The organism is Bacillus sp. SYZHCR11 (genome assembly GCF_057196865.1).
Genome location: NZ_JBXUND010000007.1, coordinates 1 through 55,070 on the forward strand (window position 1 = coordinate 1; position 55,070 = coordinate 55,070).

Annotated in this window: 59 protein-coding genes and 2 tRNA genes; 60 read left to right on the forward strand and 1 reads right to left on the reverse strand. The window is 45.5% G+C overall.

Features of this window, described 5'->3' with window-relative positions:
• Positions 1–226: 226 nt before the first annotated feature.
• The 13 genes from AC2CGA_RS18430 (at position 227) to rsmI (ending at position 9,468) form a co-directional block, all read left to right on the forward strand.
• Positions 227–421 (forward strand): sigma factor G inhibitor Gin, encoded by a 195-nt coding sequence (locus AC2CGA_RS18430; protein WP_004264749.1) that lies wholly within the window; start codon positions 227–229, stop codon positions 419–421.
• A 148-nt stretch (positions 422–569) separates the two neighbouring features.
• Complete coding sequence (locus tag AC2CGA_RS18435) at positions 570–1,184, forward strand: 5-bromo-4-chloroindolyl phosphate hydrolysis family protein (RefSeq protein ID WP_060658629.1); 615 nt, start codon at positions 570–572, stop codon at positions 1,182–1,184.
• A gap of 15 nt (positions 1,185–1,199) precedes the next feature.
• Positions 1,200–2,318: a toxic anion resistance protein gene (locus AC2CGA_RS18440; protein WP_207119676.1), complete on the forward strand. Its 1,119-nt coding sequence runs from the start codon at positions 1,200–1,202 to the stop codon at positions 2,316–2,318.
• Positions 2,319–2,395: 77 nt separating this feature from the next.
• Complete coding sequence (locus tag AC2CGA_RS18445) at positions 2,396–3,829, forward strand: aminotransferase class I/II-fold pyridoxal phosphate-dependent enzyme (protein ID WP_095318603.1); 1,434 nt, start codon at positions 2,396–2,398, stop codon at positions 3,827–3,829.
• Entirely contained in the window at positions 3,826–4,464 is a 639-nt protein-coding gene (gene tmk / locus AC2CGA_RS18450; RefSeq protein WP_004264737.1) for a dTMP kinase, read from the forward strand. Before AC2CGA_RS18445 ends, tmk begins: the two co-directional genes overlap by 4 nt.
• Positions 4,465–4,534: 70 nt before the next feature.
• Complete coding sequence (gene darA, locus AC2CGA_RS18455; protein WP_004264734.1) at positions 4,535–4,864, forward strand: cyclic di-AMP receptor DarA; 330 nt, start codon at positions 4,535–4,537, stop codon at positions 4,862–4,864.
• 12 nt (positions 4,865–4,876) lie between these two features.
• A complete protein-coding gene (locus AC2CGA_RS18460; RefSeq protein WP_004264730.1) occupies positions 4,877–5,317 on the forward strand; it encodes a YaaR family protein in 441 nt (146 codons plus the stop codon).
• An 11-nt stretch (positions 5,318–5,328) separates the two neighbouring features.
• A complete protein-coding gene (holB, locus tag AC2CGA_RS18465; protein WP_007409919.1) occupies positions 5,329–6,318 on the forward strand; it encodes a DNA polymerase III subunit delta' in 990 nt (329 codons plus the stop codon).
• Between the two features lie 2 nt (positions 6,319–6,320).
• A complete protein-coding gene (gene ricT / locus AC2CGA_RS18470; RefSeq protein ID WP_004264723.1) occupies positions 6,321–7,148 on the forward strand; it encodes a competence/sporulation regulator complex protein RicT in 828 nt (275 codons plus the stop codon).
• A gap of 14 nt (positions 7,149–7,162) precedes the next feature.
• Complete coding sequence (yabA, locus tag AC2CGA_RS18475) at positions 7,163–7,522, forward strand: replication initiation-control protein YabA (protein WP_004264720.1); 360 nt, start codon at positions 7,163–7,165, stop codon at positions 7,520–7,522.
• 60 nt (positions 7,523–7,582) lie between these two features.
• Entirely contained in the window at positions 7,583–8,326 is a 744-nt protein-coding gene (locus tag AC2CGA_RS18480; protein WP_014304191.1) for a tRNA1(Val) (adenine(37)-N6)-methyltransferase, read from the forward strand.
• On the forward strand, positions 8,313–8,612 hold the full coding sequence (locus AC2CGA_RS18485; RefSeq protein ID WP_004264714.1) for a GIY-YIG nuclease family protein: 300 nt from the start codon (positions 8,313–8,315) through the stop codon (positions 8,610–8,612). Before AC2CGA_RS18480 ends, AC2CGA_RS18485 begins: the two co-directional genes overlap by 14 nt.
• On the forward strand, positions 8,587–9,468 hold the full coding sequence (gene rsmI, locus AC2CGA_RS18490) for a 16S rRNA (cytidine(1402)-2'-O)-methyltransferase (RefSeq protein WP_014304192.1): 882 nt from the start codon (positions 8,587–8,589) through the stop codon (positions 9,466–9,468). Before AC2CGA_RS18485 ends, rsmI begins: the two co-directional genes overlap by 26 nt.
• 49 nt (positions 9,469–9,517) lie before the next feature.
• Here rsmI and abrB read toward each other — a convergent pair whose 3' ends face one another.
• Positions 9,518–9,808 carry a transition state genes transcriptional regulator AbrB gene (gene abrB, locus AC2CGA_RS18495; RefSeq protein WP_169510469.1) on the reverse strand — a complete coding sequence of 97 codons (291 nt, stop codon included), beginning with the start codon at positions 9,806–9,808 and terminating at the stop codon, positions 9,518–9,520.
• A 482-nt stretch (positions 9,809–10,290) separates the two neighbouring features.
• Here abrB and metG point away from each other — a divergent pair, with 482 nt between their 5' ends.
• From metG to lysS, 47 genes are all read left to right on the forward strand, one after another.
• Positions 10,291–12,282: a methionine--tRNA ligase gene (metG, locus tag AC2CGA_RS18500; protein ID WP_044052728.1), complete on the forward strand. Its 1,992-nt coding sequence runs from the start codon at positions 10,291–10,293 to the stop codon at positions 12,280–12,282.
• A 75-nt stretch (positions 12,283–12,357) separates the two neighbouring features.
• Entirely contained in the window at positions 12,358–13,125 is a 768-nt protein-coding gene (locus tag AC2CGA_RS18505) for a TatD family hydrolase (RefSeq protein WP_004264700.1), read from the forward strand.
• 134 nt (positions 13,126–13,259) lie between these two features.
• Entirely contained in the window at positions 13,260–14,585 is a 1,326-nt protein-coding gene (locus AC2CGA_RS18510; protein WP_088005470.1) for a resuscitation-promoting factor, read from the forward strand.
• 134 nt (positions 14,586–14,719) lie between these two features.
• On the forward strand, positions 14,720–15,283 hold the full coding sequence (gene rnmV / locus AC2CGA_RS18515) for a ribonuclease M5 (RefSeq protein WP_004264696.1): 564 nt from the start codon (positions 14,720–14,722) through the stop codon (positions 15,281–15,283).
• A complete protein-coding gene (rsmA, locus tag AC2CGA_RS18520; protein WP_004264694.1) occupies positions 15,273–16,154 on the forward strand; it encodes a 16S rRNA (adenine(1518)-N(6)/adenine(1519)-N(6))-dimethyltransferase RsmA in 882 nt (293 codons plus the stop codon). Before rnmV ends, rsmA begins: the two co-directional genes overlap by 11 nt.
• A 172-nt stretch (positions 16,155–16,326) precedes the next feature.
• Positions 16,327–17,202 carry a sporulation peptidase YabG gene (gene yabG / locus AC2CGA_RS18525; protein WP_048368098.1) on the forward strand — a complete coding sequence of 292 codons (876 nt, stop codon included), beginning with the start codon at positions 16,327–16,329 and terminating at the stop codon, positions 17,200–17,202.
• Between the two features lie 211 nt (positions 17,203–17,413).
• Positions 17,414–17,674, forward strand: coding sequence for a biofilm formation stimulator Veg (veg, locus tag AC2CGA_RS18530; RefSeq protein ID WP_003218330.1), 261 nt, complete (start codon positions 17,414–17,416; stop codon positions 17,672–17,674).
• A 163-nt stretch (positions 17,675–17,837) separates the two neighbouring features.
• Complete coding sequence (locus AC2CGA_RS18535) at positions 17,838–18,026, forward strand: small, acid-soluble spore protein, alpha/beta type (protein ID WP_048368101.1); 189 nt, start codon at positions 17,838–17,840, stop codon at positions 18,024–18,026.
• Positions 18,027–18,169: 143 nt separating this feature from the next.
• Complete coding sequence (gene ispE, locus AC2CGA_RS18540) at positions 18,170–19,039, forward strand: 4-(cytidine 5'-diphospho)-2-C-methyl-D-erythritol kinase (RefSeq protein ID WP_007409927.1); 870 nt, start codon at positions 18,170–18,172, stop codon at positions 19,037–19,039.
• 55 nt (positions 19,040–19,094) lie between these two features.
• Positions 19,095–19,952, forward strand: a complete 858-nt coding sequence (purR, locus tag AC2CGA_RS18545; protein WP_004264666.1) for a pur operon repressor — start codon at positions 19,095–19,097, stop codon at positions 19,950–19,952.
• A complete protein-coding gene (gene ridA, locus AC2CGA_RS18550; protein WP_004264663.1) occupies positions 19,949–20,329 on the forward strand; it encodes a 2-iminobutanoate/2-iminopropanoate deaminase in 381 nt (126 codons plus the stop codon). Before purR ends, ridA begins: the two co-directional genes overlap by 4 nt.
• A gap of 195 nt (positions 20,330–20,524) precedes the next feature.
• The gene (spoVG, locus tag AC2CGA_RS18555) at positions 20,525–20,818 is read left to right on the forward strand and encodes a septation regulator SpoVG (RefSeq protein ID WP_004264660.1); all 294 of its coding nucleotides are present in this window, start codon (positions 20,525–20,527) and stop codon (positions 20,816–20,818) included.
• A gap of 191 nt (positions 20,819–21,009) precedes the next feature.
• Positions 21,010–22,380 (forward strand): bifunctional UDP-N-acetylglucosamine diphosphorylase/glucosamine-1-phosphate N-acetyltransferase GlmU, encoded by a 1,371-nt coding sequence (gene glmU / locus AC2CGA_RS18560; RefSeq protein ID WP_004264658.1) that lies wholly within the window; start codon positions 21,010–21,012, stop codon positions 22,378–22,380.
• Between the two features lie 21 nt (positions 22,381–22,401).
• Positions 22,402–23,355, forward strand: coding sequence for a ribose-phosphate diphosphokinase (locus AC2CGA_RS18565; protein WP_004264656.1), 954 nt, complete (start codon positions 22,402–22,404; stop codon positions 23,353–23,355).
• 84 nt (positions 23,356–23,439) lie between these two features.
• Positions 23,440–24,048 (forward strand): 50S ribosomal protein L25/general stress protein Ctc, encoded by a 609-nt coding sequence (locus AC2CGA_RS18570; RefSeq protein ID WP_004264654.1) that lies wholly within the window; start codon positions 23,440–23,442, stop codon positions 24,046–24,048.
• Between the two features lie 84 nt (positions 24,049–24,132).
• A complete protein-coding gene (gene pth, locus AC2CGA_RS18575; protein WP_004264652.1) occupies positions 24,133–24,699 on the forward strand; it encodes an aminoacyl-tRNA hydrolase in 567 nt (188 codons plus the stop codon).
• 61 nt (positions 24,700–24,760) lie between these two features.
• On the forward strand, positions 24,761–24,991 hold the full coding sequence (fin, locus tag AC2CGA_RS18580) for an anti-sigma-F factor Fin (protein WP_004264650.1): 231 nt from the start codon (positions 24,761–24,763) through the stop codon (positions 24,989–24,991).
• 69 nt (positions 24,992–25,060) lie between these two features.
• Positions 25,061–28,594 (forward strand): transcription-repair coupling factor, encoded by a 3,534-nt coding sequence (gene mfd / locus AC2CGA_RS18585; RefSeq protein WP_015388787.1) that lies wholly within the window; start codon positions 25,061–25,063, stop codon positions 28,592–28,594.
• A gap of 136 nt (positions 28,595–28,730) precedes the next feature.
• Complete coding sequence (gene spoVT / locus AC2CGA_RS18590) at positions 28,731–29,267, forward strand: stage V sporulation protein T (protein WP_004264646.1); 537 nt, start codon at positions 28,731–28,733, stop codon at positions 29,265–29,267.
• A 168-nt stretch (positions 29,268–29,435) separates the two neighbouring features.
• Complete coding sequence (locus AC2CGA_RS18595; RefSeq protein ID WP_014304198.1) at positions 29,436–31,016, forward strand: putative polysaccharide biosynthesis protein; 1,581 nt, start codon at positions 29,436–29,438, stop codon at positions 31,014–31,016.
• Positions 31,006–32,481: a bifunctional methyltransferase/pyrophosphohydrolase YabN gene (gene yabN, locus AC2CGA_RS18600; RefSeq protein WP_207119680.1), complete on the forward strand. Its 1,476-nt coding sequence runs from the start codon at positions 31,006–31,008 to the stop codon at positions 32,479–32,481. Before AC2CGA_RS18595 ends, yabN begins: the two co-directional genes overlap by 11 nt.
• Before the next feature lies 1 nt (position 32,482).
• Positions 32,483–32,743 (forward strand): RNA-binding S4 domain-containing protein, encoded by a 261-nt coding sequence (locus AC2CGA_RS18605; protein WP_004264639.1) that lies wholly within the window; start codon positions 32,483–32,485, stop codon positions 32,741–32,743.
• Between the two features lie 78 nt (positions 32,744–32,821).
• A complete protein-coding gene (gene yabP / locus AC2CGA_RS18610) occupies positions 32,822–33,124 on the forward strand; it encodes a sporulation protein YabP (protein ID WP_004264638.1) in 303 nt (100 codons plus the stop codon).
• Positions 33,121–33,756: a spore cortex biosynthesis protein YabQ gene (gene yabQ / locus AC2CGA_RS18615; protein ID WP_004264635.1), complete on the forward strand. Its 636-nt coding sequence runs from the start codon at positions 33,121–33,123 to the stop codon at positions 33,754–33,756. Before yabP ends, yabQ begins: the two co-directional genes overlap by 4 nt.
• Before the next feature lie 17 nt (positions 33,757–33,773).
• On the forward strand, positions 33,774–34,151 hold the full coding sequence (gene divIC, locus AC2CGA_RS18620; RefSeq protein ID WP_032858294.1) for a cell division protein DivIC: 378 nt from the start codon (positions 33,774–33,776) through the stop codon (positions 34,149–34,151).
• An 80-nt stretch (positions 34,152–34,231) separates the two neighbouring features.
• Positions 34,232–34,618, forward strand: a complete 387-nt coding sequence (locus tag AC2CGA_RS18625) for a S1 domain-containing RNA-binding protein (protein WP_004264630.1) — start codon at positions 34,232–34,234, stop codon at positions 34,616–34,618.
• A gap of 157 nt (positions 34,619–34,775) precedes the next feature.
• Positions 34,776–34,852, forward strand: a tRNA-Met gene (locus AC2CGA_RS18630).
• A 9-nt stretch (positions 34,853–34,861) separates the two neighbouring features.
• Positions 34,862–34,933: transfer RNA gene (locus AC2CGA_RS18635), tRNA-Glu, on the forward strand.
• 209 nt (positions 34,934–35,142) lie between these two features.
• A complete protein-coding gene (gene spoIIE / locus AC2CGA_RS18640; RefSeq protein ID WP_004264625.1) occupies positions 35,143–37,632 on the forward strand; it encodes a stage II sporulation protein E in 2,490 nt (829 codons plus the stop codon).
• Positions 37,633–37,699: 67 nt separating this feature from the next.
• Complete coding sequence (locus AC2CGA_RS18645) at positions 37,700–38,437, forward strand: vWA domain-containing protein (RefSeq protein WP_004264624.1); 738 nt, start codon at positions 37,700–37,702, stop codon at positions 38,435–38,437.
• Positions 38,403–39,404, forward strand: coding sequence for a protein kinase domain-containing protein (locus AC2CGA_RS18650; protein ID WP_484480266.1), 1,002 nt, complete (start codon positions 38,403–38,405; stop codon positions 39,402–39,404). The genes AC2CGA_RS18645 and AC2CGA_RS18650 overlap by 35 nt, the downstream gene beginning before the upstream one ends.
• Before the next feature lie 104 nt (positions 39,405–39,508).
• Positions 39,509–40,927 (forward strand): tRNA lysidine(34) synthetase TilS, encoded by a 1,419-nt coding sequence (gene tilS / locus AC2CGA_RS18655; RefSeq protein ID WP_043867609.1) that lies wholly within the window; start codon positions 39,509–39,511, stop codon positions 40,925–40,927.
• Positions 40,924–41,463 (forward strand): hypoxanthine phosphoribosyltransferase, encoded by a 540-nt coding sequence (hpt, locus tag AC2CGA_RS18660; RefSeq protein ID WP_004264611.1) that lies wholly within the window; start codon positions 40,924–40,926, stop codon positions 41,461–41,463. Before tilS ends, hpt begins: the two co-directional genes overlap by 4 nt.
• A 97-nt stretch (positions 41,464–41,560) precedes the next feature.
• Positions 41,561–43,480, forward strand: coding sequence for an ATP-dependent zinc metalloprotease FtsH (gene ftsH / locus AC2CGA_RS18665; RefSeq protein ID WP_004264608.1), 1,920 nt, complete (start codon positions 41,561–41,563; stop codon positions 43,478–43,480).
• Between the two features lie 148 nt (positions 43,481–43,628).
• The gene (locus AC2CGA_RS18670; RefSeq protein ID WP_014304204.1) at positions 43,629–44,405 is read left to right on the forward strand and encodes a type III pantothenate kinase; all 777 of its coding nucleotides are present in this window, start codon (positions 43,629–43,631) and stop codon (positions 44,403–44,405) included.
• A 10-nt stretch (positions 44,406–44,415) separates the two neighbouring features.
• Positions 44,416–45,291 (forward strand): Hsp33 family molecular chaperone HslO, encoded by an 876-nt coding sequence (hslO, locus tag AC2CGA_RS18675; protein WP_004264606.1) that lies wholly within the window; start codon positions 44,416–44,418, stop codon positions 45,289–45,291.
• Between the two features lie 45 nt (positions 45,292–45,336).
• On the forward strand, positions 45,337–46,227 hold the full coding sequence (locus AC2CGA_RS18680) for a peptidyl-prolyl cis-trans isomerase (RefSeq protein WP_015388785.1): 891 nt from the start codon (positions 45,337–45,339) through the stop codon (positions 46,225–46,227).
• A gap of 75 nt (positions 46,228–46,302) precedes the next feature.
• The gene (cysK, locus tag AC2CGA_RS18685) at positions 46,303–47,229 is read left to right on the forward strand and encodes a cysteine synthase A (RefSeq protein WP_004264603.1); all 927 of its coding nucleotides are present in this window, start codon (positions 46,303–46,305) and stop codon (positions 47,227–47,229) included.
• Between the two features lie 167 nt (positions 47,230–47,396).
• The gene (gene pabB / locus AC2CGA_RS18690) at positions 47,397–48,818 is read left to right on the forward strand and encodes an aminodeoxychorismate synthase, component I (protein WP_024084798.1); all 1,422 of its coding nucleotides are present in this window, start codon (positions 47,397–47,399) and stop codon (positions 48,816–48,818) included.
• Between the two features lie 6 nt (positions 48,819–48,824).
• Positions 48,825–49,412 carry an aminodeoxychorismate/anthranilate synthase component II gene (gene pabA / locus AC2CGA_RS18695; RefSeq protein WP_003150674.1) on the forward strand — a complete coding sequence of 196 codons (588 nt, stop codon included), beginning with the start codon at positions 48,825–48,827 and terminating at the stop codon, positions 49,410–49,412.
• A complete protein-coding gene (gene pabC / locus AC2CGA_RS18700; protein ID WP_088005326.1) occupies positions 49,409–50,293 on the forward strand; it encodes an aminodeoxychorismate lyase in 885 nt (294 codons plus the stop codon). Before pabA ends, pabC begins: the two co-directional genes overlap by 4 nt.
• On the forward strand, positions 50,274–51,131 hold the full coding sequence (gene folP, locus AC2CGA_RS18705) for a dihydropteroate synthase (protein WP_003150672.1): 858 nt from the start codon (positions 50,274–50,276) through the stop codon (positions 51,129–51,131). The genes pabC and folP overlap by 20 nt, the downstream gene beginning before the upstream one ends.
• A complete protein-coding gene (gene folB, locus AC2CGA_RS18710; protein WP_003150671.1) occupies positions 51,124–51,486 on the forward strand; it encodes a dihydroneopterin aldolase in 363 nt (120 codons plus the stop codon). The genes folP and folB overlap by 8 nt, the downstream gene beginning before the upstream one ends.
• Positions 51,483–51,986, forward strand: coding sequence for a 2-amino-4-hydroxy-6-hydroxymethyldihydropteridine diphosphokinase (gene folK / locus AC2CGA_RS18715; RefSeq protein ID WP_024084799.1), 504 nt, complete (start codon positions 51,483–51,485; stop codon positions 51,984–51,986). Before folB ends, folK begins: the two co-directional genes overlap by 4 nt.
• Entirely contained in the window at positions 51,938–52,147 is a 210-nt protein-coding gene (locus AC2CGA_RS18720; protein ID WP_003150668.1) for a helix-turn-helix domain-containing protein, read from the forward strand. The genes folK and AC2CGA_RS18720 overlap by 49 nt, the downstream gene beginning before the upstream one ends.
• Before the next feature lie 21 nt (positions 52,148–52,168).
• Positions 52,169–53,170 (forward strand): tRNA dihydrouridine synthase DusB, encoded by a 1,002-nt coding sequence (gene dusB / locus AC2CGA_RS18725; protein ID WP_117614482.1) that lies wholly within the window; start codon positions 52,169–52,171, stop codon positions 53,168–53,170.
• A gap of 89 nt (positions 53,171–53,259) precedes the next feature.
• Positions 53,260–54,759: a lysine--tRNA ligase gene (gene lysS, locus AC2CGA_RS18730; RefSeq protein ID WP_014304211.1), complete on the forward strand. Its 1,500-nt coding sequence runs from the start codon at positions 53,260–53,262 to the stop codon at positions 54,757–54,759.
• Positions 54,760–55,070 lie beyond the last annotated feature (311 nt).

Consider the following 55,070-nt stretch of genomic DNA (forward strand, 5'->3'; position numbering starts at 1 on the left):
GCGCCGATGGTAGTCGGGGGTTTCCCCCTGTGAGAGTAGGACGCCGCCAAGCTATCATTACGGTAAAGGCAGCTCATTATGAGCTGCCTTTTTTGTTTTTGAATAAAAACAAAACAAACACCGAAATACGGGAACGCCCATATACTAATTGCAAACTTCAAAAAGATCCAAATTGTGTATACAATCAACAGTTTAAGGGAAGGCTATTCATACGGAGGTGGGCAAAATGAATGAAACGTCCGGCCATGAAGAAACATGTATTGTGTGTGAAACCAAGAAAAGCAGGGGAATCCATATTTATACGAAATTTATATGTTTAGAGTGTGAGAAGAAAGTAGTTTCCACTCCGACCTCTGATCCGAATTATGAATTTTTCGTTCGTAAATTGAAAAGCCTTCATACACCGACGTTATATTCTTAACCCTGAAAAGGGTCTTTTTTTTGCCTGAAATCAGAGGAGTTTTTTCACTTTTTATAAAAGAACTGATACGATAAGAAGAGGAACTTGTTTAGACATGGAATGTAATAGATAATACTGATAAAAGTGAATAAATAGGAGTCGATCAAGTATGAAACCGTTTATTCAATATATGAAATGGACATTTTGCGGGAGCACAGTTTTTGTATTAGCGGGGATAACCTTCTTTACGATAGGGCATCAGCCTTTTCTGTATTCGCTTTTATACGGGGCAGCCGGCGGAGCCGCAGTCAGTGCGTCCGGCTTGTGGAATGCGAAGCGTCTCTTTTTAAAAAAACACCGGCTGACAAGAAAAGAATATGCTTATATCAAGGAAAATCTCGAGGAAGCAAAGGGTAAAATCATCCGATTACGCAGGGCGCTTTTCCGCTCGAAAAGTATACAAATGCTGAAGCAGAATGCAGAGATACTGCGGATAACCCGACGAATATATCTGCTCACAAAGCAGGAGCCGAAGCGTTTTTATCAGGCAGAGCGTTTCTATTATCAAACGCTTGATTCTGTTGTGGAACTGACGGAAAAGTATGCTTTGCTCTCATCACAGCCGCGAAAAAATAAAGATTTATCAATGTCCTTGAGTGAGACGAGGATGACTCTGGCGGATCTTTCCAGAAGGCTGGAAGAGGATCTTCATGAACTGATGAAGGAGGACATCGACGACCTGCACTTTGAATTAGATATGGCAAAGCATTCACTGAGAAAATAAGAAAGGAAGAAGGAAATGGCCAAAGACCGTTCCGATGACAGCATAGGCGCCCAAAATGACCAGACTCATCTAAAGCTTGCAGATACGCTGCCGGAAGAAAAAAGAGAAGCGGCACTTCAGCTCGCTGAAAAACTGGACCCTGGGAACATGCAAAGCATTGTTCTGTTTGGTTCACAGGCGCAGGCGAATCTTCTGGAATTTTCCCACACGATGATAGAGCACGTGCAAAGAAAAGATGCAGGAGAGATGGGACAAATATTGGCTGATCTGATGCTGAAGCTTGACCAGGTAAACCCCGATGATCTGCAGGTAAAGAACAAAGGGTTTTTCGTCCGGCTGTTTAAAAGGGTATCCGGATCTGTGCAGGAAGTGCTTTCGAAATATCAAAAGACAAGTGTGCAGATTGACCGTATCAGCAGAAGGCTGGAACATTCTAAAAATGTGCTGTTGAGTGACAATAAATGGTTAGATCAGCTGTACGCCCAAAATAAACAATACTTTTCTGATTTAACTATGTATATAGCAGCGGGTGAATTAAAATTAGATGAGCTGAAAACAAAGCTTATTCCCGAAGCGGCAAGAAAAGCCGAATTACGAGAACACAATCAAATGGCCGCGCAGGAAGTGAATGATCTTCGCCAGTTTGCCGACCGTCTGGATAAGAGGGTGCATGATCTGCTGCTGAGCAGGCAGATTACGCTTCAGAGTGCGCCGCAAATCCGTCTGATTCAAAACACGAATCAGGCACTGGCAGAGAAAATTCAGTCCTCCATTGTTACGGCTATTCCTTTATGGAAGAATCAAGTCGCCATCGCGCTGACGCTTATGAGGCAGCGGAGTGCGGCAGATGTGCAGCAGAAGGCGGCGGATACGACAAATCAATTGCTGCTGAAAAACGCCGAACTTCTGAAAACAAGCACAGTCGAGACGGCCAAAGCCAATGAGCGCGGACTTGTTGAGGCAGACACCCTCAAAAAAGTGCAGGAAAGCTTAGTCAGCACACTTGAAGAAATCATGTCTATTCAAGAAGAAGGCAGGATGAAACGCAGGCGTGCCGAGGAGGAGCTTGTTATCATGGAAGGCGATTTAAAAAAGAAGCTGCTTGATATGAGTTCCGGCCGGGATAATGGCTAGATGGCAAAAAGTCTTAGCTTTAAGTTGGCTCGCAGGCACGATATAATAAGAAAGACAGGCAAAGGATTTGTTTAAAAATGGACACACCTTTATATACAGCGCTGATGAAGCATGCGCACCGAAATACGTATTCTTTTCATGTTCCGGGACATCACAATGGAGATGTCTTTTTTGATGAAGCCAAATCTGTATATCAATCTCTTTTATCTATTGATATGACTGAGATCACGGGTCTTGATGACTTGCATCACCCGACGGGGGTCATTAAGGAAGCGCAGGATTTGGTGAGCAGATTGTACGGCTCTCAGGAAAGCTTCTTTCTCGTCAATGGAACGACCGCCGGCAATCTGGCGATGATTTTAGCTGTTTGTGAACCGGGTGAACCCATTCTGATCCAGCGTAATTGTCACAAGTCTGTTTTCCATGCGGTGGCATTGGCCGGAGCCAAGCCGGTTTATTTGGCGCCGGAAATCGATGAAAACATGCATGTGCCGGCACATGTATCTCTTTCAGTCATCGAAAAAGCGCTGGCGTCATATCCGAACGCGAAAGGACTTGTTTTGACCAATCCGACTTATTACGGACACGCCGCCGATTTGACTGCGGCAGTTAAAAAAGCCCATTCATACGGTGTTCCTGTGCTGGTGGATGAGGCTCATGGAGCTCACTTTGTGTTAGGGCAGCCTTTCCCGCCTTCATCATTGGCTATGGGGGCGGACGCCGTTGTTCAATCGGCTCACAAAACGCTTCCGGCTATGACGATGGGATCTTACTTTCATTTAAACAGCACCCGAATTGACAGAGATCGATTAACTTATTATGTAAGCAGTTTGCAAAGCAGCAGCCCGTCATACCCGATTATGGCATCTTTAGATACGGCGCGTGCTTATGTGCAGGATATTGCTGAAAAAGGGACACTTCCCGTCCATATGGAGCACATTGAGAAAATCAAACGAAGGTTCGCATCAATTTCTTCTATTGAAATAATCGAGCCTTCCGGATATGGGCTGCGGGCGGACCCGTTAAAATTAATACTTCGGTCAAAGCTCGGACATTCCGGCTATTCATTACAACGCATTTTGGAGAGTGAAGGCATTGTTGCCGAGCTGGCTGACGAGTACCAAGTATTGCTCGTACTGCCGATAGGCGGCCGGCGGATGATAGAACAGGCAGCCGTAAGAAACATACAGCAGAAACTGGAGAATACACCGCCCGATAAATTGCCGGATGCCGTGAATTGGACATTTCCGTCCATTTCGACACTTGAATATCCGCAAAATGAGATGCGGAAGTTTACAAAAGAGCCTGCAGATATAAATAAGGCGGCCGGGCGCTTGCATGCGGGGAACATTATTCCTTATCCGCCGGGAATTCCGCTGATCATGGACGGCGAACGGATAACAGAAGAGATCGTACAGAAGCTTTCCCGTTTAATCGGCATGGACGCGCATATTCAAGGCTTGTTAAACGGGGAACAATTACTTGTCTATATAGAAGAGGAGAAATCATGAGCGGTTTATTTATAACATTTGAAGGTCCTGAAGGTGCAGGGAAAACGACTGTGCTTCAGGAACTGAAAGAGATTCTGTCGGCAGAGGGGCTCCCGGTGACAGCGACAAGAGAACCGGGCGGCATCGACATTGCGGAACAGATCAGAGAAGTGATCTTAAATAAAAACAATACACTGATGGATGCAAAAACGGAGGCGCTGCTTTACGCCGCGGCGAGAAGACAGCATTTAACCGAAAAGGTGCAGCCTGCATTGAAAGAAGGGCGCATTGTGCTGTGTGATCGTTTCATCGACAGTTCGCTGGCTTATCAAGGCTATGCGAGAGGGCTCGGCATTGATGAAGTTCTTTCTATCAACCAGTTTGCAATCGGCGATACGATGCCTGATGTCACCATCTATTTTTCTATTGAGCCTGAAGAAGGGTTGAAACGGATTACGTCGAATGATTCAAGAGAAAAGAATCGTCTCGATCTTGAGGCCCTGCACTTTCACACGAAAGTACGGGAAGGATACCAAAAGGTTATGCAGCGTTTTCCGGAAAGATTCCATACAATCGACGCATCGAAAAAGAAGGAACTCGTCATTCAGGACGCACTTCAAGTGATAAATGAAGCATTGAAAAAAATTCAGTTGTGACCTGTTTCTCATAAGTTGCTATAATGAATGTAACGACAATGTTCTTTCCAACCTAAAGGGGGCCTAGAGAATGAAATTAATAGTGGCAGTGGTGCAGGATCAGGACAGCAACAGGCTTTTGAAAGTATTAACCGACCACAACTTCAGGGTGACGAAGCTTGCGACAACAGGCGGATTCCTTAAATCAGGCAATACGACGTTTATGATCGGGGTGGAAGATATCCGTGTCGATAAAGCGCTCAGCCTCATTAAAGAGAATGGCTGTAAACGTGATCAGATGATTGCCCCGGTATCCCCGATGGGCGGGAATGCGGATTCCTACGTTCCATATCCCGTCGAAGTGGAAGTCGGCGGAGCGACGGTCTTTGTCCTCCCGGTCGATGAATTTCATCAATTTTAAGGATTTGACGACGTGAAAATAAATTCTGACTTACGTACATTTATTGAGAAAAAGCAGCAGCCTGCTTATAAAGCGGCAGAGCTTTCCGGAACGTTTAAAAGTTCAATGGACAGCCAAAGCAGCAAGCTGAAATTTGATCAGCTGAGCAGGTTCTTAACGGATATAGAAACGTTCGGGAAAAGGCTGACGAAGTCGAGAAACTTCAAAGACTTAGCGAAGTTCAAAGGATTGGTAAAACGTTTTGTAAAAGAGGCCGTAGACAGCGGATTATCGCATGAGACGGAGAAAAGCTTTGACTTGTACGGCAGCAGCCGGACCCTGGGGCTTGTGAAAGAAATAGATGAAAAACTGCTTCAGCTGACGGAAGAAATGTTAGATCAGGAAAAACCGGCAATTGATTTGCTGGATCGAATCGGAGAAATAAAAGGTTTATTGATTAACCTTTACACATAGAGAGTGATACAATGGCAATATCATGGAAGGAAATGACCGGGCAGCAGCCCAGAGTGATGCGGCTTTTGCATAACAGCATTGAAAAGAAAAGGCTTTCTCACGCATATCTGTTTGAAGGCAAAAAAGGTACGGGCAAATTGGATGCCGCACTGCTTCTCGCAAAAAGCTTTTTTTGCCTTGAAGACGGGACTGAGCCTTGCGGAGAGTGCCGGAACTGTAAGCGTATCGAATCCGGAAACCATCCCGACCTGCATGTGGTTCAGCCCGACGGATTATCCATTAAAAAGGCTCAGATCCAATCGCTTCAGGAAGAGTTTTCCAAAACGGGGCTGGAATCGCATAAAAAGCTGTACATTATATCCCATGCGGATCAAATGACCACAAATGCGGCAAACAGTCTGCTGAAGTTTTTAGAGGAGCCGAGTCAAGACACCATCGCAATTCTGATTACTGAGCAGCTCCACCGAATACTGGATACCATCGTTTCGAGATGTCAGGTTCTCCCGTTCCAGCCGCTTCAGCCGAAAGCCATAGAAGAAAGACTGATTGAACAGGAAGTGAGCCCTCACATGGCCCGGCTCTTAGCAAATATGACAAATAATATTGCGGAAGCAGTCGAATTAAGTCGAAATGATGAGTTTGCAGAGTCCAGAGCGAAAGTGATAAAATTGTATGAAGTCTTACATCAGCGGAAAGGACATGCCTTTTTCTTCATTCAGGATCAGTGGGTGCCCTTTTTCAAAGAAAAAACCCATCAAGAAATGGGTCTTGATATGCTCTTATTGATATACCGTGATGTATTATCCATCCAAATTGGAAATGAAGATAAACTGATTTATCAAGACTTATTCCAATCAATAAAACAGCATGCGCTGCAATTTACACAACAAAGCGTTACGAACCAAATTCTCGCTGTTTTAGAAGCAAAAAAACGGCTTCATTCCAATGTGAATGTGCAGGGATTAATGGAGCACTTGGTGTTAACGTTGCAGGAGGGATAAGCTTGTACAACGTAATAGGCGTCCGCTTTAAAAAAGCGGGGAAAATTTATTATTTTGATCCGAATGGATTTGATATAGAACAAGACAGCTGCGTCATTGTTGAAACCGTAAGAGGTGTAGAATACGGGCAGGTTGTCATCGCAAATAAACAAGTGGACGAGCATGATGTTGTGCTTCCGCTTCGAAAGGTTATTCGCGTTGCTGATGAACGCGATCTTCTCATTGTAGAAGAAAACAAACAGGAGGCCCTGTCCGCTTTTGAAGTCTGTCAGAAAAAAGTGGCTGACCACGGCTTAGATATGAAGCTGGTTGATGTTGAATTTACGTTTGACCGCAATAAAGTCATTTTTTACTTTACGGCAGACGGACGGGTTGATTTCAGGGAATTGGTCAAAGACTTGGCTTCTATCTTTAAAACGAGAATCGAATTGCGCCAAATCGGGGTAAGGGACGAGGCGAAAATGCTCGGCGGTATCGGACCATGCGGGAGAATGCTTTGCTGCTCCACGTTCCTCGGTGATTTTGAACCGGTGTCCATCAAAATGGCGAAGGATCAAAATTTATCGTTGAACCCAACGAAGATTTCCGGTCTGTGCGGCCGTTTGATGTGCTGTTTGAAGTATGAAAATGATGAGTATGAGACGGCAAAAGAACAGCTGCCGGATTTAGGCGAAATGATTACGACGGCAAACGGCCCCGCAAAGGTTGTCGGTCTTAATATTCTGGAACGGGTGCTTCAGGTGGAACTGAAGAATCGTGAAAAAGTGATAGAATATACTTGGGAAGAGCTCTTGGAAGAGGGCGTCGTATCCGCACAAACCACAGATTAACGAGGTGTGGAACCTTGGATAAAAAAGAGTTATTTGATACTGTCATAAACCTGGAGGAACAAATCGGTTCGCTGTACCGTCAGCTGGGTGACTTAAAGCAGCATATCGGCGAAATGATTGAAGAGAATCACCATCTTCAGCTTGAAAATAAGCATTTGCGTAAGCGGCTTGATGACACGACGGAGCAAATTGAGAAGTTCAAAGCCGATCAGAAAGAAACAAAAACACAGAAGGCAGAGCAGAGTGATATAGGAGAAGGGTACGACAATCTGGCCCGGCTGTATCAAGAAGGCTTTCATATTTGCAACGTCCATTATGGGAGCGTCCGCAAGGGAGATTGCCTTTTTTGTCTGTCCTTCTTAAATAAAAAATAAGGAAAAGGCTTCCGCTGATGTCGGAAGCCTTTTTCAAAGAGTGCCGAAAGGAATAAGATTATGGTTTCATTACGTGATGATGAAAGATTGGATTACTTATTAGCAGAGGATATGAAAATAGTACAGAGTCCGACGGTTTTCGCTTTTTCATTAGATGCCGTGCTGCTGTCTAAGTTTGCATACGTTCCGATTCAAAAGGGGAACATTGTTGATTTATGCACGGGGAACGGCATTGTGCCGCTTTTGCTCAGCACAAGGTCAAAAGCCGATATCACCGGGGTTGAAATTCAGGAACGCTTGTATGATATGGCGCTTCGAAGCGTGGAATACAACGGGCTGGGCGGTCAGATCAGTCTCATTCATGATGATCTGAAAAATATGCCGGAAAGACTCGGACATAATAAATATGATGTTGTCACCTGCAATCCGCCTTATTTTAAAACACCGAAAGAGGCGGAGCAGAACATGAACGAGCATCTCAGAATCGCAAGGCACGAAATCCTTTGCACGCTTGAAGATGTGATTTCCGTCAGCAGCAAACTGCTGAAGCAAGGAGGAAAAGCGGCTCTCGTTCATCGGCCGGGGAGGCTTCTGGAAATCTTTGAACTAATGAAAGCATACCGAATAGAACCGAAACGGGTTCAGTTTATTTATCCGAAACAAGGTAAAGAAGCGAATACCATTTTGGTTGAAGGAATTAAAGGCGGCCGCCCTGATCTCAAAATTCTTCCCCCGCTCTTTGTATATAATGAACAAAATGAATATACGAAAGAGATCCGCACGATTTTATATGGAGACAAATAGTCATTTCTTTTATGTGCTGCTGTGCAATGACAACAGTCTGTATGCCGGTTATACAAATGATCTGCAAAAACGGCTGAAAACCCACAATGAGGGAAAGGGCGCGAAATATACAAGGGCGAGAAGGCCGGTTTCGTTATGCCATGCGGAATCATTTGAAACAAAACGGGAAGCGATGCAGGCGGAATACCGTTTTAAGCAGCTGACCCGAAAGAAAAAAGAGCAATATATAGAAGAAAAACGACGCAGCAAGGAGGCTGTATATGTTAAGACGTCAGATGAGTTTTAACGGAAAATCTGAAATGGGGACTCTGTACCTTGTTCCTACACCGATCGGCAATTTGGAGGACATGACCTTTCGTGCAGTAGAGACGCTGAAATCGGCCGATGTCATAGCTGCCGAAGATACGAGACAGACGAAAAAGCTGTGCCATGTTTATGACATAGAAACATCTCTCATCAGCTATCATGAACATAATAAAGAAAGCAGCGGCCATAAAATCATTGAATGGCTGAAAAGCGGAAAGAATGTGGCATTGGTCAGTGATGCCGGTATGCCGACAATTTCCGACCCGGGGGCTGAGATTGTGAGAGATTTCACCCAAATCGGCGGATATGTCGTTCCGCTTCCGGGTGCAAATGCGGCATTAACCGCGCTGACCGCATCAGGGATCACCCCGCAGCCGTTTTTCTTCTACGGATTCTTAAACAGACAAAAAAAAGAAAAGAAGAAAGAACTCGAAATCCTGAAAAAACGGCAGGAAACGATGATATTTTACGAAGCGCCGCACAGATTAAAAGAAACATTAACAGCAATGCATGACGTTTTGGGTAATCGAACCATCGCCGTCACGAGGGAATTAACGAAAAAGTATGAGGAATTCATCAGAGGAACCATCGCCGAGGTGCTTGAATGGGCAAATGAAGATCAAATCCGCGGTGAGTTTTGTCTCGTTGTCGAAGGCAATCAAGGCGCTGAACCGGACGAAGAGGAAAAGCCTTGGTGGGCGGAGCTTTCTGAGAAAGAACATGTGGAGCATTACATAAATGAAGGATCTTCTTCCAAACAGGCCATAAAACAAACAGCGGTAGATCGGGACGTACCGAAACGCGAGATTTATGACGCTTATCACATTCAATCATAAAAAAAACCGTTCTTGTGTCATAACAAGAACGGTTTTTGTATGAAATAGCTTATTTTTGGTTTTGAAGCTGGTTTTGAATTTCAGAGATGATTTGCTCAGCGCCTTCTTTGCTGAGTACCAATTTGCCGCCGGCAAGTTTAAGGTTATCATCAGAAACTTCACCAGTTACTTGGCAAGTCATGTTTGGTTTATATTTTTTAAGGATGATTTTTTCATCATCAACATAAATTTCAAGAGCGTCTTTTTCTGCGATGCCCAGTGTACGGCGAAGTTCGATAGGGATAACGACGCGTCCAAGTTCATCAACTTTACGTACGATACCAGTAGATTTCATTAACAGTCTCCTCCCGAGAGATAATTATTTGTAGTTTATATTTTTCTTCGTCATTATTCGACAAAATTCCTTACATTCCTAGCATAACAAGGTTTCCAATAATCGTCAATCTTTTTGTTTGCTATTGTTTGTAAGAATTAGTTCTTATAGTAAGTAAAGCCTTGGAAATCCTGAAATAACAGGCTTTTTGACTGCTTTTTCGAACCTATTATCCTACTGAAAATCCTTTTAAATCAAGACTTTCGAACCAAGATGTTTTATATTAGTAGATTATATACGACAAATTTCGACATGTTAAGACTTTTTTTAATTTCAATAAAAATTTTTAATTTTATTTACTCTTTTACGCGCAGTACGTATATATCCTTGATCTTAAAGGCTAAGATGGTATCATAGATAGAGGACAAATATCAATATTGTATATCAAATAAAACCGCTCTCGTCCTTTGGGCGTGAGCTTTTCGACATTCTGAATGGGAGGTTGCAACATGCCGCAAGACAATAATACTTTTTATATTACGACCCCGATATATTATCCGAGCGGAAAATTACATATCGGCCATGCTTATACTACCGTGGCCGGCGATGCGATGGCGCGTTACAAAAGATTAAAAGGATTTGACGTACGCTACTTAACCGGAACGGATGAGCACGGACAGAAAATCCAGCAGAAAGCGGAGGAAGAGAATATCACGCCTCAAGCTTATGTGGATCGCGCAGTTGCTGAAATCCAAAAGCTATGGAAGCAGCTCGACATTTCTCACGATGATTTCATCCGGACGACGGAAAGCCGGCACAAAGAAATTATCGAGAAAGTGTTTCAAAAACTTCTTGATAATGGTGACATTTACCTGGATGAGTATGAGGGCTGGTACAGCATCCCTGATGAAACATTCTATACGGAAACACAGCTGGTGGATGTGGAACGAAATGAGAAGGGTGAGGTTGTCGGCGGAAAAAGCCCTGACAGCGGCCACCCGGTCGAATTAATCAAAGAGGAGTCATACTTCTTCCGCATGAGCAAATATGCAGACCGCCTGCTGAAGTTTTATGAGGAAAATCCTTCTTTCATCCAGCCTGAATCACGCAAAAATGAAATGATTAACAACTTCATTAAACCGGGGCTTGAAGATTTGGCCGTTTCCAGAACGACGTTCGACTGGGGCGTAAAAGTACCGGGAAATCCGAAGCATGTCGTGTATGTATGGATTGACGCACTGTTCAACTATATTACAGCGCTCGGTTACGATACGGAAAATGATGAGCTTTACAAAAAGTACTGGCCGGCTGACGTCCACCTTGTCGGTAAAGAAATTGTCCGTTTTCATACCATTTACTGGCCGATTATGCTGATGGCGCTTGATCTCCCGCTGCCTAAGCAAGTATTCGCGCATGGCTGGTTATTGATGAAAGACGGAAAAATGTCGAAATCAAAAGGAAATGTCGTTGATCCGGTAACGTTAATTGAACGCTACGGCTTGGATGAACTTCGCTATTACCTGCTTCGCGAAGTACCGTTCGGTTCAGACGGTGTCTTTACGCCGGAAGGTTTCGTAGAACGGATTAATTATGACTTGGCGAACGACTTAGGAAACCTTCTGAATCGTACAGTCGCAATGATCCAAAAATATTTTGACGGCGAGATTGGTTCATATGAAGGAAATGTGACCGATTTTGATTCAGAGCTTTCTTCCGTAGCCGGTGAAACGGTTAAAGCTTATGAAAAGGCAATGGAAAACATGGAGTTTTCAGTCGCTTTATCAACGCTATGGCAATTAATCAGCCGTACGAACAAATATATTGATGAAACTGCTCCGTGGGTGCTTGCTAAAGATCAGGAAAAAGAAAAAGAATTACGTTCTGTCATGTATCATTTAGCTGAATCATTGCGTATTTCGGCCGTATTGCTACAGCCTTTCTTGACGCAGACGCCTGAAAAAATGTTTGCCCAGCTCGGAGTTGAGGATCAGTCTCTTAAAGCTTGGGACAGCATTCAGACATTCGGCCAATTGAAGAATGTGAAAGTGAAAAAAGGGGAACCGCTTTTCCCTCGTCTTGAAGCTGAAGAAGAAGTAGCTTACATCAAGCAAAAAATGCAAGGAACTGCTCCTGCTAAAGAAGAAAAGGCGGAAGAGCCGCAAGAAGCAGAGCGTCTTCCTGAAATTACGTTTGATCAATTTATGGATACAGAACTTCGCGTCGCAGAAGTCTTGTCCGCAGAACCGGTGAAAAAAGCAGATCGGCTGCTGAAATTGCAAATTGATCTGGGCTTTGAACAGCGCCAAGTTGTATCAGGTATCGCGAAGCATTACACACCGGATCAGCTTGTGGGAATGAAGATCATCTGTGTAACGAATTTAAAACCGGTAAAACTGAGAGGCGAGCTTTCTCAAGGAATGATACTGGCGGGAGAATCGGACGGCGTTCTCAAAGTTGTAGCTGTCGACCAGTCATTACCGAAAGGCACTCGAATTAAATAATAGGGGCAAAAGGTGTTTCACGTGTAACATTCCGTCGAACACCTTTTGTTTTTCAACAAGAAAGGAGTTTTTATGATGCTTTTTGATACACATGCGCACTTAAATGCCGAGCAATTTGACACAGACTTAGAGGAAGTCATTGCGCGTGCAAAGGCTGAAAAAGTTGAACGAATTGTCGTTGTCGGATTCGACAAACCCACTATCACGCGTGCGATGGAGCTGATTGAGGAATATGACTTTATATACGCTGCGATCGGCTGGCATCCGGTAGACGCAATTGACATGACAGAGGAAGATTTATCATGGATTAAGGAACTGTCCTCTCACGAAAAAGTCGTGGCGATCGGAGAGATGGGCCTTGATTACCACTGGGATAAATCACCAAAAGACATTCAGAAAGAAGTATTCCGGAAACAAATCGCTCTCGCCAAAGAAGTGAACCTTCCAATTATCATTCATAATCGTGATGCAACGGAAGATGTTGTCACAATTTTGAAAGAAGAGGGAGCGGAAGAAGTCGGCGGCATTATGCACTGCTTTACGGGGAGCACGGAGGTTGCACGGCAGTGTATGGATATGAATTTCTATATTTCATTCGGCGGACCGGTTACCTTCAAAAATGCGAAGAAACCAAAAGAAGTAGCAAAGGAAATTCCGAATGACCGTTTGCTGATTGAAACGGACTGTCCTTTCCTGACACCGCATCCTTTCCGCGGCAAACGAAATGAGCCAAGCTACGTAAAATATGTTGCTGAACAGCTCGCTGAATTAAAAGGGCTGACATATGAAGAAATTGCCTCAATTACAACCGAAAACGCAAAAAGACTTTTCCGCATGAACTGACAGAATGCGCTGTCATAACGTGTAAAAGCTTGTCCGATTCAGTGGATATGTAAAACGGTTCTACAAGCTTCCTTCTCCTCATAAGATAGGTTGTCGATATGTCTCTCTTCCTTTTTTTGCTTTGTTTTTGCATAATGAGGGATACGCTGAAGGTTTTTCATCTTCGAGATGGGAGGGTTGACAGCATTTTAGATACTCTATATAATCTCTCCGAGGAGAAGGAGGCGTTTTTCATCACACAAAAAATGAAAAAACTGTTTTCCGTAAAGCTTGGTAAAAGCAAGGTTATTCTGATTGCAGCTATTATTCTGCTGGGCGGAACCGGGACTGCATACGGGGCACATGAGCTCTCAAAACAATCAGTTTCTGTTTCCATCAACGGCAAGAAAAAGCAAATACGCACTCATGCAAAAACGGTTGGGGAACTTCTGGAAGATTTACATATAGAGACGAGAAATGAAGACCGGATTACCCCGTCTAAGCAGACAGCATTGGCAGACAACATGAATGTCGTGTATGATGCTGCAAAGCAGATCCGTGTGACAAGAGGCGGAGAAGAAAAGACTTTATGGTCAACGGCAAAAACAGTCGGCGCATTTCTGAACGAACAGCATACACCTGTGAATCAGCACGATAAAATAGATCCAGCAGCAGATACGAAAGTGACAAACGGCATGAAAGTCACGGTCGACCCGGCTTTTCAGGTCACTGTAAATGATGCGGGAAAGAAAAAGAAAATATGGACGACTTCGACTACGGTCGCTGACTTTTTAACGCAGCATAAGATGGACATGAAAGACGAAGATAAAGTAAAACCGGCATTACACGAAAAGCTCACAAAAAATCAGGCCGGCATACAAATCACTCGTATCGAAAAAGTCACCGATGTAGTTGAGGAAAAAATAGCGTATCAAGTGAAAGAAAAAGAAGATGCGTCTCTCGACAGCGGGAAAGAAAAGATCGTTCAAAAAGGAAAAGAAGGCAAACTTAAAAAGCATTTTCATGTTGTCAAAGAAAATGGAAAAGAAGTATCAAGAAAGCTTGTCAAAGAAGAAACATCTGAAAAAAGCAAAGATCAGATCATTGCGGTCGGCACAAAGCGGCACAGTCCCAAGATTGAGCAGCTCAGTGCACCTGTGAAGGCATCTTCGGGCGAAACCGGATCTTCCGGTAAAGTGATTACCGTGTCTTCCACGGCTTATACCGCAAGCTGCAGCGGCTGTTCCGGCCAAACGGCTACAGGCGTTAACCTGACAAGCAATCCGAATGCCAAAGTCATTGCGGTAGACCCAAGCGTCATCCCGCTCGGCACAAGAGTCCACGTAGACGGATACGGGGATGCCGTGGCCGCTGATACAGGCTCAGCCATTAAAGGAAGACGGATTGATGTCTTTTTCCCTGAAAAATCTTCAGCTTACCGCTGGGGAAAGAAACAGGTCAAAATAAAAATCTTAAATTAATTCCGATTCATTCAGAGGGTTTTGCGCCCTCTGTTTTTTTCGTTATAATAGGTAAAGTGTATTTTCAGTATATTAGACGTGACATGCAAGCAAAGGTTTCGTTTTGGATATAAAAAGTTTTTTTGGAGGAAGTAATGAAAATTAAAGAAATTATTGTAGTCGAGGGACGCGATGACACTGCGCGCATAAAACTTGCCGTTGATGCGGATACGATCGAGACAAACGGTTCCGCAATCGGAGACGAAGTCATCAGGCAGATTCGGCTGGCGCAGGAAACGAGAGGGGTCATCGTGCTGACGGACCCGGATTTTCCGGGGGAGAAGATCCGGAAAACCATTTCTGAAGCAGTACCCGGCTGTAAACACGCATTTCTGCCCAAACATCTTGCCAAACCGAAAAACAAGCGCGGCATTGGCGTTGAGCACGCATCCATTGAAAGCATCAGAGCATGTCTGGAAAATGTGCATGAAGAGATGGAGGCAAAGCCGAGTGAAATTTCAGCTGAAGATGTCATACAGGCCGGTCTGATCGGCGGACCGGCTGCCAAAAGACGGCGCGAACGATTGGGCGACCTGCTGAAGATCGGCTATACAAACGGCAAGCAGCTTCAAAAACGGCTGCAAATGTTTCAAATCAAAAGAAGTGATTTTATTGATGCGCTCGATGCTATGAGGCAGGAGGAACAGGATGAACAATAAAGATATCGCGACACCTATCAGAACGAAGGAAATTCTGAAAAAGTACGGTTTCTCTTTTAAAAAGAGTCTGGGACAGAATTTCTTAATTGATACAAATATATTGGACAGAATTGTGGACCATGCGGAAATTACGGATCGGACCGGAGTCATTGAAATCGGGCCCGGAATCGGCGCGCTGACAGAGCAGCTTGCCAAACGGGCGAAAAAGGTCGTCGCGTTTGAAATTGATCAGCGTCTGCTGCCCATTCTCAATGATACGCTGTCTCCGTATGACAATGTAACGATCATTCATCAAGATGTGCTGAAAGCAGACGTCAAATCCGTCATTGAAGAGCAGTTTCAGGATTGTGATGAAATTATGGTGACGGCGAATCTCCCATATTATGTGACGACGCCGATCATCATGAAGCTTTTGGAAGAACATCTTCCGTTAAAAGGAATTGTCGTAATGCTGCAAAAAGAGGTCGCTGAGCGGATGGCCGCTGATCCTTCCTCTAAGGAGTACGGATCGCTTTCCATTGCGGTTCAGTTCTATACGGAGGCCAAAACCGTCATGACCGTACCGAAAACGGTGTTTGTGCCTCAGCCTAATGTCGATTCCGCCGTCATCCGTCTCTTGCTTCGTGACGGCCCGGCGGTTGACGTCGATAATGAACCGTTTTTCTTCCAGCTGATTAAAGCAAGCTTCGCACAGCGCCGGAAAACCTTGCTGAACAACCTTGTGAACAATCTTCCGGGCGGAAAAGAGAAAAAAGCCCAAATTGAAGAAGTTCTTCAAGAAACGAATATTGACGGAAAGCGGCGCGGTGAATCCCTGTCCATAGAAGAATTTGCGCTCTTGTCCAACGGATTGCATAAAGCCCTTTTCTAAGAGGGCTTTTTGTTTTGCGTCACCACTTGGACTGCCGCTACATAGGCTAGAGGAGAACCTTATTCATTCAACTGCAAGAAAAGCTTGAAACATCAAGCGCCGCAGCGGAAAGAGGTGCATTTGCCAAGACTTCTTTCATGATGAGGCTTAGTCTATTTGTGGAGTGGGTAACGTGCAATTTCAAATAGGAGATATGGTAGCCAGGAAATCCTATCAAATGGATGTTTTATTTCGCATTATCGGTATAGAGCAAACAAGCAACGGAAATTCAATTGCCATCCTGCATGGTGACGAAGTCAGATTGATTGCGGATGCTGATTTTTCTGATTTGGAGCCTGTCAGAAAAGACGAACAGGCCATGAGAAAGAAAAGAGATGAAAGCAGGATGAATGAATCTCTCGAGCTGCTCCGCCAGGATTATAAGCTGCTTCGGGAAAAACAGGAGTATTACACGACAAATCAATATCAGCATCAGGAGCACTACTTTCATATGCCCGGAAAGGTATTGCATCTGGACGGCGATGAGGCCTATTTGAAAAAGTGCCTGAACTTTTATGAAAAAATCGGTGTGCCGGTATACGGAATTCATTGCCATGAGAAAAAAATGCCGGCGTCAATTGACGAGCTGCTTGATAAATACAGGCCGGATATTTTAGTCATCACCGGCCATGATGCATATTCCAAGCATAAGGGAGGCGTGAACGATTTAAGCGCCTACAGGCATTCCAAACACTTTGTCGAAACCGTTCAGAGAGCGAGGCGTAAAGTCCCTCATTTGGATCAGCTGGTCATATTCGCGGGGGCGTGCCAATCTCATTTTGAGTCTTTAATCAGAGCGGGCGCGAATTTCGCAAGTTCGCCGTCACGCGTCAATATTCATGCGCTTGACCCGGTATATATTGTCGCGAAAATCAGCTTCACTCCGTTTATGGAGCGGATCAATGTATGGGATGTTCTGAGAAATACGCTGACGAGAGAGAAAGGGCTGGGAGGAATTGAAACGAAGGGTGTGCTGCGTGTCGGTATGCCGTATAAATCAAATGGATGAGTGATAAAACCCGCATATATTTCGCTATGCGGGTTAATTATTTTACATATTGATACATAAATTTCCGGAACTTGTGAAAAATAACGCAGAAATCAATAGAATTTTGTCAAAATAATTTTGTTGACAATGACTTATTAACGTTGATATAATTTAAATTTTATTTGACAAAATTGGGCTCTTGTTGTACAATAAATGTAGTGAGGTGGATGCAATGGCGAAGACGTTGTCCGATATAAAAAGATCGCTTGATGGGAATTTAGGTAAACGGCTTACGTTAAAAGCAAACGGCGGCCGCCGAAAAACGATTGAGCGTTCGGGCATTTTAGCTGAGACGTACCCTTCTGTTTTTGTGATACAACTAGATCAAGACGAGAATTCGTTTGAAAGAGTTTCATACAGTTATGCTGATATTCTGACTGAGACTGTTGAATTGACATTCAATGACGATGCGGCAAGCTCAGTAGCATTTTAATGGGCAGTGAACCTTTTGTTTACTGCTTTTTGTTTTGCCTTCTAAAGCTCTTCTAATTATTCCCTCGAAAGTTTCAGCCGATTAAACGGAAGCTATAGGTGTCACATGTTTTATCGTGGCGTGCACGAATGGTGATCAATTTCTATAAAAGGGGTTGTTTCGTTTGGGCAGACGTCGTGGAGTTATGTCAGATGAGTTCAAATATGAGCTGGCGAAGGACCTTGGTTTTTACGATACGGTGAAAGACGAGGGCTGGGGAGGCATTCGGGCGCGTGACGCCGGGAATATGGTAAAGCGCGCGATCGAGATTGCCGAACAGCAGATGGCGGCTCAGAACCAAAATAACCGATAATGCAGTGGCCCGGGGGACAATCCGTTCCCCGGTTTTTTCTATCGGCTGTCAAAACCGGCGTCAATTTCGGATAAGTACCTCCGGGTCTCCAAATGTGATACAATGTTCATACTTATGTTTAGATGGAGAAGTAGGTGAAAGCTATGCGTATTTTAGAAAAAGCGCCGGCCAAAATCAATCTGTCCCTCGATGTGACGAGTAAACGCCCGGATGGTTATCACGAAGTGGAGATGATCATGACGACAATTGATTTGGCAGATCGGATTGAACTGACAGAACTGCCCGAAAACGTTATCAGAGTGGCGTCGCATAATCGCTTTGTTCCGGATGATCAAAGGAATCTGGCTTATCAGGCAGCCAAACTGCTTAAAGAACGGTTTCAAGTCAAAAAAGGCGTTTCGATTATGATTACAAAGGTGATCCCTGTAGCGGCAGGGCTTGCCGGCGGAAGCAGCGATGCGGCAGCCACGCTCAGAGGGCTGAACAGGCTTTGGGATTTAAAGCTTTCTGTCGAAGAGCTCGCGGAGCTTGGAGCTGAAATCGGTTCAGACGTGTCCTTCTGTGTATACGGAGGCACTGCCCTGGCAACCGGACGCGGTGAGAAGATCAGGCACATCAGTGCTCCGCCTCATTGCTGGGTCGTGCTCGCCAAACCGACGATCGGGGTATCGACTGCCGAAGTGTACCGCCGGCTGAACTTACAGCAGGTTCGGCATCCTGATGTGCAGGCGATGATTGACGCGATTGAAGAAAAAAGCTTCCAAAAGGTATGCGGACAATTAGGAAACGTATTGGAGTCGGTTACGCTCAGCCTCCATCCCGAGGTGGCGATGATTAAAAATCAAATGAAACGCTTCGGCGCTGATGCGGTGTTAATGAGCGGAAGCGGACCGACTGTATTCGGTTTGGTTCAATACGAATCGAAGGTGCAGCGGATTTATAACGGGTTAAGAGGTTTCTGTGATCAAGTGTACGCGGTGCGGATGATCGGCGAACAGAATGCTCTTGATTAAATCCGTATGTTAAGTTATATTATTTTTAAATTATTCGGATTTTGGGGGTAAGTTCATGAAGTTTCGTCGCAGCGGCAGATTGGTGGACTTAACAAATTATTTGTTAACCCATCCGCATGAATTAATACCGTTAACGTTTTTCTCAGAACGGTATCAATCAGCAAAGTCATCAATCAGTGAAGATTTAACGATTATTAAACAGACCTTTGAACAGCAAGGCATTGGGACGCTGCTTACAGTGCCGGGAGCTGCCGGAGGCGTCAAATACATTCCGAAAGTGAAACAGGCTGAAGCAGAAGCGTTTATACAGGAGCTGGGACAGTCTTTAGTAAATCCTGAGCGTATCCTTCCGGGCGGTTATGTATATTTAACGGATATCTTAGGAAAACCATCTGTCCTCTCTCATGTAGGCAGGCTTTTTGCTTCCGTTTTTGCGGAGCGGGAGATTGATGTGGTGATGACCGTTGCGACAAAAGGAATCCCTCTTGCTTACGCAGCGGCCAGTTATCTGAACGTTCCGGTTGTCATCGTGCGAAAGGACAATAAAGTGACTGAAGGCTCCACGGTGAGCATCAATTATGTATCAGGATCGTCTAACCGCATTCAAACAATGTCGCTTGCGAAAAGAAGTTTGGCTACGGGTTCGAACGTTTTGATTATTGACGACTTTATGAAAGCCGGCGGCACCATTAACGGCATGATCAGCCTGCTTGATGAGTTTAATGCAAACGTCGCGGGAATAGGCGTCTTGGTTGAAGCCGAGGGAGTGAATGAACGGCTTGTCGATGAATACATGTCACTGCTCACGCTTTCAACCATCAATATGAAAGACAAAACGATTGAGATTCAAAACGGCAATTTTCTGCGATTTTTTAAAGAACAGCATTTAAAGAATGGGGAGACAGAAAAATGACAAAAGCAATCCATACGAAACACGCGCCGGCAGCGATAGGGCCATATTCACAGGGAATCATCGTAAACAACATGTTTTACAGCTCAGGCCAGATTCCTCTTACTGCTGAAGGAGAAATGGTAAACGGTGATATCACAGAACAAACGCATCAGGTGTTCAGCAATTTAAAAGCTGTGCTGAAAGAAGCGGGCGCTTCTCTCGAGACGGTTGTCAAAGCAACGGTATTTATTGCTGATATGGAGCAGTTTGCGGAAGTGAATGAAGTGTACGGACAATACTTTGATGTACATAAGCCGGCAAGGTCTTGTGTGGAAGTGGCGAGACTGCCGAAAGACGCTCTCGTGGAAATTGAAGTCATTGCGCTGGTAAAATCTTAAATCTCAGAAAAGTGGTTCCGGTCTCCGGGATCACTTTTTTTATGCAGTATATGATCCCCAAATATGGTTTATCACCTAATTGTGTATGTATATCCTATATTTTCAAAAAAACTTTTTGAAACGTGCAGGAATTTAAAAAGAATCGTGGAATTGTTAGACTAATGCTTTTATATAGGGAAAAGGTGGTGAACTACTGTGGAAGTTACTGACGTAAGATTACGCCGCGTGAATACCGATGGTCGCATGAGAGCGATTGCATCCATCACGCTGGATCACGAATTTGTCGTACATGATATTCGTGTGATTGATGGAAACAATGGTCTTTTCGTTGCGATGCCGAGTAAACGCACCCCTGATGGAGAATTCCGCGATATTGCTCATCCTATTAATTCCAGCACGCGGGGCAAGATCCAGGATGCTGTTTTAAATGAGTATCATCGTTTGGGTGATTCTGAAGCATTAGAATATGAAGAAGCCGGGGCTTCTTAAACATAACAAAATGTAAGGACTGCTGATAAAGGCTGACACAAGGCCTTTTCCGGCAGTCCTTTTTTAAATCTGATTTTTCAGTAATAAAGCGATTACATAGAAAATTCTTGCACTTTTTGATGTCTTCTTGAAATCAACAGCTATTTAGGATATATTTTTCTATGGATAAAAGGGATATTGGAGGCCATTAAATGGATAAGCGGTTTGCAGTGATTTTAGCTGCCGGAAAAGGAACGAGAATGAAATCGAAGCTTTATAAGGTCCTTCATCCGGTATGCGGAAAGCCTATGGTAGAGCACGTCGCAGACGAAGCTCTGAAATTATCTTTAGCGAAGCTTGTCACCATCGTAGGACACGGCGCCGAAGATGTGAAGAAGCAGCTCGGACAGAAAAGCGATTACGCTCTCCAAGCAGAACAGCTCGGTACGGCTCATGCGGTCAAGCAGGCAAAACCATTTCTTCACGGAGAAAAGGGTGTCACGATCGTTATTTGCGGCGATACACCGCTTCTGACGGCGGAGACGATGGAAGCCATGCTGAATGAACATACAGACAAAGGTGCAAAAGCCACGGTGTTAACGGCCGTTGCCGACGATCCCGCCGGATACGGAAGAATCATCCGCAGTGAAGACGGCGCCGTTCAAAAAATCGTGGAGCACAAGGATGCTTCGGAGCAAGAACGTCTTGTGAAAGAAATCAACACGGGAACGTACTGTTTTGATAACGAGGCTCTTTTTCGTGTCATCGAACAGGTTTCGAATGAAAATGCCCAAGGCGAGTATTATCTGCCGGATGTGATCGAAATCCTCAAAGACGAAGGCGAAACTGTTGCCGCTTACCAGACTGGTAACTTCCAAGAGACGCTCGGAGTGAATGATAGAGTCGCTCTTTCTCAGGCTGAAATGTATATGAAAGAGCGTATTAACAAACGGCATATGCAGAACGGAGTCACTTTAATCGATCCGATGAATACGTACATCTCACCTGACGCGCGTATCGGACAAGATACAGTTATTTATCCCGGAACTGTGTTAAAGGGACAAGCTGAAATCGGCGATGAATGTGTCATCGGCCCTCACACTGAGATAGAGGACAGTTCAATCGGCAGCCGCACTGTGATTAAACAATCCGTTGTCAACCGCAGCAAAGTTGGGAATGATGTAAATATCGGTCCTTTTGCTCACATCAGACCCGATTCCGCAATCGGCAATGAAGTGAAGATCGGAAACTTTGTTGAAATCAAGAAAACACAATTCGGCGACCGAAGCAAAGCATCTCATTTAAGCTATATCGGTGATGCCGAAGTGGGCACGGATGTGAATCTGGGCTGCGGCTCCATCACGGTCAATTATGATGGGAAGAAAAAATATTTAACCAAGATTGAAGACGGCGCTTTTATAGGCTGCAACTCCAATCTGGTCGCTCCTGTCACAGTGGGAGAAGGCGCGTATGTCGCTGCGGGTTCAACCGTAACTGAAGATGTGCCGGGCGAAGCGCTTGCCATTGCCAGAGCAAGACAAGTAAATAAAGAAGATTATGTGAAAAATATTCATAAAAAATAATCCTAAAATCGGAGGTTTACCATGTCTAACGAATACGGAGATAAGAATTTAAAGATTTTTTCTTTGAATTCAAATCCAGAACTTGCAAAAGAAATCGCGGATAATGTAGGGGTTCAATTAGGAAAGTGCTCTGTTACAAGATTCAGTGACGGAGAGGTCCAGATCAACATAGAAGAAAGTATTCGCGGCTGTGATTGCTATATCATTCAGTCTACAAGTGCGCCGGTTAATGAGCACATTATGGAATTGCTGATTATGGTTGACGCTCTAAAGCGCGCTTCCGCGAAAACAATCAACATTGTGATTCCGTACTACGGTTATGCGCGCCAGGACAGAAAAGCAAGATCACGTGAACCGATTACGGCAAAACTTTTTGCAAACCTGCTTGAAACAGCGGGTGCGACACGCGTGATTGCGCTTGATTTACACGCGCCGCAAATTCAAGGTTTCTTTGATATTCCGATTGACCACTTAATGGGTGTTCCGATTTTAGGCCATTACTTTGAAGGTAAAGACTTGAAAGATATCGTTATTGTTTCTCCTGACCACGGCGGTGTGACGCGCGCCCGCAAACTTGCGGACCGTCTGAAAGCGCCGATCGCGATTATCGACAAACGCCGTCCCAGACCGAATGAGGTAGAAGTGATGAACATCGTCGGTAACGTGGAAGGAAAAACAGCGATTCTGATCGATGATATTATTGATACGGCCGGCACAATCACACTTGCCGCTAACGCGCTGGTTGAAAACGGAGCTGCAGAAGTGTATGCATGCTGTACGCACCCTGTATTGTCAGGCCCTGCCGTTGAGCGGATCAATAACTCTAAAATCAAGGAGCTTGTCGTAACGAACAGCATTAAGCTTCCTGATGAGAAAAAAATCGACCGCTTTAAGCAGCTTTCTGTCGGACCGCTTCTGGCTGAAGCGATTATCCGCGTTCACGAGAAACAATCTGTCAGCTATTTATTCAGCTAAACCGAAACTTTAAGGTTTAAATCCCAGTTATTGTGGGTATTGTTCTAATAGGACGATAAAACGATAATTAGGATGGTGCTGAATATGGCAACTTTAAAAGCAAATGAAAGAACAGATTTTAAACGTTCGACGCTTCGGAAAATCCGTCATTCAGGACATGTTCCAGGGATTATATACGGTAAAGAAATAACGAATACGCCTGTCTCTTTAGACAGTGTCGAATTGCTTAAAACATTGCGGGACGAAGGAAAAAACACGATTATCACAATTGATGTCAACGGAAATCAGCAATCGGTTATGGTGACTGATCTTCAGACAGACCCGCTCAAAAACGAATTGACGCACGCCGATTTTCAAGTCGTGAATATGAGTGAGGAGCTCGAGGCCGAGGTGCCGATTCAGCTGACGGGAGAGGCGAAAGGAGTCAAAGACGGAGGCGTTATCCAGCAGCCGCTGCATGAGCTTTCGATCAAGGCTAAGCCGAAGGACATCCCTCAGACAATTAATGTTGATATTTCCGGGCTTGAAATGAATGATGTGCTGACCATCGCAGATCTGACTGCTGACGGCAATTATACATTTACAAACGACCCGGAAGAAGTCGTGGCTTCCATCCTTCCTCCTAAGCAGGAAGCATTCGAAGAAGATGCAGAACCGTCTCCTGAGGAAGAGCCCGAAGGAGAAAATCAATAAGCGCTTTAAGACGTAACCCGCCCGAGGTTACGTCTTTTGTGCTAGAATGAGAAGAATTACAGCGATGTTGAGGGAGGATTTACGATGCTTGTGATTGCCGGTCTCGGTAACCCGGGAAAAACCTATGAGAACACGAGGCATAATGTCGGCTTTATGGCCATTGACGAGCTTTCTAAAGAATGGAATATTGAACTGAATAAAACGAAATTCAACGGACTTTACGGAATGGGGTTTGTTTCCGGAAAAAAAGTTCTACTTGTTAAACCGCTTACATATATGAATTTATCAGGAGAATGTTTGCGGCCGCTGCTGGATTATTATGATGCCGATCATGAAGATCTGAAAGTCATATACGATGACCTTGATCTTCCGACGGGAAAAATCAGGCTTCGGACGAAGGGGAGCGCAGGCGGACATAACGGAATTAAATCGCTTATACAGCACCTCGGAACCCCTGAATTTGACCGGGTCAGAATCGGAATCGGCCGCCCCGTTAACGGAATGAAAGTCGTTGACTATGTACTGGGAGCTTTTACGAAGGAAGAAGCGCCGCATATCAATGATGCCGTCTCAAAAACCGTAAAAGCCTGCGAAGCTTCCTTAACGAAACCATTTTTAGAAGTCATGAACGAATTTAATGCAAATGTATAAGATAAATAATGGGAGACCATACTAGGGAAAAATGATTTTTTCACATCAGGAGGTCCAACGTATGGCTTTGCATTATTTCTGCCGCCACTGCGGCTTTAAGGTAGGGAGCCTGGAATATTCAACGGTGCCGACACAGTCACTTGGATTTCAGCACTTAACAAATGAGGAAAGAAACGATATGATTTCATATAAAGACAATGGAGATGTCCATGTTCTTACAATTTGTGAAGACTGCCAAGAGGCGCTGGAACGCAATCCGCACTACCATGAACACAACACATTTATTCAATAAGAAGCTTTGGTGTAGATTCTAGACCAAAGCGTTTTTCTGTTCTTGCAGAAAATAGAGAGGAGGGCCCATATGGACAACATTCAAACCTTTATTAAAGAAAGCGATGATTTTAAATCCATTGTCAACGGTTTACATGAGGGGCTGAAGGAACAGCTGCTTGCGGGTCTGTCAGGTTCCGCGCGTTCTGTTTTTACCTCCGCCCTTGCACAGGAAACGAAAAGGCCGATTTTCTTTATCACCCATAATTTATATCAGGCCCAAAAAGTGACGGAAGATCTGACGGCGCTTCTCGGGGATCAATCTGTTTTTTTATACCCCGTGAATGAATTGATTTCTTCAGAAATTGCGGTAGCGAGTCCTGAACTGCGCGCTCAGCGGCTTGATGTCATTAATAGATTAACAAACGGAGAAGCGCCGGTCGTTGTGGCGCCCGTTGCGGCAGTGAGAAGAATGCTTCCGCCGAAGGAGCTGTGGAAAAGCAGCCAGCTCGTCATTTCACTCGGAGACGATATAGAACCGGATCAGCTGTCCGCGCGCCTTGTAGAGGTGGGGTATGAGCGTTCCGATATGGTTTCTGCACCCGGTGAATTCAGTATTCGCGGCGGAATTATCGACATTTATCCGCTGACGTCGGAGCATCCGGTGCGAATTGAACTGTTTGATACGGAGGTCGATTCCATCAGAAGCTTCAATTCTGATGACCAGAGATCAATCGAGACGCTCAAACATGTGGCGATCGGACCGGCGAAGGAATTGATCATCAGGGCGGAAGAAAAAGCCCGGGCAATGGAAAGGCTCGATAAAGGGCTTGCCGACAGTCTGAAAAAGCTGAAGCAGGACAAACAAAAGGAAATGCTTCATATCAATATCTCACATGATAAAGAACGGTTATCAACGGGACAGACTGATCAGGAACTTGTGAAGTATCTCTCGTACTTTTACGAAAAACCTGCTAGTTTGCTAGATTATACACCGGCAGACACGTTGTTATTGTTAGACGAGGTCAGCCGCATTCATGAAATGGAGGATCAGCTGCAAAAAGAAGAGGCCGAATTTACGACAAGTCTGCTCGAGGAAGGGAAAATTCTGCATGACATTCATTTATCCTTCAGCTTTCAGGAGCTTATGAGCGAAAAGCGGCGCCCGGCTATTTATTATTCATTATTTTTGCGTCATGTCCAGCATACAAGCCCTCAGAATATCGTGAATGTGACAAGCCGGCAGATGCAGAGTTTTCACGGGCAGATGAATGTCCTCTCAGGTGAAATGGAGCGCTTTAAGAAATCAAACTTCACCGTCGTCTTTTTAGGCGCAAATAAGGACAGAACCGACAGATTGGCATCCGTGCTGGCTGATTACGAAATTGAAGCCGCGAAAACGGACAGCTCCAAAGCGCTTGTGCAAGGACAGGTCTATGTCATGGAAGGCGAGCTGCAATCCGGTTTTGAACTGCCGCTGATGAAGCTGGCCGTCATTACGGAGGAAGAGCTGTTCAAAAACCGAATCAAGAAAAAGCCGAGAAAGCAGAAGCTGACAAATGCCGAACGGATCAAAAGCTATTCCGAGCTTCAGGTCGGTGACTATGTCGTCCACGTCAACCACGGGATCGGTAAGTACTTGGGGATCGAAACACTGGAAATCAAAGGCATTCATAAAGATTACCTCAACATTCATTATCAGGGCAGCGATAAGCTGTATGTCCCTGTAGAACAAATCGATCAGGTGCAGAAGTATGTCGGCTCTGAAGGAAAAGAACCGAAGCTTTATAAACTGGGCGGCAGTGAATGGAAACGGGTGAAGAAAAAAGTTGAAAACTCCGTTCAGGATATTGCCGATGATCTGATTAAGCTTTATGCGGAACGGGAAGCAAGCAAAGGCTATGCGTTCTCGCCCGATCATGAAATGCAGCGGCAGTTCGAATCTGCTTTCCCTTACCAGGAAACAGAGGACCAGCTCCGTTCCATTCAGGAGATTAAAAAGGATATGGAAAGAGAACGCCCGATGGACCGTTTGCTTTGCGGCGATGTGGGTTACGGGAAGACGGAGGTAGCCATCCGAGCGGCCTTTAAAGCGATCGCAGACGGAAAGCAGGTCGCGCTTCTTGTGCCGACGACAATACTCGCGCAGCAGCATTATGAAACCATTACGGAGCGTTTTCAGGACTATCCGATTAACATCGGTCTTCTCAGCCGATTCAGAACGAGAAAAGAATCCAATGAAACGATTAAAGGACTGAAAAACGGAACGGTAGACATCGTAATCGGAACCCACAGGCTCTTATCTAAAGACGTCGTCTATAAAGATCTCGGCTTGCTCATCATTGATGAAGAGCAGCGCTTCGGCGTAACGCATAAGGAAAAAATCAAACAGATCAAAGCCAATGTCGATGTACTGACTCTTACAGCGACGCCGATTCCGCGTACGCTTCATATGTCCATGCTCGGTGTGCGGGATTTATCCGTTATTGAAACGCCGCCGGAAAACCGTTTCCCTGTTCAGACATATGTCGTGGAATACAACGGCGCGCTTGTACGAGAAGCTATCGAAAGAGAACTGGCGCGCGGAGGACAGGTATATTTCCTGTACAACCGCGTGGATGACATCGAGCGGAAGGCCGATGAAATTTCCATGCTTGTTCCCGATGCGAAAGTGGCATATGCCCACGGAAAAATGACCGAAAATGAATTGGAAAGCGTCATGCTCAATTTTCTGGAAGGGGAATCAGACGTCCTTGTCAGCACGACTATTATTGAGACAGGCGTAGATATACCAAATGTCAATACATTGATTGTGTTCGACGGAGACAAAATGGGGCTGTCTCAGCTGTATCAGCTGAGAGGACGGGTCGGCCGTTCCAACCGCGTCGCTTACGCTTATTTTACGTACCGCAGAGACAAAGTGCTTACTGAGGTGGCGGAAAAACGGCTGCAGGCGATTAAAGAATTTACCGAGCTGGGATCAGGCTTTAAAATCGCCATGCGTGACTTGACGATCAGGGGAGCGGGGAACCTTCTCGGCGCCCAGCAGCACGGCTTTATCGACTCAGTCGGTTTTGACCTGTACTCGCAAATGCTCAAGGAAGCGATTGAAGAGCGGAAAGGCGATATTCCGAAAAGCGAACAGTTTGAGACAGAAATCGATATCGAGCTTGACGCGTATATTCCTGAAAACTATATACAAGACGGCAAGCAAAAAATCGACATGTATAAACGCTTCAGGTCAATCGCCACAATTGAGGAGAAAAATGAGCTCCAAGATGAAATCATCGACAGGTTCGGCAGCTATCCTAAAGAAGTTGAATGGCTGTTTACGGTTGCTGAGATGAAGGTATACGGAAAATATGAACGCGTCGAACTCATCAAGCAGGATAAAGACGCGATCAGATTTACCATTTCTGAAGAGGCCAGCGCACAGATTGACGGCCAGAAATTATTCGAACTCGGCAATAAATACGGCCGGCAGATCGGACTGGGAATGGAAGGGAAAAAGCTGAAAATCTCAGTACAGACGAAAGGCCGCAAAACGGAAGAGTGGCTGGAGACCGTGCTCGGCATGCTGAAAGGCCTTCAGAATGTGAAGAAAGAAACAATCGCGTCTTCATAAAAATTGTTACTCTCTGGTGTATATTACATTTGATGTGACGGATACTAATTTCAAGCGAGTGGCGGAAGCTACATAAAGTAAAGAGCTTTAGTACTTTCCCTTAAATATCATCACATGAAAGAGAGGCACCAGAGAGATGAAAGCTACAGGTATCGTACGTCGTATTGATGATCTAGGACGGGTCGTCATTCCTAAAGAAATTCGGAGAACACTGCGAATCAGGGAAGGAGACCCGCTTGAAATATTCGTTGACCGCGACGGAGAAGTTATATTGAAAAAATATTCTCCTATCAGTGAGCTTGGCGATTTTGCGAAAGAATATGCAGATGCATTGTATGACAGTCTCGGCCATTCCGTCTTGATTTGCGACCGTGACGCGTATATTGCCGTTTCGGGCAGTTCGAAAAAAGAATTTCTGAATAAAGCCATCAGCGATTTGCTCGAAAAAACGATGGATCAGCGCAGCTCAGTGGTAGAAAACGACGTGAAGTCCGCGCAGCTTGTGAATGACATTGATGAAGATATGAGCTCCTATACAATCGCTCCGATCGTGGCAAATGGCGATCCTATCGGTGCCGTGGTCATCTTTTCCAAGGAACAGGCACTTGGAGAAGTAGAACATAAAGCGGTAGAAACGGCAGCCAGTTTTTTGGCGAGACAAATGGAGCAGTAGGTCTTATTACCATTATTGAAATAAGAAAACGGGGAAAGAACAGCTCTTATACAAGTGCTGTTCTTTTTCATATTCATATGTGCTCTCTATCGGTTCGGCCGTTAGGATTGTGATATAATAAGCTCGTTTTATAGACGTAATTTTCTAGCGGCTGGAAGGAGCTTTTGGATGAACGATTCAGTTGGCGCCAAGCGGCAATCGGCATGGAAAGGTGCTTTTGTGCTCGTCGTTGCGGGCATCGTGACGAAGATATTAAGCGCCGTGTACAGGGTTCCTTTTCAGAATATTGTCGGTGACGTCGGATTTTACATTTATCAGCAGGTGTATCCGTTTTTAGGGATCGCGGTCATGCTGTCAACATCCGGTTTTCCGGTGATCATCTCAAAATTAATGAACGATTATAGCGATCATAAACAAAAAATAATGAAAATTTCCGCCCTTTATGTCACGGCGGCCGGACTTGTTCTGTTTGCGCTCATGTATGCCGGCGCGGCGCCGTTGGCCGGTTTTATGGGTGACGCCCGCCTTGTGATGCTGATAAGGGTCGCGGCGTTCGCTTTCATACTGTTTCCGTTTACGGCGGTTTTCCGGGGGTATTTCCAAGGCGTGCATGATATGATGCCGTCAGCCTTATCCCAGATTACGGAACAGCTTCTTCGGGTGGCGGTGCTTCTCGGTTTATCCTTCTGGCTTTTGAAAAGCGGCCGTTCATTATACGCGGCGGGTGCGGGGGCGGCCTCGGGATCAATTGCCGGGAGCTTTGCGGCCCTTTGTGTATTGGCTGTTTTCTGGTATAAGCGGGAAGAAACAAAGAAAGACGGCGGACATATCGAAACGGCCGTCATTGTAAAAAAGCTGCTGCTTTATTCAGTCACCATCTGTATCAGCAGTGTACTCATGCTTTTGATTCAGCTTGTAGACGCTTTGAACTTATATTCACTGCTTTCAGACGGGACGGAGAGCCATGCCGCGAAACAGCTGAAAGGTATATATGACCGCGGACAGCCGCTCCTTCAGCTGGGAACCGTGTTTGCCGTCAGTATCGCCGCGTCCTTGGTTCCTTCAATTTCAAAAGCGGTGCATGAGAACAAGCCGTTTATCATAAAAGAGAAAGCGTCATCTGCCGTCAAGCTCTGCCTTGCGGTAGGGATCGGTGCATCAGCCGGGCTTTTTTGCATTTTAGAACCGGTGAATATCATGCTTTTCCAAAACAGTGAGGGGACGCAGACCTTACAAATATTCAGCTTATCTATCTTTTTTGCCTCGATTGCGCTTACGGCAGCCGCAATTCTGCAAGGAGCGGGACATACCGTTTTCCCCGCCGTATCCGTTTTGGCGGGAGGGGCGCTGAAATGGGTGCTGAATGTTTGGCTGGTCCCCGGCTGGGGTATTACAGGAGCGGCACTGGCGACCGTCTTGGCATTTGCCGCAGTTGCGTGCCTGAATCTCCGGAGAATTTGGTCGAAGGGATGGCTGACGAATATCGGAGGCGTGATCGCCCGTCTGTGCTGGTGCAGTCTGCTGATGGTCTTCTTTTTGGTCGTATATATGAAGCTTTGGCAGTTATTTGTTCCTGTCAGCAGGGGCGGAGCTGTATGTGAGAGTCTGTCTGCGTCAATCATCGGAGGGCTATTGTTTATTTATTGTATGATAAGAATGAAGATTTTCACGGACGAAGAGCTGAGCGGTCTTCCTTTCGGCAGTGCTTTAAGCAAATTGAAAAAGAGGAGAGAAAAACATGGCAGGTAATATTACGGTCGTCGGCCTCGGCGCCGGAGACATGGATCAGTTGACAGTGGGCGTACATAAGCTGCTGACTCAGGCGAAGCATTTATATATAAGAACGAAAGACCACCCTGTGATTTCGGAATTAGAGCAAGAGACGGAAGCGGACATCCGGTATTTTGATGATATTTATGAAAAACATGATCAGTTTGAAGCGGTCTATGAAGAGATCACGGACATTCTGTTTGAAAAAGCGAAGCAAGAGGATGTCGTCTACGCTGTACCCGGGCATCCGTTTGTCGCTGAGAAAACCGTTCAGCTGTTATTTGAACGCCGGGAAGAACAACAGATAGATGTTCATACTGCTGGAGGGCAAAGCTTTCTGGATGCCACTTTTAATGCGTTGCGAATTGATCCGATTGAAGGGTTTCAATTTACGGATGCGCAAACAATGACGCCGGATGAGCTCGAACTCCGGCATCACCTGATCATCTGCCAGGTTTATGACCAAATGACGGCCTCTGAGGTGAAGCTGACGCTCATGGAGAAATTGCCTGACGACTATGAAGTGGTCATCGTTACGGCAGCCGGGAGCAAGGGAGAAAAGATGATCAAGGTGCCTTTGTTTGAACTTGACCGCAATGTAGAAATAAATAACTTAACAAGCGTGTATGTTCCGCCGATTAAAAAAGAAGAACTCCTTTACCAGGAATTTTCTGCATTCCGAAGTATTATTCGCGAGCTTCGCGGGCCGAACGGCTGTCCGTGGGATCAAAAGCAGACACACCAGTCATTAAAGAAATATATGATTGAGGAATGCTACGAACTGCTTGAGGCCATTGACGAAGAGGACACGGATCACATGATAGAAGAACTCGGGGACGTCATGCTTCAGGTTATGCTGCACGCCCAGATCGGAGAAGACGAGGGGTATTTCTCAATTGATGATGTCATCAGAGACATCAGTGCGAAGATGGTCAGACGGCACCCGCATGTGTTTAAGGATGTTAAGGTTCAGGATGAACATGATGTCGTCGCCAACTGGGAAGAAATCAAAAAGGCGGAAAAGCAAACAACATCCTCTTCATTGCTGGATGCCGTGCCGAAAACACTGCCTTCTCTTGCGAAAGCCGCCAAGCTTCAGAAAAAAGCCGCAAAAACCGGCTTTGACTGGGATGACGTTCAGGATATATGGGATAAAGTAAATGAAGAGCTGAAGGAATTTTCTGCAGAGGCTTCCGCCGAATCAGCAGATGAAATCAGCTTAAAAGCTGAATTCGGCGATGTTTTATTTGCATTGGTCAATATCGGCCGATACTATAAAATTGAGCCTGAGGAAGCGCTCGCCATGACAAATGACAAATTCCGCAGACGCTTTGCTTATATTGAGAAAGAAGCGGCAGCAAAGGGCCTTGAATTGACCGCAATGTCACTTGAGGAAATGGACAAATTGTGGGATGAAGCAAAAGAAATGGAGAGGAGATTCTGATATGAGACTTGATAAATTTTTAAAAGTATCCAGATTAATTAAGCGCCGCACATTGGCGAAAGAGGTCGCCGATCAAGGGAGAATCACCGTTAACGGGAATCAGGCGAAAGCCAGCTCAGACGTAAAAGCCGGTGATGAACTGAAGGTCCGCTTCGGGCAGAAGCTTGTCACCGTGAAGGTAAATGAATTGAAAGAAACAACGAAAAAAGAAGAAGCCGCGGGCATGTATACAATCGTCAAAGAAGAAAAACTCGGCGAATAGGCTTGTTCTAAACAAGGCTCCCGCCTCATACAATGCAGTAATAATGCTAAAAGTATCGAGGATATGGGGGCTGAATAGATGAATTCATATTATGAGCAAAAAGGTTCTTCTTCTGTTCCGGAACAGCATGATGTAACGATGAAAGGGAGAAAGCATTTAGACATTTCGGGCGTCAAGCATGTGGAAAGTTTTGATAACGAAGAGTTTTTGCTGGAAACGGTTATGGGAATGCTTTCCGTCAGAGGCGAGAATCTGCAGATGAAAAACCTTGATGTGGAAAAAGGGATTGTATCTATAAAAGGCAGGGTGTTTGACCTTGTATATTTAGACGAGCAGCAAGGGGATAAAGCTAAAGGGTTTTTTAGCAAGTTGTTTAAATGACGCTGACGACCCAATTTTATACGATGCTGGCAATGACCGGTATGGGCGCCTGGCTCGGAGCGTCGCTTGATACATACAGGCTGTTTGTCAGCCGCGCCAAAACGGCCAGATGGCTGTTATTCATTCATGACATTCTCTTTTGGATTGTACAAGGTCTGCTGTTTTTCTATGTGCTGCTCAACGTGAATGAAGGGGAACTCAGGGTATACATTTTCTTGGCTGTCTTACTGGGTATTGCGACGTACCAAAGCCTGTTTAAACGAATGTATATAAAAATACTGAAATTTGCCATTCATCTTGCGGTGTCTCTTTACCAATTCGCAAAAAAGCTCATTCAGCACGTGCTGTTCCGTCCGGTGCTTCTGCTCTTTAAGCTGCTCATCGGGCTGATCACGGTTATTTCTTTATACTCCTATCGGGTGAGTGCCTTTTTTGCGAAGTGTCTTTTTAAGATCGTAGCGTTTTTGCTGTATCCGCTGTTTTTCCTGTTGAAACAATTATTGAAACTTCTTCCTGAAAAGTGGCGTCTTACTTTCAAACGATATTTTCAAAAAAGTGCAGGATTTTTACAAAAGAGCAAGAAACTAATCATAACAATCAGATCGACCATGATACGTATTTTGAAAAGGTGAAAGGAGGACCGTCTGGTTTGAATCTATCTAGGGAACGTACAATAACTGAAATTCAAAACGACTATAAAGAGCAGGTTGAACGGCAATCCCAGCTTATGAAAAGAAGGCGGAAAGGGCTTTTCAGACGGTTGATCGTATTCGGCGCCCTTGTGTTGTTGACGGCTATTGTCTTAGCGGGTTCTCTGTGGTCACAGACCTCTTCCCTTAGCGCAAACGAAGAAAAAAAGGCTCGGCTGGAAAAACAAGTAAAAGAATTGAATGCGAAACAGGCTGATTTAAAAGATGAAATTTCCAAATTAAAGGATGAGGATTACGTCACAGAGCTTGCCAGAAGAGACTTGTTTATGTCAGGAAATGGTGAGATTCTCTTTAATGTAGAAAAGAAGAGCAAGTAGCCTTGTTGACACTTAAATTTTTATTTAGGTATAATTAAACAAACGATCTTTTTATAAGCCTAAGGAGGAGCACTTTTTTTATGTCGATTGAAGTTGGCAGCAAGTTGCAAGGGAAAATAACAGGTATTACAAATTTCGGAGCATTTGTTGAATTGCCTGGAGGCTCAACCGGTCTCGTTCATATCAGTGAGGTAGCCGATAATTATGTAAAAGACATTAACGAGCATTTAAAAGTCGGCGATCAAGTTGAAGTGAAAGTCATCAACGTTGAAAAAGACGGGAAAATTGGTTTATCAATTAAAAAAGCTAAAGACCGTCCGCAAGCCAGACCTAGAAATGATTTCCGTCCGAAAGAATCTTTTGAACAGAAAATGAACAAGTTTCTTAAAGATAGCGAAGACCGCTTATCATCTTTAAAACGAAACACGGAATCAAAACGTGGAGGGCGCGGAGCAAGAAGAGGATAACTTGCTGCTTTCTATAAATACATGGAGCATCCGTCTATCCCAGCGGGTGCTTTTTTTGTATACGCGCATGTAGTCAGAAAATTAAAACTTTAAAGTTTCTGTTGACGGAATGAAGAAACCTTTGTATTATATAACTTGTGCTTATAAGCACCTATATGGCGGTGTAGCTCAGCTGGCTAGAGCGTACGGTTCATACCCGTGAGGTCGGGGGTTCGATCCCCTCCGCCGCTACCATATATATCTGGCCCGTTGGTCAAGCGGTTAAGACACCGCCCTTTCACGGCGGTAACACGGGTTCGAATCCCGTACGGGTCATCAAGCGAATCGGCTTCTGTTGCAGAAGCCGATTTTTTCATATTTAGACAACTTTTTGAGAAATGTCGGAGGAAATACAAAAGGAAAGGGGAACAAGGGAGAAAGCGTCGAAGAGTTCTTTGGAATTGTTACCTTCTTTTGACAAAATCCTATCTGGGCTTTCATTTATAATGACAAGCAACGAATAAAACAGGTGGGGGATGAGAGCAATGGAAAAAGCGGAAAGAAGAGTGAACGGGCCGATGGCGGGACAAGCTCTGGAAAAACTGCAATCGTTTTTTGAAAAGGCGGCAAAGCTTACAGTCCATCAAGCGCATTCACTTTTTTTCTATAAGGGTTTCATTTATGTCGTGATCGGTTTTTTACTTGGACGGGCTTTCATATTATCTGAGGTTCTTCCGTTTGCACTGCCGTTTTTCGGAGCGATGCTTTTGATCAGAAGAGATAAAGCCTTCTATGCTTGTCTGTCTTTACTTGCGGGCGCTTTAACCATTTCGCCGAAACACTCTTTATTGATTCTCACAGCTTTGGCCGTCTTCACTCTATTTTCAAAAATCGGTACATATATCGTGCAGGACCGGGTGAAGATGCTGCCGATCGTGGTGTTTTTCTCTATGGCTGCCGCGAGAATCGGATTTGTTTATTTTGAAAGCGGCGCTTTTACCACCTATGATTATGTGATGGCTGTTGTCGAGGCGGGCCTGGCCTTTATTTTGACGCTGATCTTTTTACAAAGCCTGCCGATTTTCACGATCAAAAAAGTGAAGCAATCGTTAAAAATAGAAGAAATCATCTGTTTTATGATCTTGATCGCATCCGTTTTAACCGGGCTTGCCGGTGTTTCATTTCAGGGAATGCAGGCTGAGCATATCCTGGCCCGCTATGTCGTGCTGAGTTTTTCCTTTGTCGGCGGGGCAAGCATCGGCTGTACGGTCGGTGTTGTGACCGGACTGATCCTCGGGCTTGCGAATATCGGGAATCTCTATCAAATGAGTCTGCTTGCGTTTTCCGGGCTTCTTGGCGGGCTGCTGAAAGAAGGAAAGAAAGCCGGCGCCGCAGTCGGATTGGTGATCGGCTCACTGCTGATTTCATTATATGGTGAAGGGTCTGCCGGATTAATGACCACTCTTTATGAATCTTTGATTGCCGTTGTATTGTTTTTGATTACGCCCCAATCGATTACGAAAAAGGTGGCGAGATACATACCGGGCACTGCTGAGCACAGTCAGGAGCAGCAGCAGTACGCGAGGAAAATCAGAGATGTCACCGCCCAGAAAGTAGACCAGTTCTCCAATGTGTTTCATGCCTTGTCGGAGAGCTTCGCCACCTTTCATCAGACGTCTTCCGATGAGCAGGCGGAAGAAGGGGAAGTGGATCTCTTTTTAAGCAAAATCACCGAGCATTCCTGCCAATCCTGCTATAAGAAAAGCAAATGCTGGGTTCAAAACTTTGATAAAACATATGACTTAATGAAACAAGTTATGCATGAAACAGAAGAAAAGCAGTATGCCTCAAACCGCAGATTGAAAAAAGAGTTTCAACAGCACTGTTCCAAATCCAGACAGGTGGAAGAGCTGATTGAGGACGAACTTGCCCACCATCACGCCCATCTGACACTGAAGAGAAAAGTTCAGGACAGCAGGAGGCTTGTTGCCGAGCAGCTGTTGGGGGTTTCTGAGGTCATGGCGGACTTTTCTCGGGAAATAAAACGGGAGAGGGAGCAGCATTTTATTCAGGAAGAACAAATGATAGAGGCGCTTCAGCATTTCGGAATCGAGATTCAGCATGTCGAGATATACAGCTTGGAACAGGGCAATATTGATATCGAAATGACAATCCCGTTCAGCGGAGGACACGGCGAGAGTGAGAAAATTATCGCCCCGATGCTGTCTGACATTCTTGAGGAGCAGATACTTGTCAAAAGCGAACAGCACTCGGCTCATCCGAATGGCTACAGCCATGTTGCGTTCGGTTCGACCAAATCGTACCGGGTATCGACAGGCGCAGCTCATGCGGCAAAAGGCGGCGGTCTTGTCTCCGGCGACAGCTACAGCATGATGGAACTGGGGGCGAGAAAGTATGCGGCCGCGATCAGTGACGGCATGGGCAATGGGGCGAGGGCCCATTATGAGAGCAACGAAACGATTAAGCTGCTCGAAAAAATTCTCGAATCAGGTATTGATGAAAAAATAGCGATCAAAACGATCAACAGTATTCTGTCTTTACGGACGACAGACGAAATCTACTCAACTCTCGATCTTTCTATCATTGATCTTCAGGATGCAAGCTGCAAATTCTTGAAGGTCGGTTCAACGCCGAGTTTTATCAAGCGGGGAGATCAAGTCATGAAAGTGCAGGCCAGCAATCTGCCGATCGGTATCATCAATGAATTTGATGTGGAGGTTGTAAGTGAACAGTTAAAAGCGGGAGATCTGCTCGTCATGATGAGTGACGGTATTTTTGAAGGACCGAAGCACGTTGAAAACCACGACCTGTGGATGAAACGGAAAATGAAAGGGCTGAAAACCGAAGATCCGCAGGAAATCGCTGATATATTAATGGAAGAGGTCATCAGAACGCGTTCCGGCCAAATCGAAGACGACATGACGGTGGTTGTTGTCCGGATTGATCACAACACGCCGAAATGGGCTTCCATACCGGTTCCGGCGGTATTCCAAAATAAAAAGGAGATTTCTTAATCCTTTCGTATAAATCACTTTCCTTCTGGCGAAGATGGGACTAATCGTATCACCGGGAGGAATGTATGTGAATAAGGGACATTTAAATCAAGTTCTGCTGATTACAGATGGCTGCTCCAATCATGGTGAAGACCCGATTGCAATGGCGGCTTTCGCCAAGGAGCAGGGGATTACGGTGAATGTTATAGGGATTATGGAAGAAAACGCGATTGACCAAGAGGCAATGAAGGAAGTTGAAGGCATCGCCATGGCCGGTGGCGGTGTCCATCAAGTTGTATATGCGTCACAATTGTCTCAGACGGTTCAAATGGTGACGAAAAAAGCAATGACCCAGACGCTGCAAGGTGTCGTCAATCAAGAGCTTAAACAAATCTTAGGGAAAAACGTTGAAATGGAAGAGCTTTCTCCGGAAAAACGCGGCGAAGTGATGGAAGTGGTTGATGAACTCGGAGAAACAGTTCATCTGCAGGTGCTTGTGCTGGTTGATACGAGTGCGAGTATGGCGCCGAAACTGCCGACGGTGAAAGAAGCGCTGATTGATCTTTCCATCAGTTTAAATTCCCGGGCCGGACAAAATGAATTTGCCATGTGTATATTTCCCGGGAAAAGCCAGGAAGTTGAGCTTGTGCTGAATTGGACGCCGAAGCTTGAATCCCTTTCCGCGCTCTTTGCGAAGCTGTCGACCGGCGGTATCACCCCTACGGGCCCCGCTATCAGGGAAGCGACGCAGCAGTTTGAGAGAATCCGCTCAAGAAGGAGCATGTTGGCAGATGATGAACGACGCTTTAACGAGTTTGGCATGTAGTTTGGCACCGGGGACGGCAATTCAGGGCAACTGGAACGGCAAATCCTACAGATTGCTCAAACAGCTTGGAAAAGGGGCTAACGGTATTGTATATCTGGCAGAAGCATCAGACGGACAGGTCGCTTTGAAAATTAGCAGCGACAGCATGTCTGTTACCTCTGAAGTGAATGTCTTAAAATCCTTTTCAAAGGCCCGGTCGCAAACGATGGGGCCTTCTTTTTTTGATGCGGACGATGCGTTTATTCCGCAGCTGAATAAAAATGTCTCTTTTTACGTGATGGAGTACATAGAAGGGCCGCTTCTTCCGCAATATATCAGCAGTAAGGGAGCGGAGTGGATTCCGGTGCTGATGGTGCAGCTTCTTTCCAGCCTGTCAGTCCTTCATCAGCAGGGATGGGTTTTTGGCGACCTCAAACCGGAAAATCTTATTGTAACCGGACCGCCGGCTGCCATCCGCTGCATTGATGTAGGGGGAACGACAAAACAAGGCCGCGCGATTAAAGAGTATACGGAGTTTTACGACAGGGGCTATTGGGGGTATGGAACAAGAAAAGCAGAACCATCCTATGACCTGTTTGCTGTCGCAATGATCATGATTCACTGTGTCCAGAAGAAAGAGTGCAAAAAGTCAGGACAGCCGAAAGAACAGCTTCGTTCTATCATTGAAGGCCACCCGTTTCTGAACAAGTATAAGAAGGTTCTGTTTTCTGCTTTAAACGGCCAATATCCGTCTGCGGAAGCCATGAAGCATGACATCCTGACGGCGGGGCAGAGCGCCGGGAGTAAAAGGAAAGCCGCCGCCAAGCCTAAGCCGCCGCAATCAAAACCGCGGCAGGGCACTGTATCTCAAACGCGGTATAAACCTAAACAAAAACCCGCAAAGCACAATGGTTTGTTTGAAACAACACTTATTTTAATCAGCGTTCTCGCCCTTTATTTCGCTTACATCGTCTTTTTTCTCATCTAATGCCGGCCGGACGCCTGCGCTCATGCTTCTTCTTTGCTTGGAGGGAATGAAAGTGATAGGATATGTATATCTTTAAAAAACCTGCTCATTGTGAGGGGGACATTGTGAAAAGCGTGGAAGATTTTTTCAAAACATATCATCTTCAGGCGGAGGGAGAAACGATTATTGCCGGGGTCTCCGGAGGCCCTGATTCAATGGCGCTTCTCAGTATGCTGAATAAGCACTTCGGGCATTCTTCCGTTATCATAGCGGCGCATGTCGACCATCAGTTCAGGGGTCCTGAATCTGAAGAAGATATGAAGTTTGTGCAGTCATATTGCGAAGCGGAACACATCCTCTGCGAAACGGTACAGATTGATGTTTCTGCATACGCAAAAAAGAATAAGCTGAACAAGCAGGCTGCCGCGCGTGATTGCAGATATCAGTTTTTCGAAGATCTGATGACAAAACACCAAGCGAAGTTTTTGGCGCTGGCTCATCACGGCGATGACCAGGTTGAGACAATGCTCATGAGGCTTGCGAAAGGTACGCTCGGGGCAGGGCTCGCGGGAATGCAGCCCGTCCGCGAATTTGCATCCGGCTGGCTGATCAGGCCTTTCCTCTATGCGGAAAAGGATGAAATCCTAGAATACTGCCGTCAAGAAGGGCTCAGCTACAGAACGGATGAGAGCAATGCAAAAGACGATTATACAAGAAACAGATTCAGAAAGACCGTGCTTCCTTTTTTAAAACAAGAATCACCTGACGTTCATAAAATGTTTCAAAAGGTGAGTGAAGCACTGACAGAAGACGAACAATACTTGCAGTCATTAACGAAAGAACGAATGAATAAGGTTATTACAAGCAAGTCTGACACATCGGTTGAAGTCGATTCCTCTCAATTGCTTGCCCTTCCGATACCTTTACAAAGAAGAGGAGTTCAACTAATATTAAACTATCTTTATGAAAACGTTCCATCGTCGTTTTCCGCCCGCCACATACAGCAGTTTCTGGAATGGGCGGAAAATGGAAGCGCCTCGGGAGTGCTTGATTTTCCGAAAGGGCTGAAGGTGGTCAAATCATATCAGACATGTTTGTTTACATTTGAACAATGGCAATGTGAAAAGGTTCCCTTTGAGCTGCAGCTGCAAGGAGCGGAAGGCGAGACTGCTGTTCTCCCCAACGGCTTTATGATAGAGGTGGCCGATCAGGCTGACCCTCATATCAAAAATGGGAATGCTGTTTTTATGACAAGCAGAAATAAGGTGCAATTTCCTTTAACAATCCGGACGAGAAAAATCGGCGACCGGATTAAACTTAAAGGGATGAATGGCTCGAAAAAGGTAAAAGATATATTTATTGATCATAAACTGCCTCTGCGGGATCGGGACGAATGGCCGATTGTAACGGATGCGAACGGTGAAATTATCTGGCTGCCTGGCTTGAAAAAATCCATCTTTGACGATCTTGTGATTTCAAACAGTGACCGCATTGTATTACAATATAGACAGCATGAAAAGTGTAGGGGGCAAGCATTAACATGAAACAGGATATCGAAAAAGTGCTGATCTCAGAAGATGAGATCCAGCAGAAAGTAAAACAGCTTGGAGAACAATTAACAAGCGAGTACAGCGACACGTTTCCGTTGGCAATCGGTGTGTTAAAGGGAGCGCTTCCTTTTATGGCTGATCTTATAAAGCATATTGATACATATTTGGAAATGGACTTCATGGATGTATCAAGCTACGGAAATTCCACGGTTTCTTCCGGAGAAGTCAAAATCATCAAAGATTTGGATACATCTGTAGAAGGCCGGGACATCTTAATCATTGAAGATATTATCGACAGTGGGTTAACCTTGAGCTATCTCGTAGAACTCTTCCGATATCGTAAAGCGAAATCAATTAAGATTGTTACCCTGTTGGATAAACCAAGCGGAAGAAAAGCGGACATTAAAGCAGACTTCGTAGGCTTTGAAGTTCCTGACGCGTTTGTTGTGGGTTACGGACTTGATTATGCCGAGCGCTATCGCAATCTGCCTTACATCGGAGTATTAAAACCGGCGATTTATGAAAGCTGATCGGCTGCCTGCTTCCGAGATGGTTATCGGTTGTATTGGAATGATTTTCTATGGTACTATTGAACATAGTTGTGCTTACTGTGGGAGGAGGTAAGGAATGAATCGGGTCTTCCGTAATACCATTTTTTATTTACTTATTTTATTAGTAGTAATCGGGGTTGTGAGTTACTTCCAGACCTCAAACCCGAAAACAGAAAATATGTCGTACAGTACGTTTATCAAGAACCTCGATGAAGGGAAAGTTGATAGCGTATCGGTTCAGCCTGTCAGAGGTGTTTATGAGGTAAAAGGACAGCTGAAAAAATACGATAAAGACCAGTACTTTTTAACACATGTTCCTGAGGGAAAAGGAGCAGACCAGATATTTGACGCAATTAAAAAGACGGACGTAAAAGTTGATCCCGCACAGGAAACAAGCGGGTGGGTGACGTTCTTAACGACGATCATTCCGTTTGTCATCATCTTTATTCTGTTTTTCTTCCTGCTCAATCAGGCTCAGGGCGGCGGCAGCCGTGTCATGAACTTCGGAAAGAGCAAAGCGAAGCTGTATACGGAAGAAAAGAAACGCGTGAAGTTTAAAGATGTAGCCGGCGCGGATGAGGAGAAGCAGGAGCTCGTTGAGGTTGTTGAGTTTCTGAAAGATCCCCGCAAATTCGCCGAGCTTGGCGCCAGGATCCCTAAAGGCGTGCTGCTTGTCGGACCTCCGGGAACCGGTAAGACATTGCTTGCGAGAGCCTCAGCCGGTGAAGCTGGCGTTCCTTTCTTCAGCATCAGCGGATCTGACTTCGTTGAAATGTTTGTCGGTGTCGGTGCTTCCCGTGTGCGTGATTTATTCGAAAATGCGAAAAAGAATGCGCCTTGCCTGATCTTCATTGATGAGATCGACGCGGTAGGACGTCAGCGCGGCGCCGGTCTTGGCGGCGGGCATGATGAACGCGAACAGACGCTGAACCAGCTGCTTGTTGAGATGGACGGTTTCAGTGCGAATGAAGGAATCATTATTATCGCTGCGACAAACCGTGCGGACATTCTTGACCCTGCATTGCTCCGTCCGGGACGTTTTGACCGTCAGATTACAGTAGACCGTCCGGATGTCATCGGCCGTGAAGCCGTATTGCAGGTGCATGCGAGAAACAAACCGCTTGATGAGACGGTGAACTTAAAAGCAATCGCTTCAAGAACACCCGGTTTCTCAGGCGCAGATTTAGAAAACCTTCTTAACGAAGCGGCACTCGTTGCTGCCCGTCAAAACAAGAAGAAAATTGATATGCGCGACATTGATGAAGCAACGGACCGTGTCATTGCGGGTCCTGCGAAGAAGAGCCGCGTCATCTCGAAAAAAGAACGCAATATCGTGGCGTACCACGAGGGCGGTCACACCGTTATCGGACTTGTGCTGGATGAAGCCGATATGGTTCATAAAGTAACGATCGTTCCGAGGGGGCAGGCAGGCGGATACGCAGTCATGCTTCCGAGAGAAGACCGTTACTTCCAGACAAAACCTGAACTTCTCGATAAAATTGTCGGTCTTCTGGGCGGACGTGTTGCCGAGGAAATTATCTTCGGCGAAGTCAGCACGGGGGCTCACAATGACTTCCAGCGGGCAACGAACATTGCCAGAAGAATGGTGACAGAGTTCGGTATGTCAGAAAAACTCGGACCGCTTCAGTTCGGTCAATCTCAAGGCGGTCAAGTATTCCTGGGCCGGGATTTCAACAACGAGCAAAACTACAGTGATCAGATCGCTTACGAAATTGATCAGGAAATTCAGCGCATCATTAAAGAATGTTATGAGCGTGCGAAAACCATCCTGACTGAAAATCGCGATAAGCTTGAATTGATTGCTCAGACATTGCTTGATGTGGAAACATTAGATGCGGAACAAATCAAGCATCTCGTGGATCACGGAAAACTCCCTGAGCGCAATTTCTCAGATGACCATCTTCAAAAAGACGATGTGAAAGTAAACATTCTGTCTAAAACAGAAGACGAAAAGAAAGACGAGCCGAAAGAATAGTTCGCTTTCTGATATGAAAACCGCCGGCGTATACCGGCGGTTTTTTTACTGGTTCCGTTTTGTTTACAAAAGAGCCGCAGATCGTGTATGGTATTGTAGAATGTTGAAAATGTTATGATTAGAAACTATTCAAAAGTGGTGATAGAGGTTGTTACTGGTTATAGATGTGGGGAACACCAACACCGTGATTGGTGTATATCATGATGGGGAATTAGAATATCATTGGCGCATAGAAACGAGCAGACACAAAACAGAAGACGAATTCGGCATGCTGCTCCGCTCCTTATTTGAACATTCCGGACTGATGTTTGAACAGATTGAAGGGATTATCATCTCATCCGTAGTGCCGCCGATTATGTTCTCTTTAGAAAGAATGTGCACAAAATACTTTCACATCGAGCCGCAGGTTGTCGGCCCGGGAATGAAAACAGGTTTAAATATAAAATATGACAATCCGAAAGAAGTGGGAGCTGACAGGATCGTCAATGCCGTTGCGGCGATCCAGCAGTATGGCGGCCCCTTAATTGTTGTTGATTTCGGAACGGCGACGACGTATTGCTACATTGATGAAAACAAACAATACATGGGCGGTGCGATTGCTCCCGGCATTACAATTTCAACGGAAGCGCTGTACTCACGCGCGGCCAAGCTTCCGAGAATTGAAATCGCCCGACCGGATAATATCATCGGCAAAAACACGGTAAGCGCCATGCAGTCCGGCATCCTTTTCGGCTATGTCGGACAAGTTGAAGGCATTGTAAAGCGGATGAAATGGCAGGCCAAACAAGAACCGAAAGTCATTGCGACAGGGGGGCTTGCGTCATTAATCGCAAACGAATCAGACTGTATTGATATTGTTGACCCGTTTCTTACTTTAAAAGGGCTGGAAATCATTTATGAGCGAAATCGCGTGGGTCACATATAGGAGGTAAACGATGGATTATTTAATTAAAGCAATTGCATATGACGGTAAAGTGCGGGCTTATGCAGCCAGAACGACAGATATGGTAAATGAAGCGCAAAGAAGGCATGACACGTGGCCGACGGCATCAGCCGCAATCGGCCGGACGATGACAGCGTCTCTGATGCTCGGAGCGATGCTTAAGGGTGAAGATAAGCTGACAGTCAAAATAGAAGGCGGCGGCCCGATCGGAGCCATTGTCGCAGATGCGAACGCAAAGGGTGAGGTAAGAGCATACGTATCAAACCCGCACGTTCATTTTGACCTCAATGAACAAGGGAAACTGGATGTCAGACGGGCGGTCGGAACTGACGGAACACTCAGTGTCGTAAAAGATTTGGGCTTGCGTGATTATTTTACGGGGCAAGTAGAGATTGTCTCGGGTGAACTCGGTGATGACTTCACGTATTACCTTGTTTCTTCTGAACAAGTCCCTTCATCTGTCGGGGTAGGTGTTCTAGTAAATCCTGATAACACGATTCTCGCTGCGGGCGGGTTCATCATTCAGCTTCTTCCGGGGACTGATGAAGAAACCATTTCAACAATTGAAAAGCAATTATCTCAAATCGAACCGATTTCAAAATTGATTCAAAAAGGCCTGACACCGGAAGAAATCTTAGAAGAAGTTCTGGGTCAAAAACCGGACGTTCTCGAAACAATGCCGGTCAAATTTCACTGTTCTTGTTCAAAAGATCGATTCGAAACGGCCATTTTAGGACTAGGCAAAAAAGAAATACAAGATATGATAGAAGAAGACGGAAAAGCCGAAGCGGTTTGCCATTTTTGTAATGAGAAATATTTATTTACAAAAGAAGAACTGGAAGAGCTTCGTGACGAAACAACCCGCTAGCTCTTTAGCGGGTTGTTCTATTTTGTAAAAGGGATGGGGTAGATTTTGAAATCGAGAACACTTTTGACGATTATTGTAGCGGCGCTGTTGGTATGCAGTGTAGCAGTGGCGTATAAGTTAACAAAATCCCAAGCTGCAGGGTCATCTGAAGAATCCATCGCGACAATCGGTGATAAACATATCACACGGCAGGACTGGATGAAAAAGATGGAAGACGAGTACGGAAAATCAACTCTGGAAGACATGATTAATGCACAAGTAGTGGAAGAACTTGCGAAAAAGAATAAACTCACAGTTTCAAACACCGAATTGGAACGTGAATTTCTTTTAATCAAAGCGGTGAATAATTCATTTTATGAAGACAGCCATATTACCGAAAAAGAATGGAGAGACCAGATCCGCTACAACATTCTTCTTGAAGAACTGCTGACGAAGGACATCGATATATCGGATAAGGAAATGCAATCATTTTATAATAAAAATAAAGAACTGTACCATTTCGATGATTCCTACAGAATCAGGCACATTGTCGTCAAAAACAAGGAAGAGGCGGACAGGGTGCTTGCTGATTTGAAAGGCGGTTCCAGCTTTGAAGCCGTCGCCGCTGAGCGTTCCACGGACAGATACACGTCTCAGTATGGCGGAGACCTCGGCTTTGTGACAGAAAACCAGGAAAATATCCCGCAGGCATATATCACAGAAGCTAAAAATCTCAAAGAAGATGAATGGTCCGCTGAACCGATTAAAGTTTCTTCAGGATATGCCGTCATTCAGCTGAAAGAAAAGCTTAAAGCGAGAACTTTCTCATACAATGAAGTGAAGAGCCAAATCAGACGCCAGATCGCGATGGATCAATTAGGTGACAAGGCGACAGTCAAAACGCTGTGGAAAGAGGCGGGGGTCTCTTGGTTCTACGGGGAAAAAAGAACTAAATGATTGACAAAAAATTTTGAAATTGATAACTTATATTTATAATACCAATAAATTTAGTCGGAAATTGAGGTGTCCAACATGGTGCGTATTGCAAATTCTATTACTGAACTAATCGGAAATACTCCTATTGTGAAATTGAATCGCCTGACGGATGAAAACAGTGCAGATGTATATCTGAAGCTTGAATACATGAATCCGGGCAGCAGCGTAAAAGACCGTATCGGAGCGGCGATGATTGAAGCGGCTGAAAAAGAAGGAAAATTAAAAGCCGGCGACACAATCATTGAACCGACAAGCGGAAATACAGGGATCGGTCTTGCGATGGTGGCAGCGGCTAAAGGTCTCAGAGCCATTCTCGTTATGCCTGATACAATGAGTATGGAACGACGCAATCTGCTGCGCGCATACGGAGCGGAGCTTGTGCTGACTCCTGGCGCAGAAGGAATGAAGGGCGCCATTAAAAAGGCGGAAGAACTTGCGGAGGAACACGGATACTTTGTGCCTCAGCAATTCAACAATGCGGCAAACCCGGAAATTCACCGTCAAACGACGGGGAAAGAAATCGTAGAACAGTTTGGTGACGACCAGCTTGATGCGTTCGTGGCCGGAATCGGTACCGGCGGAACCATCACGGGAGCGGGCGAAGTGCTGAAAGAAGCATATCCATCCATCAAAATCTATGCGGTAGAGCCGGCGGATTCTCCAGTTCTTTCCGGCGGAAAACCGGGTCCGCATAAAATTCAGGGTATCGGAGCGGGATTTGTCCCTGAAACATTGAATACGGACATCTATGATCAAATCATTCCCGTCAAAAACGAGGATGCATTTGAATATGCCCGTAAAACGGCAAAAGAAGAAGGGATTCTCGGCGGTATTTCTTCCGGAGCGGCCATTTACGCGGCACTGGAAATCGCGAAAAAACTCGGGAAAGGCAAGAAAGTGCTTGCGATCATCCCTAGTAACGGAGAACGTTACTTAAGCACACCGCTTTATCAGTTTGAATAGAGACATACACACGGCTCCCGGCTGTATCCGGGAGTTTTTTTGTGCCTGAAGTATCGAAAATCCAAAAAACGTTTCGAATTTTATGGTTGGAAGTGAAATTCACTTTTTTCACCAGTGTGATTGCTTTAAAATAAAACTACAGTAAAACGAAGCAGAGGATTGATATGATGGCACAACGCAGACCGGCAGGAAGAAAAATACCTTTTACGAAACAAGCATTTTTACAGCGATATGAAAACCTTTCGAAATCGAGAAAACGGCATGTTCTGCTCGAAAGCGCGAGAGGGGGAAGATTCAGTATAGCCGGTCTAGATCCGATTGCGTCCGTCAGAGGGAAAGACGGAATTACAACGATCAAGCATGAGGGAGAAACACTGTTTAAAGAAGGTGACCCGCTGCGGGCCTTTCATGAATGGTTTGGAACGCTCGGAACGGAAACAAACGTTGAGTTTCCGGACTTTCAGGGCGGTGCGATTGGTTTTATCAGTTACGACTATGCCCGATATATTGAGAATTTTAAGATGCTGTCGTTAGATGATCTGGAAACACCTGATATTTACTTTCTTGTTTTTGATGATGTGGCCGTTTATGACCATGAGGAAGAGGCGTTATGGCTCATTACCCATACTGAAGCGGAAGAAGCGGATCTTGCGGAAGAAAAGCTGTCCGGCTTAGAGGACATGTGGTGTTCCCTCCAAACGGCGGACGAGCCTTTTTCACCGCTGAATCGGAATGGGGACGGATCGTACGCCGCTCCGTTCACCGAGGAAGGATTTTCACAGGCTGTAGAACAAATTAAACAATATATCGCGAGCGGCGATGTGTTCCAGGTTAATTTGTCCATCAGGCAGTCTCAGTCTTTATCCGTTCATCCGTATGAGGTGTATAAACACTTGCGAAACGTCAATCCGTCTCCTTACATGGCTTATCTCGAGACACCGGGGTTTCAAGTGATATGCGGGTCGCCGGAGCTATTGGTGACAAAGAAGGGGAAGAAGCTTGAAACGAGACCGATCGCGGGTACGCGTTCAAGAGGAAAAGATGATGCTGAAGACAAGGCTTTGGCTGATGAATTAATTCACAACGAAAAAGAACGTGCGGAACACGTCATGCTTGTTGATCTTGAGCGTAATGACCTCGGACGCGTATCGCGCTACGGCTCTGTGCGGGTTAACGAGTTTATGGCGATCGAAAAATATTCCCACGTCATGCATATCGTGTCAAACGTACAGGGAGAGCTGCAGGACGGATATGACGCGACAGACATTATTCATGCGGTGTTCCCGGGGGGCACCATCACGGGAGCGCCCAAAGTGAGAACGATGGAAATTATAGAAGAGCTTGAGCCGACAAGACGGGGGCTTTATACTGGATCTATAGGCTGGTTCGGATTCAACGGAGATTTGCAGTTTAACATTGTGATCCGGACGATCTATGCAGCCGGCGGACATGCTTTTATGCAGTCCGGAGCAGGAGTGGTTATTGATTCGGTTCCGAAGCATGAATACAAGGAATCGTTCAAAAAAGCTTTTGCGATGAAAAAGGCGTTAGAGCTGAGCGAAGAAGAGACAAAAAATCAGACGAGGTGAGCAGAGATGATTTTAATGATTGACAATTATGATTCATTTACGTACAACTTGGTTCAATATTTGGGTGAGCTCGGGGAGGAACTGATCGTCAGACGGAATGACGAGATTACGATTGAGCAGATTGAAGAGCTGGGTCCGGACTTCTTAATGATTTCTCCCGGGCCGTGCAGTCCTGATGAAGCGGGGATCAGCCTCGAAGCCATCAAACATTTTGCCGGCAGTATTCCTATTTTCGGCGTATGTCTCGGGCATCAGTCGATTGCGCAAGTATTCGGCGGCGATGTCGTCAGAGCAGAGCGGCTCATGCACGGCAAAACGTCAGAAGTTATGCATGACGGACAGACGATTTTTAACGGCCTGCAAAATCCGCTGGTCGCCACCCGGTACCATTCACTTATTGTCAAAGCGGACACGCTGCCGGATTGTTTTACGGTATCCGCTCAAACCAAAGAAGGAGAAATTATGGCAATCCGCCATAATGAGCTGCCTGTTGAAGGTGTTCAGTTCCATCCGGAATCCATCATGACCTCCTTCGGCAAAGAGATGCTCAGAAACTTTATAGAGACACACCGCAAAAAGGAAGTATCGGTGTGATTATATATTTGAATGGTCAATATATAGAGGAGAAAGAAGCGGCGCTTTCTCCTTTTGACCATGGTTATCTGTACGGGATCGGCGCGTTCGAAACGTTCAGGCTTTACAGCGGCCGGCCGTTTCTGCCGGATGCGCATGTCGCCAGACTCAACAGGGCGCTTCGGGATCTGCAGATTGCATTCGAGGTGAACAAACAGGAGCTGCTTGATATGCTTCGGAGACTGTTGCTTCTCAATGACATAAAGGACGGCAGCGCGCGTGTCCGGCTTAACATCTCGGCAGGCGTCAGCGATAAGGGGTTTGCCGCGCAGACTTATGAAAAGCCGACCGTCCTTTGTTTCGTCAACCGGCTCAATCCGGAAACTCTGCCTGTTCAAAAAGAAGGCAGGCTTCTCTCTGTCCGGAGAAATACGCCTGAAGGATCTTTCCGGTTAAAATCCCATCACTATTTAAACAACATGTACGCTAAACGGGAGATCGGGAATGATCCCAATCTTGAAGGGATTTTCCTGACCGGAGAAGGAGATGTCGCGGAAGGCATTGTCTCCAATGTGTTTTGGCGAAAAGGAGACAAGGTCTTTACGCCATCTTTGGATACGGGAATTCTCGACGGCGTAACAAGACAGTTTGTCATTGATGAATTGAAACGGCAGGGGACAGAAGTCACCGAAGGCCGATTCCGTTTTCAATCAATGCTTGAAGCGGATGAAGCATGGTTGACAAACTCCGTGCTTGAAATCATCCCGTTTTCTAAAATAGAGGAAGTGCCGCTGCCCGGAATGAGCGGGAAAACGGTGCAATTGCTCCGTAGGCAGTATCAGCAGGAAATAAACAAAATGAATGTACAGGAGGAGGAACAAAATGGCGCAGCAAACAATTGAACAGCCTAAACTGATTCATACAAAAAAAGGCGCTCTGTCCTATAAAGAGAAGACGCTCGTTATGGGGATATTAAATGTAACGCCAGACTCCTTCTCTGACGGCGGCAAATACGACAGTACGGAAAGGGCGCTTCTGCATGCGGCGAAGATGGCTGAAGAAGGGGCGCATATCATAGATATCGGCGGCGAATCGACAAGGCCCGGCGCATCACTCGTTTCGGCTGATGAGGAAATGTCACGAGTCATCCCCGTCATAGAACGGATTACAAGCGAGCTGGACATTCCGCTTTCAATCGATACGTACAAAGCGTCCGTGGCAGACGAAGCGGTCAAAGCGGGAGCCTCTATCCTTAATGACATCTGGGGGGCGAAAGGTGACCCTGACATGGCGTCAGTAGCCGCCGCACACGGAGTTCCGATTATCTTAATGCATAATCGTATGGAAAGAAACTATAACGATCTTATTCCTGATATGCTTGCAGACTTGATGGAAAGCGTAAAAATTGCCGCAGAAGCCGGCGTCACAGATGAAAACATGATTCTGGATCCGGGGATCGGCTTTGCGAAAAACTATGAGGACAATCTGGCTGTCATGAACAAGCTGGAGGTGTTCAGCGGGTTAGGGTATCCGCTGCTCCTGGCGACATCGAGAAAAAGGTTCATCGGCCGTGTGCTTGACCTTCCCCCTGAAGAACGTGCCGAGGGAACGGGAGCGACAGTATGCCTTGGCGTCCAAAAAGGCTGCGACATTGTGAGGGTGCACGATGTCAAAGAGATCGCAAGAATGACTAAGATGATGGATGCTATGCTGAACAAAGGAGGCGCGCATTATGGATAAAGTATATGTGGAAGGTATGGAGTTTTACGGATATCACGGCGTGTTCGAGGAAGAAAACAAACTCGGCCAGCGCTTCAAAGTAGACCTGACTGCCGAACTGGATTTGAGCAAAGCGGGAAAAACGGATGACCTTTCTTATACCATTAACTATGCGGAATTGTACAGTGTCTGCCGTGGCATCGTTGAGGGCGAGCCCGTTAATTTGGTCGAGACCCTTGCGGAACGGATCGCAGACACCGTCCTTGAGAAATTTGAGCCGGTGCAGCAATGTACGGTAAAGGTTGTTAAGCCTGACCCGCCGATTCCCGGCCATTATAAATCAGTAGCCATAGAAATGACGAGAAAGAAATCATGAACAATACGGCATATATCGGCCTCGGTTCCAATATGGGCGACCGTGAACATTATTTGCGCCAGGCAGTGGCCATGCTCACCCGGCATGATGGCGTGACGGTGTCAAAGATATCCTCTATATATGAAACAGATCCCGTCGGTTATGAGGATCAGGATCAGTTTCTCAATATGGCGGTTGAAGTGAAAACGTCGTTATCTCCTTTTGAACTTCTAGATGTAACACAGTCCATTGAAGCTGAATTAGGCAGAACGAGAGAGATTCGCTGGGGACCGCGGACTGCAGACCTTGACATTTTGCTGTATAATCGTGAAAATATTGAAACAGAGCGGCTGATTGTTCCGCATCCGAGAATGTATGAGCGCTTATTTGTCCTTGCGCCGTTAAAAGAAATATGTCCGCAGGCGGATCATATCACGATAAGCGCTGAAACAAACCAAGAAGGTGTAAGAGTATGGAAGCAGAAATCTGGGGTAGGCGAATTCGTGCATTCAGAAAGCTGAAAGGTTATACTCAAGAAGGATTTGCAAAAGCATTAGGTATATCAGTTTCTATTGTCGGTGAAATTGAACGCGGAAACCGATTGCCGTCAGATGCCATCATTCAAGATGCGGCAGATGTTTTAAATATAAGTGCGGACGAATTGGCCCCGCCTGAAAAATAGACAAATGAAAGGAGGGGAAAAATGTTTAAAATCGGTGATATTCAATTGAAAAACCGGGTTGTGCTTGCCCCTATGGCCGGTGTCTGCAACTCAGCGTTCAGATTGACTGTAAAGGAATTCGGAGCCGGATTGGTATGCGCTGAAATGGTCAGTGACAAAGCGATCCTTTACAACAACGCAAGAACAATGGGGATGCTTTACATTGATGAACGTGAAAAACCGCTCAGCCTTCAGATTTTTGGAGGAAAAAAGGAAACCCTTGTGGAAGCGGCGAAGTTTGTAGATCAAAACACGACTGCTGATATTATTGATATTAACATGGGATGTCCCGTACCAAAGATTACAAAATGTGATGCGGGCGCCAAATGGCTTCTCGATCCTGATAAGATTTATGAAATGGTATCCGCAGTAGTAGATGCTGTTGATAAGCCGGTTACAGTGAAGATGAGAATGGGTTGGGATGAAGATCACATTTATGCGGTGAAAAACGCCCAAGCCGTTGAACGTGCCGGCGGAAAAGCCGTTGCCCTTCACGGCCGCACAAGAGTGCAAATGTATGAAGGCACTGCGAACTGGAATATCATTAAAGAAGTGAAGCAATCCGTCTCCATTCCCGTCATCGGAAACGGTGATGTCAAAACGCCTCAGGACGCGAAACGCATGCTTGAGGAAACAGGAGTTGACGGCGTCATGATCGGCCGGGCCGCACTCGGCAACCCGTGGATGATTTACCGTACGGTGCAGTACCTTGAAACCGGTGAGTTAAAAGACGAGCCGAAAGTCCGTGAAAAAATGTCGGTATGCAAACTGCACTTAGACCGCCTGATTAAGTTAAAAGGCGAAAATGTGGCAGTCAGAGAAATGAGAAAACACGCTGCCTGGTATCTGAAAGGTGTCAGAGGCAATGCGAATGTACGCAATGAAATTAACCAATGTGAGACGCGTGAAGAATTTGTGCAGCTTTTAGATGCATTTACCGCCGAAGCAGAGGCAAAAGAGCTTCAAGATGCAAAAGTAGGTTAATATACACCCTCTATTGCTGCTCACTGCCAGCTTACCGCTGGCAGTTTTTCTGCTTTTTCGTGAAATCAAAATGTAACGGAGTGATACCAATGAGTCAAGAAGAGCAAAATCATGAGGAATTGAACGACCAGCTGCAAGTCAGACGAGATAAAATGAACCAGCTGAGAGAAAACGGCATTGACCCTTTCGGCGAACGTTTCGAGAGAACGCATCAATCTCAACAAATCATTGAAGCCTACCAGGAGCTTTCTAAAGAAGAACTGGAAGAAAAAGCGATCGAAGTGACCATTGCAGGCCGTATGATGACAAAGCGCGGAAAAGGGAAAGCCGGCTTTGCGCATCTGCAGGACTTAGAAGGTCAAATTCAAATTTACGTAAGAAAAGACAGTGTCGGCGAAGAACAATATGAAATCTTTAAATCTTCAGACCTCGGAGACGTTATCGGCATCACCGGGAAAGTTTTCAAAACAAACGTAGGCGAGCTTTCTGTCAAAGCGACATCTTTTGAACTGCTGACAAAAGCACTGCGTCCTCTTCCTGATAAATATCATGGGTTAAAAGACGTTGAACAGCGTTACCGCCAGCGCTATCTCGATCTCATCGTAAACCCTGACAGCAAACAAACGTTTATCACACGCAGCAAAATCATCCAAGCGATGAGAAGATACTTAGATGACCATGGATACTTAGAAGTTGAAACACCTACGATGCACAGCATACCGGGAGGAGCGTCTGCACGCCCGTTCATCACGCACCATAACGCGCTCGACATGCCTCTTTATATGCGTATTGCGATTGAACTGCACCTGAAACGCCTGATTGTCGGCGGATTGGAAAAAGTCTACGAAATCGGCCGCGTGTTCCGTAACGAAGGTGTTTCTACACGCCATAACCCTGAATTCACGATGATCGAGCTGTATGAAGCGTACGCCGATTATAAAGATATTATGAGTCTTACGGAAAACCTCGTAGCACATATTGCGCAGGAAGTGCTTGGAAGCACCACAATCCAGTACGGCGAAGAGCAGATTGATCTGAAACCTGAGTGGAAACGACTCCACATGGTAGATGCGGTCAAAGAAGCGACAGGCGTAGATTTCTGGAATGAGATGACTGTTGAAGAAGCGCGCGGTCATGCAAAAGAGCATGGTATCGAGATCACAAACTCAATGACGGTGGGTCATATCATCAATGAATTCTTCGAACAAAAAATTGAAGAAACACTCATTCAGCCTACATTTATTTACGGCCACCCTGTAGAGATTTCTCCTCTTGCTAAGAAAAATCCGGAGGACCCTCGCTTTACAGACCGTTTTGAGCTGTTTATCGTCGGCCGTGAGCACGCTAATGCGTTTACGGAGCTGAATGACCCTATTGACCAGAGGGAACGCTTTGAAGCGCAATTAAAAGAAAGAGAAGAAGGAAACGATGAAGCGCATATGATGGATGAAGACTTCGTTGAAGCTCTTGAATACGGCATGCCGCCGACCGGGGGATTGGGTATCGGTATCGACCGCCTTGTCATGCTGTTAACAAATGCTCCGTCTATCAGAGACGTTTTATTATTCCCTCAAATGAGACAACGCTAATAAAAGGGAAGGCGCCGTTTCTGCTTATTGCAGTACGGCGCTTTTTTAGAAACAAGCTGCTCGTAAAACTTTTTTGATTTTCTTTTAAAAAACTATTGCGCTATTATTTGTGAGGTGGTATATTATTATTCGTTGCCGCTAAACAAGGCGCTGACGAAAAAAAGAAATTTAAAAAGTTGTTGACTTCAAGAGATTGATAAGATATAATAATAAAGTCGCTTGAACGAAAGACGAAATGATCTTTGAAAACTAAACAAGACAAAACGTACCTGTTAATTCAAAGTTTTAAATAAATCGCACAGCGATGTGCG

What these genes read in the sequence shown, in the direction of transcription:
- dusB (WP_117614482.1), top strand. Translation starts at nt 52,169, where the DNA reads ATGTTTAAAATCGGTGATATTCAATTGAAAAACCGGGTTGTGCTTGCC.
- metG (WP_044052728.1), top strand. Translation starts at nt 10,291, where the DNA reads ATGCCGCAAGACAATAATACTTTTTATATTACGACCCCGATATATTAT.
- rsmI (WP_014304192.1), top strand. Translation starts at nt 8,587, where the DNA reads ATGTTAAGACGTCAGATGAGTTTTAACGGAAAATCTGAAATGGGGACT.
- folK (WP_024084799.1), top strand. Translation starts at nt 51,483, where the DNA reads ATGAACAATACGGCATATATCGGCCTCGGTTCCAATATGGGCGACCGT.
- glmU (WP_004264658.1), top strand. Translation starts at nt 21,010, where the DNA reads ATGGATAAGCGGTTTGCAGTGATTTTAGCTGCCGGAAAAGGAACGAGA.
- tmk (WP_004264737.1), top strand. Translation starts at nt 3,826, where the DNA reads ATGAGCGGTTTATTTATAACATTTGAAGGTCCTGAAGGTGCAGGGAAA.
- ispE (WP_007409927.1), top strand. Translation starts at nt 18,170, where the DNA reads ATGCGTATTTTAGAAAAAGCGCCGGCCAAAATCAATCTGTCCCTCGAT.
- holB (WP_007409919.1), top strand. Translation starts at nt 5,329, where the DNA reads ATGGCAATATCATGGAAGGAAATGACCGGGCAGCAGCCCAGAGTGATG.
- cysK (WP_004264603.1), top strand. Translation starts at nt 46,303, where the DNA reads ATGGTGCGTATTGCAAATTCTATTACTGAACTAATCGGAAATACTCCT.
- fin (WP_004264650.1), top strand. Translation starts at nt 24,761, where the DNA reads ATGGCTTTGCATTATTTCTGCCGCCACTGCGGCTTTAAGGTAGGGAGC.
- AC2CGA_RS18485 (WP_004264714.1), top strand. Translation starts at nt 8,313, where the DNA reads ATGGAGACAAATAGTCATTTCTTTTATGTGCTGCTGTGCAATGACAAC.
- AC2CGA_RS18435 (WP_060658629.1), top strand. Translation starts at nt 570, where the DNA reads ATGAAACCGTTTATTCAATATATGAAATGGACATTTTGCGGGAGCACA.
- AC2CGA_RS18440 (WP_207119676.1), top strand. Translation starts at nt 1,200, where the DNA reads ATGGCCAAAGACCGTTCCGATGACAGCATAGGCGCCCAAAATGACCAG.
- darA (WP_004264734.1), top strand. Translation starts at nt 4,535, where the DNA reads ATGAAATTAATAGTGGCAGTGGTGCAGGATCAGGACAGCAACAGGCTT.
- AC2CGA_RS18595 (WP_014304198.1), top strand. Translation starts at nt 29,436, where the DNA reads ATGAACGATTCAGTTGGCGCCAAGCGGCAATCGGCATGGAAAGGTGCT.
- AC2CGA_RS18505 (WP_004264700.1), top strand. Translation starts at nt 12,358, where the DNA reads ATGCTTTTTGATACACATGCGCACTTAAATGCCGAGCAATTTGACACA.
- ridA (WP_004264663.1), top strand. Translation starts at nt 19,949, where the DNA reads ATGACAAAAGCAATCCATACGAAACACGCGCCGGCAGCGATAGGGCCA.
- AC2CGA_RS18565 (WP_004264656.1), top strand. Translation starts at nt 22,402, where the DNA reads ATGTCTAACGAATACGGAGATAAGAATTTAAAGATTTTTTCTTTGAAT.
- AC2CGA_RS18625 (WP_004264630.1), top strand. Translation starts at nt 34,232, where the DNA reads ATGTCGATTGAAGTTGGCAGCAAGTTGCAAGGGAAAATAACAGGTATT.
- folB (WP_003150671.1), top strand. Translation starts at nt 51,124, where the DNA reads ATGGATAAAGTATATGTGGAAGGTATGGAGTTTTACGGATATCACGGC.
- AC2CGA_RS18445 (WP_095318603.1), top strand. Translation starts at nt 2,396, where the DNA reads ATGGACACACCTTTATATACAGCGCTGATGAAGCATGCGCACCGAAAT.
- AC2CGA_RS18605 (WP_004264639.1), top strand. Translation starts at nt 32,483, where the DNA reads ATGAGACTTGATAAATTTTTAAAAGTATCCAGATTAATTAAGCGCCGC.
- spoIIE (WP_004264625.1), top strand. Translation starts at nt 35,143, where the DNA reads ATGGAAAAAGCGGAAAGAAGAGTGAACGGGCCGATGGCGGGACAAGCT.
- pth (WP_004264652.1), top strand. Translation starts at nt 24,133, where the DNA reads ATGCTTGTGATTGCCGGTCTCGGTAACCCGGGAAAAACCTATGAGAAC.
- hslO (WP_004264606.1), top strand. Translation starts at nt 44,416, where the DNA reads ATGGATTATTTAATTAAAGCAATTGCATATGACGGTAAAGTGCGGGCT.
- AC2CGA_RS18510 (WP_088005470.1), top strand. Translation starts at nt 13,260, where the DNA reads ATGAGGGATACGCTGAAGGTTTTTCATCTTCGAGATGGGAGGGTTGAC.
- hpt (WP_004264611.1), top strand. Translation starts at nt 40,924, where the DNA reads ATGAAACAGGATATCGAAAAAGTGCTGATCTCAGAAGATGAGATCCAG.
- rsmA (WP_004264694.1), top strand. Translation starts at nt 15,273, where the DNA reads ATGAACAATAAAGATATCGCGACACCTATCAGAACGAAGGAAATTCTG.
- lysS (WP_014304211.1), top strand. Translation starts at nt 53,260, where the DNA reads ATGAGTCAAGAAGAGCAAAATCATGAGGAATTGAACGACCAGCTGCAA.
- folP (WP_003150672.1), top strand. Translation starts at nt 50,274, where the DNA reads ATGGCGCAGCAAACAATTGAACAGCCTAAACTGATTCATACAAAAAAA.
- ftsH (WP_004264608.1), top strand. Translation starts at nt 41,561, where the DNA reads ATGAATCGGGTCTTCCGTAATACCATTTTTTATTTACTTATTTTATTA.
- yabQ (WP_004264635.1), top strand. Translation starts at nt 33,121, where the DNA reads ATGACGCTGACGACCCAATTTTATACGATGCTGGCAATGACCGGTATG.
- mfd (WP_015388787.1), top strand. Translation starts at nt 25,061, where the DNA reads ATGGACAACATTCAAACCTTTATTAAAGAAAGCGATGATTTTAAATCC.
- AC2CGA_RS18570 (WP_004264654.1), top strand. Translation starts at nt 23,440, where the DNA reads ATGGCAACTTTAAAAGCAAATGAAAGAACAGATTTTAAACGTTCGACG.
- yabP (WP_004264638.1), top strand. Translation starts at nt 32,822, where the DNA reads ATGAATTCATATTATGAGCAAAAAGGTTCTTCTTCTGTTCCGGAACAG.
- rnmV (WP_004264696.1), top strand. Translation starts at nt 14,720, where the DNA reads ATGAAAATTAAAGAAATTATTGTAGTCGAGGGACGCGATGACACTGCG.
- AC2CGA_RS18480 (WP_014304191.1), top strand. Translation starts at nt 7,583, where the DNA reads ATGGTTTCATTACGTGATGATGAAAGATTGGATTACTTATTAGCAGAG.
- yabN (WP_207119680.1), top strand. Translation starts at nt 31,006, where the DNA reads ATGGCAGGTAATATTACGGTCGTCGGCCTCGGCGCCGGAGACATGGAT.
- pabA (WP_003150674.1), top strand. Translation starts at nt 48,825, where the DNA reads ATGATTTTAATGATTGACAATTATGATTCATTTACGTACAACTTGGTT.
- AC2CGA_RS18720 (WP_003150668.1), top strand. Translation starts at nt 51,938, where the DNA reads ATGGAAGCAGAAATCTGGGGTAGGCGAATTCGTGCATTCAGAAAGCTG.
- AC2CGA_RS18430 (WP_004264749.1), top strand. Translation starts at nt 227, where the DNA reads ATGAATGAAACGTCCGGCCATGAAGAAACATGTATTGTGTGTGAAACC.
- veg (WP_003218330.1), top strand. Translation starts at nt 17,414, where the DNA reads ATGGCGAAGACGTTGTCCGATATAAAAAGATCGCTTGATGGGAATTTA.
- purR (WP_004264666.1), top strand. Translation starts at nt 19,095, where the DNA reads ATGAAGTTTCGTCGCAGCGGCAGATTGGTGGACTTAACAAATTATTTG.
- spoVT (WP_004264646.1), top strand. Translation starts at nt 28,731, where the DNA reads ATGAAAGCTACAGGTATCGTACGTCGTATTGATGATCTAGGACGGGTC.
- pabB (WP_024084798.1), top strand. Translation starts at nt 47,397, where the DNA reads ATGGCACAACGCAGACCGGCAGGAAGAAAAATACCTTTTACGAAACAA.
- AC2CGA_RS18650 (WP_484480266.1), top strand. Translation starts at nt 38,403, where the DNA reads ATGATGAACGACGCTTTAACGAGTTTGGCATGTAGTTTGGCACCGGGG.